Here is a 55,806-nt window from a genome sequence, read left to right on the forward strand (position 1 = left end):
CCATAGAGACGTCATGAGCCTCCTCGATTTCCTTCCAGGTGCATGTTCCTTCTTCCAGCATACGTAGTGCACTCAGTTTTTGTTCAATCGAATGCCGACTTCTCGCCATAAAAAAACACTCCCCAATTGATAAACAGATTTGTTATTTCATCTGTCTACCTATTGGGGAGCATATCATTGTCCAGACGGGTCGTTGTCGTATTTAAGGGATCAATTTGATCACTCGGGCTGGATTGCCGCCGACGACGGCACGGGCCGGCACATCTTTCGTCACAACCGCACCTGAGGCGATGACCGCATCGTCCCCGATTGTCACGCCTGGATTAATAATCGCCCCGCCACCGATCCAGACGCGATGTCCGACCGTGACCGGTTTGCCATACTCGAGGCCTGAGATCCGTTCCGTCGGGTCGAGCGGATGGGTTGCTGTATAGATATGGACACCTGGAGCAAGCATACAATCATCTCCGAACCGGATCGGACAGATGTCTAAAAACACGCAGTCAAAGTTCGCAAAAAAACGGTCCCCGAGATGAATGTTGTATCCGTAGTCACACTTGAACGTCGGTTCGAGGTAGAACGATGCCCCGGTCGAACCGAACAGTTCGCCGAGTACTTGCTTGCGGACGTCGAGCTCATCGATCCCAGACTGATTGAACCGCTCCGTCAGACGTCGCGCCTGCCGCCGGTCAGCGACGAGTTCTGCATCACCGGCCAGATAAAGTTCACCTTGAATCATCTTTTCTTTTTCGGTCATGTTTTTGCCTCCATTCTATTTTATTATAGAGGAATATTGGCGAGAATAGGGAATAGGAAAATGGACGAATCAGAGGAGGTAATTGACTATGAAACGCATTCTTGATTGCAAAGCGAGTGATTTCTTGACGTTCAACCGTAACGATTTGATTGAGTCGATCCGAAAAGCCGAAGGCCGGACCGTGCTCGCCGAAGTCATTCCGACCGTGCAGCCGCTCTATCCTGAAGTGACGAACGCCGAGCTCGCCCGGGCTTTCGGTGCCGACATGATCTTGCTCAACATGCTTGACGTGTTCCATCCGTACATAAAGGGGCTTGAAAGCCACGCACTATTCGGCGACATCCCGGGTGAGACGATGTCCGACAATCCGATCACGGAATTAAAACGGCTGATCGGACTGCCGGTCGGTGTCAATCTCGAGCCTGTCGACTTCAGCGAGAAGTCCTCGGACATGTTCGACGTGAAACAAGGCCGACTGGCGACGCAGGAAGCGTTCGCCCGCGCTTCCGAACTTGGGATCGACTTCGTCTGTTTGACGGGTAATCCGAACACCGGTGTCACGAATGAGGCCATCGAAAAGGCGATCATCACAGCCCGATCTGAATTTGCCGGCGTCATCATTGCCGGGAAGATGCATCAAGCGGGTGTCGGTAACGTGATCGACCGTGATGCGTACGTCCGCTTTGCTGAAGCTGGTGCCGACATCATCTTGATTCCCGCGCCAGGAACCGTCCCAGGTGTCCGTGAAGACGAGTTCTATCACGTGACGCAAGAAATCCAAGCACTGAACAAGCTCGTCTTGGCCGCCATCGGAACGTCACAAGAAGGCGCCGACGAAGGGACGATCCGCGACATCGCCTTATCATCAAAACGCGGCGGTACCGACATCTTCCATATCGGCGACGCCGGTCTGTCCGGAATCGCCACACCTGAGAATATTCAGGCGTTGTCGATCGCCATCCGTGGACGCCGTCATACGTACATTCGTATGGCCGCTTCCGTCAATCGTTAACCAGAAAGGGAAGGAAGCCGCGGCTTCCTTCCCTTTGTCTGTCACCATTCCGTGACGTCGCGGCGCGGTTTCGCCGGTGTCGTCGTCCCATGCCGTTCGGCGAGCAACGTCTCGACGTCATGTAAGGAGACGCCTTTGGCTGCGAGCAAAACGAGCAAGTGGTACAACAAATCAGCCGTCTCTTCGACCAAGTCTTCATCGTTCAATGCCGCAATGACGACCTCGAACGACTCTTCCCCAAACTTTTTCGCGATTTTGTCTAACCCTTCATCAAACAAGTACGACGTATAAGAACCTTCTTTCGGCTCTGTCTTTCGTTCTTGAATCAGTTTTTCGAGTTCGTGGATCATGTGTTCACCTCCGTAAAAAAGCAACTGCGATTTCCGGTATGACACGTCGGTCCGTTCGCATGGACGCGGACTAACAGCGCGTCTTGATCGCAATCGACATGGATGCTCTCAAGGTCGAGCGTGTTGCCGCTCGATTCACCTTTCATCCAAAGCCGCCCTTTCGAACGTGACCAGAACGTGACGATATTCGTCTCAAGCGTCTTCTGAATCGCCTCATCGTTCATATAACCTAGCATGAGCACGGCGTTATCTTCCGTCGAAACGATAATCGCCGGGATTAGTCCGTTTGCGTCGTAACGAACCGCATCGGCAAGTTGTTCGCGCTGCATACGTGCTTCACCTCTTCTACTGTCGTTTTTCGGTCGTGCAAGATTGAAGCGAGTAAGGCGGCGTCGACTGTTTCAAGTGCCTCGACGACGTGTTCAGCGTTCCCGGCCCCGCCTGAGGCGATGATCGGGATATCGACCGCTGCCCGTAGCAATTCGAGAATTTTTAAATCATAGCCACTCTGTTTCCCGTCTTGGTTCATCGACGTGACGAGCAACTCCCCGGCCCCGAGTTCAGCGACGCGCTTGGCCCATTCGACTGCCGTCAGCTCGGTCCGGTGTTTCCCGCCGTATGTGTATACGTAGTAGTCACCTTCTTCGAAACGGACGTCGATGGCGACGACGATACACTGGGAACCGAAACGTTCGGCTGCCCGCTTGATCAAGTCAGGTGACTCGACGGCGAGCGTGTTGAGCGACACTTTGTCGGCTCCTGCTTTGAGCAGGGACGAGATGTCTTCAAGTGAACGGATGCCGCCCCCGACCGTGAGCGGGATGAACACTTTTCGGGCGACAGCACTGACGACGTCAAGCATCGTCTGTCTTCGTTCCGTGCTTGCCGTAATGTCTAGAAAGACAAGTTCATCCGCACCTGAGGCGTCATAGTACTTGGCAATCTCGACAGGGTCACCGATGTCACGCAGTTCGACAAACTCGATGCCTTTGACGACACGTCCGTCTTTCACGTCTAAACATGGGATGATTCTACGCTTTAGCATGTCGCGCCTCCCATTCGATCAAGTCGTCAAGACTGACTTTGCCAGACAAGAGCGCTTTCCCGACGACCGCCTCATCAATTCCGGCCTCACTCAGTGCCTTGACGTCGGCTTCGGTCGTGACACCGCCCGAGGCGATGAGCGTGACCGAGACAGCTTCCCGGAGCGCCTTCATGCGCTCTAAGTTCGGTCCGTTCAGTTTCCCGTCCGAACCGATGTCCGTGTAAAGAATCGTCTCGACCCCACGGCTGGCGAGATCGATGGCCACATCGATGTCTTTTAGTTCGGTCGCGTCTTGCCAGCCGTTGATGGCGACGATGCCGTCATAGGCGTCAAGGGCGACGGCGACACGACTCCCGTACTTGGCGAGTGCCCGGTCCAGGAAATCAGGATCGGTGAACGCCTTCGTACCGAGCAGGACACGGTCCACACCAGTAGCCATGACAGCATCAAGCGCTGCTTCGGAGCGAATCCCTCCGCCCGTTTGGACGAAAAAGCCGCACGATTTGGCGAAACGGACGACATCGAGATGTTTCGGCTCACCAGCTTTCGCTCCTTCTAAATCGATCAAGTGGAGCATCGGGACGCGCCCGGTCCATTCTTTTAACTTCTCATACGGGTCGCCGTATTGCTCTTCCGTGTTGAAATCTCCTTCAGTCAGGCGGACAATCTTGCCGCCGATTAAGTCAATTGCCGGTAGCAGTTTCACGTTCGACCGCCTCCTTCCATTCTTTTAATAAGCTGAGTCCGAACGCGCCGCTCTTCTCCGGGTGAAATTGCATCCCGGTCACGAGACCTGAGCGGACGATGGCCGGTACGCGCTCTCCCATATAGTCAGCTGAGGCAACGATATTGTCGTCAGCGGTCACGACGTGATACGAGTGGACGAAATAGACGTCCTCGTCGCGTAAAATCGAGTTCCAACCGACGTGAGGCAACCGTTTGGCCCGCATCCGTTCGACCCGTCCTTCAATCAAACCGAGTCCTAGCGTCGGCATGCCTTCCGTGCTCGACTCGAATAACAGTTGCATCCCGAGACAAATCCCAAGCAACGGCTTCTCGGTCGCCACTCGCTTGAGCAACGGAATGAGTCCCGTGTCCTCAAGCGACTGCATCGCTTGCGGGAACGCACCGACGCCAGGCAAGAGGATGGCGTCGGCCGCTTCGATTTCAGCCGGATCGTTCGTGATCGTGACGTAACAACCGATCGCTTGTAGCGCCCGTTCGACGTTGAAGACGTTTCCCATGCCGTAGTCAATCACCGCGACGTTCATCCTTCGATCCGTCCTTTCGTCGAAGGGAGGCGGTCGAGCCCGTCTTTCCCGATCGCTTCTGCGAGGGCGCGGCCGAACGCTTTGAACAGCCCTTCAATCATATGGTGCGAGTTCGAGCCGTATAACACGTCAAGATGGAGCGTCAACCGCGCGTTCATCGCGACGGCGCGGAAGAACTCTTCCGCGAGTTCCGTGTCGAAGTCACCGAGCTTCGGATTGTTGATTTCAGCTCGGTAGACGAGGAACGGGCGTCCCGAGACGTCGATGACGGCCCGGGCGAGTGTCTCGTCCATCGGCAAGTAGCTCGTCCCGTAGCGACGGATCCCGACTTTGTCCCCGAGCGCTTCTAAGATCATCTGCCCGAGGGCGATGCCGACGTCTTCGACCGTGTGGTGCGCATCGACCCACGTGTCCCCTTCGACTTGCACCGTTAAGTCGATGCGGCTATGGAAGGCGAACAGTGTCAACATATGGTCGAAAAAGCCGACGCCTGTTTTAATGTCACTTTGACCTGTACCGTCTAAATCGAGACGAAGCTCGATGTTCGTTTCTTTCGTCTCACGTTTAATTTCAGCTGTTCTCAAAAGAAGTCACCTCTTCTAACATTTGTTTGATGAATCGATACGCCTCGTCCGTCCCCGCACTGACGCGCAGTCCGGTCGGAAACGCACGGACGTGGACACCGTAAGCGAGGAATCGCTCGGCCCATAGCTCACTATTGGGCGTCTCGACGTATAGGAAGTTGGCCCGGCTCGGCAAGACGTTGCCGATTGGCGCGAGCAGTCGTTCTAGCTTTTGACGTTGCCCGTTATGGAACGCGACGGACTGGGCGATATAATCCGGGTCGTCAAGGACGACGGTCGCAACAGCCGCGCTCAATCCGCTGACGTTGAACGGCGAGCGGAACCGGTCGATCTTCTCGATCAAATCGGGATGGGCGATCATGAAGCCGATTCGTAAGTTCGCGAGTCCGAACGCTTTCGATAACGTCCGTAAAATGATGACGTTCGGGTAATCCGCGAGTCGCGACTTGAAGGAATCACTCATCGTGAAGTCGATATACGCCTCGTCGACGACGAGGTACGGGACTTGTTTCGCGATCATTTCTAATTGGTCGAACGTCCACATCTTCCCGGTCGGATTGTTCGGGTTCGACACGAGCACGAGTTTCGGTTCGTTCGCTTCAATCAATCGAAGCAATGAATCGATCGTGAGGCCGTCTGCCTCAGGTTGGAAGAACTGGCCTCGGGCGATGTGCGCGTAAATGCCGTACATCGAAAAGTCGGGTGCCGGTGCCAAGACGACGTCTTCTGTGTCGAGAATGGCTTGACAAAGTATGGCGAGCAGCTCATCGCTGCCGCTCCCGACCATCAATTGGTCAGGTTGTACACTCGCATAAGTCGCATAGCTAGTTTTAAGGGCCGTCAGCTCATCGACCGGATAACGGCTGAGTGAGCGGAGCGTCACGAGCTGAATCGCTCGTTGCAGGCGCTCCGGCAGCTCGAATTGACTCTCGTTTTGATTAAGCGCGTATCCGCTCACCGCATGTGGGACATAGCGAGGGATCGCTGTATAGTTACGTCTCATACGTCCTCCAATCGGACCGCCATCGCTCGGGCGTGTCCTTCAAGCTGTTCTTGTCTCGCGATTCGGATCGCGGCGCGTGTGACCGCTTCGTCGATCGCTGTCATCTCGAGAAACGTCTGTCTGCGGTAAAAATCATCGACCGACAGTCCGCTCGAGAAGCGGGCCGTCCCGCTCGTCGGCAAGACGTGGTTCGGTCCGGCAATATAGTCACCGAACGCCTCGGCCGCCTCATGCCCGAGGAAGAACGAGCCCCCGTGGCGAATCTGTGCCATATAATCGGCTGGATCTGTCACCGCAAGTTGCACGTGTTCGGCCGCCATATCGTTCGCGTAGCGAATTGCTGCTGCTTTCGTTTTGACGAGGACGCCTCCGCGCTTGAGCGCTTCGACCGCGATGTCACGGCGTGGCAGATCGAGCAGTTGCTTGTCCAGCTCAGACCGAATCGCTTCGGCCTGTTCACTTGTCGTCACGAGGGCGAGTGCTGTCGCTTCGACGTCATGCTCGGCTTGCGCGAGCAGGTCGGCCGCGACCCATCTAGGATTGGCCGTTTCGTCGGCGATGATCAACACCTCGGACGGACCGGCGACGGAATCGATCCCGACGAAATGCGAGACGAGTGACTTCGCGGTCGCCACATAAGCGTTGCCCGGCCCGACGATCTTATCGACGGCCGAAATCGTCTCGGTGCCGAACGCGAGTGCGGCGACGGCTTGGGCGCCACCGACGAGATAACATTCGTCGGCACCAGCAATCTTCGCTGCGATCAACAGCGATAAGTCGATCCCGCCTTGTTTCGGTGGCGTCACCATGACGACCCGCTTCACTCCGGCCACTTTCGCTGGGATGATGTTCATCAACACACTCGACGGGTAGACCGCCGTCCCGCCAGGCACGTAGACACCGACCGAATCGAGCGGCATGAACCGACGACCGAGCCGGAACATCTCATCTTCGAAGACGTCGTCTTGACGCTGTTGCCGCGCATGAAACGTACGGATCCGTTCGGCCGCGAGCGTTAGCGCCTCGGTCAATTCACGATACGCGTCCGGCGGTTCAAACGTCTCAAGGTCGACCGTTTCAATCACATCGACCCCGTCAAATTGCGTCGTCCATTCGAGGAGCGCCGCGTCACCTCTCGCCTCAACCGATTCTAAAATCGGTTTGACGGCTTCTGCCCACTGTTCTCGGCGCGTGCGATTCGTTTGTCCGTTCATCTGTCTTCCTCCTTGCTCAACCGACGAATCCACGCTTTCAATTCGTCCGGGTCGTTCGCGAGCGCTGTCTCGCTCGTGATGAATTTCGCGTTAACCGTGAAAATCGTCTCATATTCTTCTAAATCGTTCGCGCGAAGCGTCGCCCCCGTCTCGACGATATCGACGATGCAGTCGGCGAGACCGGTCAACGGTGCGAGTTCGACCGAACCGTTCAAAGCGATCACTTCGACGTTTTGACGTTTCGAGGCAAAGTGCGAGATGGCGATATTCGGATACTTGCTGGCAACTTTCAGCTTCTTCGTACCGTTTCTCCGTTCTCTCGGACCACATACCGCCATGCGGCAACGGCCGAATGGCAAATCGACGACTTCGAGGACGCCTGGTGTCTTCTCGCGTAAAATGTCGCCGCCGACAACTCCGACGTCCGCTGCGCCATGCATGACGTATTTATAGACGTCATCGCCTTTGACGAAGATGAATTCATGACCGTCTACTTCGACGGTCAACTCACGGCCCCGCTTTTCCGGCCAAACGGTGAGACCGACTTGTTCAAAATACTCACGGGCCGCTGTTTCGATGCGCCCTTTCGCGATTGCGACTTTCATTTGATCACCTCACCTAACTGTTCTAAGTCGAGCGATAGTCCGAAGGCACGTCGCGACTGTCCGAAATGCCCGTATAACGAGTCGTAACGGCCACCTGAGAGGACGCGTCTGCCGTCGATACTGCCGGTCACGGTCAAACCTGAATAATAATCAAAGTCGCCGGTCTGTCCGAAGTCGTACGAGACGTTCAATCCGATCGCACGTAGATGTTCGACCGCATGCTCCACTTCGTCGATCGCCGGTTTTAAGCCCGGTTCCGCGAGGTCGCGTAACTCTGCTAACGCCGAGTCACCGATCAAGAACGGCAGCTTGGCGATCAACGGGTATTGATACGATTCCGCGAGGTCGCGAAGTGACTCCAAATTACGGAGTGCTAAGTATTGACGCAACGTCCGTTCCGGGATACCGGCCTCGTTCGCCACTAACGCGATCAATGCAGCAGATCCGACTTGGATGCGTAAGCTTCCTTTCGGCAGGACCCGTTCCGTCATACTAAGGAACGATTCGATCAACTCCATATCTTTTGAATCCCCATCGATCCATTCAAGACCGAGTTGCTGACGTTCATGCGGTTGTCCCGAATGCTTCGGCGTGCGTCGATAGACGGCACCGGCATAAGCGACGCGCATCGGTTCATGTCCGTCGGCGAGCTTCCTTGCGATCTGGAGCGTGTAGTCCGGTCTCATGACGAGCAACTCCCCATCGTTGCCGAACAAGCGGTAATACGCCGACTCATCGAAGAGTGCGAGATCTTGATAATGGGAATAGTATTCAACGAGCGGCGGCTCGATCACACTATAGCCGTCCCCCTCGGCCCGCTCTAAAAATGATTTTATCCATTGCTTCGGACGCAGCACGTCCTCACCTTGCAACTCGTGCCATCCTTCCGGGATGGATCCTTTTTTATTGAACCAAATCATCAGTATCACCCTTTACCTTATTATCACTTTACCAAACTAAAGTAGTGTGTTAAATTTATCAAATCAAGCCAATGCTGTCAACCGGCGAACTCGAAAGGAACGATGTTTGATGATTGATTATACCCATGATGGCCACGTCCATACCCCATTTTGTCCGCACGGATCGACCGATTCACTCAACGCGTACGTCGAACAAGCATTTGCTCAAGGAGTTCGGACGCTGACGTTCACCGAGCACGCCCCGCTGCCGGAACGTTTCATTGATCCGACACCAGACCAAGACTCGGCGATGGCGCTCGACTTATTGCCCCGTTATATAGAAGAGATCGGACAGTTGAAACGAGATTACGCCGAAAGACTCGAGATTCGGGTCGGTCTCGAGATCGACTATTTGCCGGGATATGTCGACGAGACGCTCGCCTTGCTCGAGCCCTATCGCTCATACCTCGACGAGACGATCTTGTCTCAACACTTTCTACAAGTCGAAGGCGAGCTCCTGCCCGTCGACTTCTCACCGGAGACGTTTGATACGCTTGTCAGCCGGATCGGGTCGTTCGAAGAAGTGCTACGCCGGTATTACGAAGCGCTCGAGACCGGGTTAGAGTTCCCATGGGAGCGACTGAACGTCACGCGCATCGGGCATATCGATTTACCGATTAAATATCAGACGAACTACTCATGGGACCGTGCGAACGTCAAAGACGCCGAGTCGCGACTGTTGCGTACAATCGCCTCACGCGGGTTCGGACTAGATTTCAACACCGCCGGGCTCCGTAAAGCCGCCTGCGGACAGCCATACGCCATGGCCGTCGCCGCTGAAGCGACCCGGCTCGGCATCCCACTCGTGCTCGGTTCGGACGCCCATATCGCGGCAGATGTCGGTGCCGACTTTAAAAATATGCAAAAAAAAGCCACGTTCCTATGAACGTGGCTCCTTAACAGCGATCTAGCTATCTAGATCCCCATGTTTGGTTTGTCGACAACGATATGGCGTTCCATTTCTTCATCTACTATCTATATTACCACACTCGTCACGAGTTACAAGACAAAAGTGAACTACTCACCACTTATTTGCTTCGCAACTTGAAGTGGGAGCTTCTTGGGAAGACCGTGCTTTGACCAGCCACGGTTGTGGACCAAGCTCGTCGGGCAGTCCCTGCCCTGGAGTGTTTCAGTCGGCGAGACCCAACAGGTTGAGGCTCGCGTTGACGTCGCGGTCATGGTGCGTGCCGCATGCGGCGCATGTCCACTCGCGGACGTGCAGGTCCTTCTTGCCGCCGTTCCCGCCACAGGCCGAACAGACCTGGGTCGAGGCGAACCACGGGGCGGCCTGGATCAGTGTGCGGCCGTGGAACCTGCATTTGTAGGCGAGCTGGCGGACGAACTCGCCCCATCCGGCGTCCCCGATCGACTTTGCCAGGCGGCGGTCCTGCATCATCTCCCTCGGTTTCAGCGTCTCGACGACGACGACTTGGTTCTCGTCGACGATGCGTCGTGACAGCTTGTGGAGGAAGTCATGTCGGCGGTTCCGTACCTTTTCATGCTTTTTGGCCAACAGGAGCCGCGCCTTCTCGCGGTTCCGGCTGCCGGGCTTCTTGCGGGAGAGCGAGCGCTGCGCCCGTCTCAGCCGTTCCTCGGCCTCGCGCAGGTTGCGCGGGTTCGGGATCTTCTCCGTCACCATCGCGTCGTTCGTCATGACGGCGAAGTGCCCGAGGCCGAGGTCGATCCCGATCTTGTGCTCGGCCGGGACCCACGGCTCGTCGGGCTGCTCGACGAGGAGCGACACGAAGAACTTGCCCGTCTTCGTCATCGACACGGTCGCCGACCGGATCTCGCCGTCGAAGATTCGGTGCTGTGTGAAGCGGATGAACCCGACCTTCGGGAGCCGGACCCGGCCCCCTTCGATGCGGATCGTGCCGTGCTGGTTGTTCGTCGTGTAGGAGGCGCGCGCTTTCCGTCTCGACTTGAACACCGGGAAGCCGGCCGCCCCGGCGAAGAACTTCGCGAACGCAGTGTCGAGGTGCAGCTTTGCGTTGGCGAGCGCGAGGCTGTCCGCCTCGGCGAGGAACGGGAACAGGGGCTTGTACGAGGCCGGTGTCGGCAGTTTTCGCTTCGGCCCGCCGCTCGCCTTCGCCTCCTCGTGGATGGCGATGCGGTCCTCGAGCAGCTTGTTGTAGACGAACCGGGCGCAGCCGATCGTCCTGACCAGGAAATCGGCCTGTTCCGCCGTCGGGTGGAGCCTGTATTTGTAGCCCTTCAGCATGTCTCCGCCTCCTCCCGGCCGATGATCGTGATGAACGCCTTCCTCATCCGATACCCGCGGCGGGGGCGGAGAAATCTGACGAAATCACGAACTTCTGTTCGTCATATCTGTCACAGGGGTGGTCAAGAGGTTTATGTATGGGCGATTCATCTCCCACCTACGCTGGTCCATGCCCAGAGACGCTTAGAGGTGGGAGAATTCTCGCCTAAATCAGTTAAAAAGGATGACCCGAAAGTCATCCTAACTTTTAAACTGCCATTTCGGCATACATGTCTTTTAACTGTTTCGTCGCGGCTTCATCCATCTGAAGGGCGACGAGCTCGACGAAGCGAAGGGCTGGATCGGTATCACCTGACAAGGCGACGATTTCAGCAGCCGCGCCGTCAAGAGCGAGTAGAATTCCTGAAACACCTAGCGTCGGGTAGTAACGGAGCAACGCCCGGACATGCTTCATCTCGGAGACGTCATTTCCATTAATTTTGAGTGATTTAACGGCAAGCTCTTTGTGCGTGCCAATTGCAAATTTATCTTCCCATACCTCTTCAAGTGTGATCAACGCTTCCACATCATAGGCACCATCTGTGAAACGAACTAGTTTTTCCATGTGACATATCCCCTCTCGTTTATCTACTCTTATTATAAAAAAGATTCAGCGGAATAGTTTGTGAAATATTGAACATTATGTGTAAACTTTGTCTCACCTGATGATTAGACATAAAAAAAGGCCCCTCCGAGGAGGGGCAAGTAATGGAAGAGTAAAACACCATTGGCAGTACATTAATAATATAACATCGAATGTAAACGTTTACAATGTGTTTTTGAAACTTTTTTCAAGCGGCATATGTAAGACGTCAATCCCGCTTTCTCGCATCAAATCAAGGCCATCCCCGTGCTCATAGCCGACAGCGTACACGACTCGGGCCACCCGTGCCGCGATGAGCGCGAGCGAGCAAGAATGGCATGGTGAATGGGTCACATAGGCTGTAGCACCGAACGCGTTCGTCGAATCGGCGGCTAATTTCCCGATTGCATTGATCTCGGCATGGATCTCGTGTTGTTTTGACCAATTGTGATGTTCGAACGGGTCGCTACATTTAACAAATGTCACACCTTGCTCGATGATGCGCACAGAGGGCTCGGTCAAGTCGATCGTATCATCCGTCACGTATTCGGCTCGTTGGTAAAATCCGTCTTCACGTTTTAGAAAGATTTCATTACAGTTCGTATGTCCCGGCGGTGTCCCGTTCAATCCGATCGAGATCGGTTTCTCATCTTTGACGATGACACAGGCGACACTTTTCGAGGCACATTTCGAGTGCCGCTCCGCCATCATATCGGCGAACTGCAACCACGTCTCGTCCCACAATCGTTGTTTCTCCATCCTGATCCTCCTCATGGAAAAAGAAAGTCTGAATGCTCAGACTTTCTTTTTAGTATCCAGTCTCTTTTGGCAACTCTTTATTCTTTGAGGCAATTTCGATGACTTTTTCTTTCAGTTCGTGCTCCATCCGATCGAGCTCACGTTCGGCCTCACGACGCTTCTGCTTGCCTTCCTGTTGGATACGCAGCGTTTCGTCGAGCGTTGACAATAGATTCTCGTGCGCGACTTTGAGCGATTCGACCGAAACGATCCCTTTTTCGTTCTCGGTTGCGATCTCGATCGACGAGTCTTTCAACATTTTCGAGTTTTGTTCGAGCAGTTGGTTCGTCGTCTTCGTGACGTCTTGCTGCATCCGGAGTGCCGTTTTCTGGCGCGTCAAGCTGAGAGCGAGGACGACTTGGTTTTTCCAAAGAGGAATCGTATTGACGACAGCCGACTCGATTTTCTCCGCTAAGATTTGGTTATTTTGTTGGATGACACGGATTTGTGGTGCCATCTGCAGACTGATCGTCCGACTCAACTTCAAATCATGCAACTTCTTCTCGAACCGGTCTGTCAGTTGGATCATATCGTTTAGCTGTTGCAACTTCACTTGATCTCTCGTCGTTTCGACTTCTTGACGGAGCGGCGCGATCTCGTGATCGCGAACGTGGTCGAGCTTCGTCTCACCGGCTGCGATATAGACGTTCAATTCTTCGAAGTAGCGCTTGTTCTTGTCATACATTTGATCGAGCATCGTAATGTCCTTCATCAGACCGAACTTGGCTCGGTCGAGATTGTGAATGACTTCTTCCAAATAGACGTTCATTTTTTCAAATTGAAGCTTATAATTTTCAGCTTTCTTTTTCGCTCGTCCGATGAGCGGCAAGTTGTCCATAAAACTCTTCTTCTCCGGTTGAAGCATATCCGGATCCATCTTCCGAACGTTTTGCATCAAATCGGACAGTAACTTACCTGCGTCTCCGCCGTCTTTCATGCGGACCTCGGTCAAGATCTGATCAGAGAATTGAGATAGTTCACGTTGGACGTTCGATCCGAATAACATGACGGAGTCTGTTTTTTTAATATCGATCGACTCGGCGATCCGGGTGATTCGTTCCCGGTGTTGTTGCGGAACGTCGGCTTTCGGTTGGATGGCCGGCACCTCATGTTTTTCTGTCACCGAGGACCAATCCACAGACGGGTCAGAGATTTCCTCTGTCCCGGTCTTTGTTCTTGTCTGTGAAGTGAGGTCTTCTTCTGGCCATGACTGCCAGTTCGTTTCATTCGATGAAGTCATGTTTTTTTCTCCCTTCCGGTTGATCTGCCAATACCCGTTCCATCATAATCAATTCGCGTTCAAAGTCGACAGCGTCGTCTTCGAGCAGACGGCTCCGTTGTTCTTTGAACTTATCGACGATGAGCCGCATATTGGTGATCAGTTGCTCTCGTGTCTCTTCTTGAATGACGACACGTTTTCCTTCTAGTTCTTTAAATTTCAAGACGACGGACACGAGCGAGTCTAAATAAAACGTGAACAGATCTCTTACGTGCTTCGCGTCTTGGGGGTTCTCGAACAATTCGGCAAACAGTTCGTGTGCCTCTCTCGAGACCGCCTTCATTTCACGACGAACCTCGACATCTTTTATTTCAGGCAGGATACGATCGATCTGCTGGAGTTTCTCGTACCCTTGCTCGATCGTCCGTTGTAAAAATTGCAGTTCCAAGTCGTCTGTCGCTTCGAACTGACGGACCGGTGCCACATCTTCCATCGGTTTAAGGATGCGGGAACCGACGAACGGTTCTTCTTCATCGAGCAGCAGTTTTTTCTTCGCCCGTTTCGCTACCGGTGCGGGTGCCCGCTTACGCCGTTTGTTACTCGACCACACCTCGTTCAATACGAGCGCCCCGACGATGATAAACAGCCAGGAGAAATCAAACACACTTATGGCAAAATACAGGATCGCCCCGGTCAGGGCCCATTTCATCCATGTCTTCATCCTTGTCACCTCGTCTCATGATACTTCTATTGTACCTTACGTGAACCGTCAACAAAAGTTTCGTCATCTTTATAAGCTTAGCATAATGACGCCGTCCCCTCTCTCGGTCGCAAGTACGAAAAAAAGCAAGGGAAAGTTCCCCTTGCTTAGCTATTCAACCATGTCGAGACCATAACGATTGCGACCGTCACCGGGATGATATAACGAATGAGGAAACGCCATACCGGATACAGTTTAGCGCCCGTCCCGGACGTTTGAATCTCGTCTTGCAAAATGCGCTCATCGACGACATATCCGACAAAGATCGACGTGAGTAAAGCCCCAGTCGGCATGAGAATGTAACTGACGACATAGTCCATCGAGTCGAAGAACGTACGGCCGTTCAAAAATTGCAACTCACTCATCACCCCGAACGATAGGGCCGAGGGGATCCCGACGGCGAACACGATCGCGGATGACAAGAGCGTCACGTTCCGTTTGGAGAGCGTCTGTTTCTTTTCGTTCAATTTATCGGTCACACCTGCGACGACGACTTCGAGCATCGCGATCGAAGACGTGATCGAGGCGAACGTGAACAATAAGAAGAACAGTACCATGAAGAAGCCGCCGAGTGGGACTTGGTTAAATACGGCCGGCAACACGACGAACAGGAGCGCCGGACCTTCTGCCGGATCGAGCCCCGAGGCGAAGACGGCCGGGAAGATGGCGAGCCCCGCCAAAATTGAAACGGTGACGTTCAACAAGACGATCATGTTTGCTGAACGGTTGAGCGTCCCTTTCGTTTGAATGTACGAGGCGTATGTGAGCATCGCCGCCACCCCGAGCGACAGCGAGAAGAACGCTTGCCCGAGCGCGAACAAGACCGACTCGCCGGTCAGTGCCGAGAAGTCAGGCTGCAAGAAGAAGCGGACCCCTTCCATGGCACCGTCAAGTGTCAACGAGCGGATGACGAGCACGATGAAACTGACGAACAGGAGTGGCATTAAAATCTTGCTCATCCGCTCGATTCCGCCTTCTACCCCTTTCAAGACGATGAGTAGCGTGATCAATAAGAACAAAAATTGTCCGAAGACGGCAATCCCAGGAGATGCGACGACGTCCGCGAACACGGTCCCGAACTCGTCAGGTGACCGGCCGCTGAGCGTCCCGCTCAAGCCGAGCCCGACGTAGATCAACACCCATCCACCGATGACACTGTAGAATGATAGCAGTAAGAAGCAAGCGATTACGCCGAGGTAACCGACCAATGTCCAACGGCGATGACCGAGTTTTTTAAAGGCAAGGAGCGCCGTCTTTTGCGTCGAACGCCCGACGATGAACTCTCCGATGAGAAGCGGCAGACCGAGTAAGAATGTGAATGCTAAAAACATGAGTAAAAAGGCGCCGCCCCCACTTGTTCCCGTGACATATGGAAATTTCCAGATGGCACCGAGACCGATTGCGGACCCTGCGGCCGCTAAAATGAATCCAATTTTTGAGGCGAACGAATTTTGCGCCATTACTATCCCTACTTCCTAATTTCATTTCATTTTCATAATAATAGTGAAATACTAACACGGTTCAGAAACGAGAACAACAAAAAACAGAGAAAAGTCTGAATTCTTTCCTCTGCCTTCGTAAACGATTAGGGGACGAGAAATGTTAGCTCATTCGGCAACACTTCAATCTGTAAATGATCCGTCTCAAAGTGTTCACCGTCCACATCGATGACTTGTGGCTCACGCAAAAACACATCAAGTTGCTCCATTTGGAGATGGACCCATTCTGGCGAAGACTGTTCGAGTCCGAGCTGTTGCGTCAATAGCTGACGAATCATCGGGAAGCCGATGGCCGAGCTATGGACGACTTCGACGAGACCGTCCGTGAACGATTGCGTCGCGAGCTTCGTCGGGACCGTGCCGAGATAGGCACCGTTGCCGACGTATAGAAAACTGACGGCCCCATCGTGGATGACCTCGCCCGCCCGCTCGATACGGACCTTGAACGGATCGAGTTCGCGGAACTGACGGATCGTCGCTAAAAAGTATCCGATCGAGCCGAGCGTTTCTTTTTGGAGCGGATCGATCTGTCGGGAAGCGTCCGCGATCAATCCGACCCCGACAAAGTTGAGACCGAACCGGTCGTTGACACGCATCACATCGACCGATTGCTGCTCGCTCATTTTAAACAGGCGAGCCGCCTCAATCGGTTCGACAGGCAGATCAATCGCCCTCGCGAAGTCGTTGCACGTCCCCGCCGGTACGAGACCGACGCTCGGACGTTCGTCACGAGGCAACGCCATCAATCCGTTGACGACTTCATGAAGCGTCCCATCCCCACCGATGACGATCAAATGATCGAACCCACTACTCGTTCGAGCAAGGTGCGCTGCATCCCCTTCAGCTAGCGTCTTTCGGATGAGAATCTCTTGATACATCGACTCGATTGTCCCGACCACTTCACCAAGCATCGTCTCGCTCGCACCCGACTTCGGGTTCGAAATGATCATCGCCTTCATAGTAGACCCGCTTGTTCCAAGAAGTCTTGGGCCACGTCGTAGGCCCGTTCTTTCCCGTAAGCGACCCGACGGTTCAATTCAGACATCTCTTCGTCAGTGATGAGTCCGCCCAACTGGTTGAGCGCGTCCTCGATTTCCGGATGTTCTTCAAGCGTTTCTGCTTTCAAGAGTGGAGCACCTTGATAAGGCGGGAAGAACTGTTGATCGTCTTCTAACACGAGCAGGTCGTTTTCGGCGATATCCGGGTCGGTCGCATACGCATCAACAAGATTGACGTCGCCCCGTGCGATGGCGCGGTAACGAAGTTTCTGCTCCATCGAAACGACAGAAGGGAAATCAAGTCCGTACGCTTGCTGAAGTCCCGGATATCCATCTTCACGGTCCGTGAACTCGAGCGTGAACCCGGCCTGGATGTCATTTTGCACGCTGCGTAAATCAGAAATCGTCGTGACGCCTTCAGTTTCCGCATAGGCACGTGGGATCGCGATGGCATACGTGTTATTGAACTGCATCGGTTCCAGTAAAGCGAAGCCGTCGTCTGCTAGCGCATCCCGTGCTTGTTCGTACACTTCACGGGCATCGTTTGAATTCGGTGTTTCTTTCACTAAACTCGCGAGTACCGTCCCCGTGAATTCAGGATAAATATCGACATCCCCCGATTGCAACGCTCCCCAGACGAACGTCGTCTCTCCGAAGTTCGGACGGACCGATACGGTCAGATCCGTCTCTTCTTCGATCAACAGTTTGTACATGTTCATCAAGATCTCCGGCTCGGGACCGAGCTTCCCGGCGACGACGAGGTCGGTCTGTTGGGTGCGGCCCAACGCGAGCGGTGCTACGATAATTAACGCCAAGACGGTCGATACGGCGATCAGCTTCGTCTTGTTACGGGTGGCTGTCGCGCCTTCCATTTGACGGAGCAAGAAGTCGAACAATAATGCGAGAATGGCTGCTGGAATCGCTCCGAGCAAAATCAAATAGTTGTCGTTTCGGTTAATTCCAAGCAGGATCAGCGTCCCAAGTCCGCCTGCTCCGACGAGTGCCGCCAGCGTGGCTGTACCGACAATTAACACCATCGCTGTTCGAATCCCGGCCATGATGACCGGTAGTGCGAGCGGTAGTTCGACTCTCATCAAACTTTGGTTCGGTTTCATGCCGCAACCTTGTGCGGCTTCGATCAGCGACTTATCGACTTCGTTCAACCCTGTGAACGTATTGCGAAGAATTGGCAACAACGCGTACAGAACGAGCGCAATCGTGGCAGGAAGTGCACCGATCCCAACGAGCGGAATCATAAGACCGAGCAGAGCCAAAGAAGGAATCGTTTGGATGATGGCGGTGAAGCCGATTGCCGTTTCAGCCACTTTTTTACGCCGCGTCAGCCAGATGCCTAGCGGGACCGCAATCAACACCGCAATCAAAAGGGAGACGACAGAAAGTTGTAAATGCTCGATTAGCGCTTCGACCAATTCCCCGCGTCGGTTTTGGAACGTTTCAAGCATCTACCTCACCTCTTCCGTGTTGTGTAAAGTCGAGCACGAACGGATCATCACTCGCTCGAATCTCGTCAGGCGTGCCGACGATGACCAGTTTTCCGTCACGCATGAGAGCGATCCGGTCCCCGAGTTTCATCGCCTCCTCAATGTCATGAGTGACGAACAGAATCGTCTTCCCTAACTCATCGTTCAACCGTTTGATGTCATCTTGGAGCTGGGCCCGACTGATCGGATCGAGCGCCGAGAACGGTTCATCCATTAAAATGACTTCCGGGTCGGCCGCGAGCGCTCGCAGGACGCCGACTCGTTGTTGTTGACCACCCGACAGTTCAGGCGGTTTTTTAGATCGGAGGACAGGGTCGAGACCGGCGATTTTCATCAGTTCGGTCACACGGTCTTTCGTCTTCGTCTTTGGCCATTTCAATAGGTCCGGAACGACACTGATGTTCTCTTCGACCGTCAAATGCGGGAACAATGCGATTTGTTGGAGCACATAGCCGATGTTGCGTCGCAGTTCATAAATATCGAACTGATAGATTTCGCGCTCATCAATCAGGATTTTCCCGTCAGTGTGGTCAATCAGACGATTCACCATCTTCATTGTCGTCGTCTTGCCACAACCTGATGGCCCAATCAATACGAAAATCTCTCCTTTTCGTACCGTCAAACTCAAGTTTTCGACGGCCAATGTCCCATCATCATAACGCTTGGAAACATTTTGAAATTCAATCAACACAATCCCTCCTCGGCTTTTCACGTTATATGAAAGTCAAATATTAGTTTGCCCGTTTCCAACGATTGTTAAACAACAAAAGGTTCTCCCGCGGGAGAACCTTTTCGTTATGGAAGTGTGATGGTAACGTGGCGACGACCCCAATTGATCGCCTCGCTCTTCGTGTCGACGAGTAGATCGACGATGTTGCCTTTAATGCGTCCCCCTGTATCGAGAGCAATCGCTTGACCGATCCCTTCGATCTGTACGACCGTACCGAGCGGGATGATGGCCGGATCGACGGCGATGATGCGCATGCCGTTATAAAAAATCGAATCCGTCACGTCGTGTCCCGTCGCCGTCAACACCCGGCCCCCGTATGAGCCGTTGTCTGCCGCATCATTCGTGTAAGCTGTCGACTCGGCTTGAATGACGCGCCCGCTGTTTGTCGAGACAGGTGTCGCCACAGCGTTTGTCGTGGCTTGCTCTGCTTTCGCTTGCTCTGCTTTCGCCTCTTCTGCAAGCCGCGCTTCCTCAGCCGCGATTCGCTTGGCTTCCGCCAACCGTTTCGCTTCCCGCTCTGCCTGCTGCTTGGCTTGTTCTTCTGCCACTCGTTTCTCTTCGGCGAGTCGCTTCTCTTCAGCGATTTGCTTCTCGCGATCAATTTTTTGTTGGCGTTCAAGCTCGATCGCAATCCGTTCCAATTCAAGCGGGTTTTGTACAATTTTCTGTTCTGTTCCGATTCCAATTTGAGCGGCGTCGGCAGTCGTAGCAATTACGAACGTACCGGCGACGACAAACAGAAGCGTCATCATATATTTTAAGAATGTCATTGAAATTAGGTCAGCCCTTTCTCGTCCTTTAACGAACAGGAGTAAATTTACCATGCCGCCTCGAACCCGAGAAGTGGTTTTGACGAAGTGAAATATTGCTGACATATGGACGAACGTTTAGTTACAGATTGTAACAATTGCCGAAAACGTTGCTATACAAGCGACCTAACAAAAAAATTACAGATCGGTTACAAACGTTCTCGTAACAAATCTGTAATCTGTTTGTCATTCTGTTTCAGCTTCGATTGGACGTAAATCATGGGCCCGGACCATCCCCCAAGGCGCCACATCGACTTCAACTTCGAACGTTTTCGCACCTTCGATCACAGCTTTCTCGTCCTCGGCGACACGGTATGAACTCATGTCGGTGATGAAGACTTGGCGATCGTAATATTCAGCCCTCGTCCCACCAAAGAACGGTCGGGAGCTGACCCGGTCGATTGTGGCAAAACCAGCGTCATCCGTTTTGAATGAGACGTAGACCGTCCCGGAATCGACATCTTGTCGCCCTTGCAACGAATCGAACTCGAGATAGACGTAATCCCCAAAAAATGGGTCATACGGCTCGTACGACGTCGCTTTGAACGTATACGACTGGCCGAACCAAGACACCGCATAAACGAGCAAGATAAAACCGATGGCAATCAATACTTGTACGATCGGTACAAGCCAAGGAGTGATTCGTTTCATGTCCGAGCATCCCCTCTCGTACGGCTACGCCACCACAACGCTAGCGACAACGCGAATACGATCAACGCCCCGATCAAGAAGAAGAGCGAGATGTCGAGCCGGTCCCAAACATAAATGAAATAAATCGTCATTTGGACAAGTAAGAAATAGATGAACGCCAAAACGATCGGTTTGCGCTCATGGTCTTGCATGATCAAGTAAGCGAGCGCCACCACTTCAAGCAAGATCGCGAGTAAGATACCTGAATCTTCGAATAGTGAGAACGGGATGACCGCGAGTAGGCTCACCCAGAGCAAATCGGGGCGACGATGTATCAAGTACACAGCCACGAGGACGACGGAAAGCAGCGTGGCCTCGATGATGGACGGCTGACGTTGAGATAACCAGCCCTCGGTCGCATTGACCAAGTAACCGATTGACAAGATGGCAGCGACGAACAAGTAGAGATACTGCCACTGAGCCCGCTCCCGGTAGACGAGGAACAGGATATGCAGTGCTGCGAGTGCCCAAAGCGGCCAAAACCGTCCCTCGTAATCGATATACTGACCGATCGTGAGCAACAGTCCGTAAAAGCTGAACCAGGCGAAAATCCGGTCGAGCTCGTTATCACCGTAATGGAACCAAACCCACGTCACGAGCAGGCCGAACAGGATGAGTGTGATCCCGATTCCTTGAAAACTGTTCGTGACCGCTAAAAAAGCGGCTAACGCTGCGATGAACGTGAAGATCGGGTGCTTATAGATCAGTTTGTGCAGGACGGCGACAGCAAAGAATAGCCAGAACAGAAGCGGTAGTTGCGAGGAAAGATTATACGTTGTGAAGATGACAATCATCGTGGCGACGAAGAAAACGACGCCGAGGACGCGGAACAACGTCACATACCGAGGGGCTTTCACTTGAAGCCGCTCCGCTGCTACGTACATCCCGAGCATGAAGACAAGGAAAATAGATACTTTGACGAGGTCTGGGATTGCTTGCCAGTTGGCGGCGACAAAACTGAATAGACTAAGGGCGAGCAGAATTGATCCGATAATGACAAGAATTGGCGGTTTGTGCTCACGTTTGTCACTAACCGCCAATTTCTTATGTTCAAAATCAATCAACCGTTGACCGGTCGCTTCATCTAGCAAACCCGCCTCTTTCCATTCACGAACTTTTTTGTCAATGGACACCTGAATCATCCCTTTCGGTTAAAAGGTCAGCTGGCGCGTTCGATCAATTCCAATTCTTTTTTCAACAAAACTTGTTTCTCAAACTCGAGACCGAGTTGCTGATATTCCTCCATGATGGAAACGTCCCCGATGACCGTATTCGTTAATACGGCAGTCACTTCTGCGACCCATCCTTCACGAGTTGACTTAACGATATCACCCACAGCGAATTCTAAAGACACACCCATTCACTTCCAATCTTAAATTTGTTTTTATCATTATAACTAAATTATATAGGTTTGAATACGTTTTCTTTTGTACATTTGATGAATTGTGACAAAATTTTTCCAGTCAATCCCCAAATAATGTAGTCTTCATGTTCGTAAAAAGGTTCTCTCATTTTAATTACCCGTTTTTCATACGCTTTAGCGTTCGCCATTCGTTCAAACGGAATATTTTGATCCGGATTCATCGTCCATTCCATCTCACCGTGAAACGGATCAATTAACAATAACGTTTCGACGGGAACGGTGAACAAATGATCGACTTCAGCCGTTTGACGTACGTCCGGAACTGTCGGAATCATCCCGACGAACGGATAGATGAGTTGACGGTGCGGCGTGGCGAGCGGCTGTAAGCGACCAATGACCTCGATCGTCTCGAGCGGTACCTCGAGTTCTTCACTCGTCTCTCGGACTGCGGCCTCGACAGGTGTCTCCCCTCGCTCGAGTCGACCTCCCGGGAATGAGATCTCTCCAGGTTGGCGCCGCATCGTATGGGCCCGGACTTCAAAGACGACGTGCCAGACGTCATCAATTCGCGTCAACGGAATCAAGACGGCGGCGGTCTGTTCATAATTCTCTTCCATCGAGAAACTTTCTCGTAATTTTGCTTCAGTAACCCATGATTGTTTCATGATTTTCAACCTCGCTCTCTCTGTTTTACAGTTCCACCATCGTCTCCTCGTTTAAACGTGGCAAATGTCGGAAATATCATTATTAATGATAGGAGATGGTAGAATTGGTTCAACAAGTTGATATATTGATCGTCGGGGCGGGGCCGACAGGACTCACACTCGCTTTGACATTAGCCAGATATGGAATCTCTTTTGAAATCATCGATCGAAAAACGACGCCTTCGAACAACTCACGGGCCATCGGGATTCAGCCGCGAACGATCGAAGTGTTTTCACGCCTTGATGTCGCCAAAGAAGTACTCAGTCGCGCCAGAACAATCGAAAAAGGAAACTTATACTTTTCTGGGCAGTGGACGGCCAAACTCGAGTTCTCACGTCTCGTCACGCCTTACCCGTTCGTCACGCTATTACGACAAAACGAGACTGAGGCCATCTTAGAACAGGCGTTGAACGACCACGGGCACTACGTCAAGCGCGGCGAGGCACTCGTTTCGTTAACCCACTATCCGACACGTGTGCTCGCCCATCTCGAATCCGACTCGAACCGTACGATCGAAGCCAAGTATGTCGTTGCGGCCGATGGCGCCAATAGTTCGATTCGCCGTATGCTCGCGCTCCCATTCGGCGGGAAGTCGTTCAAAGAGTCTTGGGTGTTGGCCGATATGAAGGCGAAATGGAACATCTCCCGTGAAGAAGTACACATCTTTTTCTCGGACCGTGGCGTGTTAGAAGTATTCCCGCTGACGGATGACACGATCCGGATTACCGGTAATCTCGCGAGCGACGAATCATTCAGCGAGGCCAAATTGCACGAATTGGTCGAACAACGGAGCCACATGCCGGTAGAGATCGACGAGGTCGAATGGTTCTCACTGTTTAGGGTGCACAATCGCATGGTCGACTCGTTCATCCATAACCGTGTCATCTTAATGGGCGACGCGGCGCATATCAATTCGCCCGTCGGCGGCCAAGGGATGAATACGGGCATCGCCGACTCGTTCAACCTCGGCTGGAAGCTTTGGCTTCATCTGAAAGCAGGGGCGCCGTTCAGTGTCGTCGACACGTACCGGGACGAGCGTGAACACGTCGCCAGAAACGTCTTGCAGACGACGAACGTCGCGACCGAAGTGCTCCAAACGACGCTCCCGATCTTATTGCCGTTTCAAGCAGTCGGAGCGGACGTGTTCACCCGCGTCAATTTGATTAATGAAAAGATCACCGAACGAATCGCTCAGCTTCACTTGTCTTACCCTGGGCACTCACGTGTACCGTTCATCCGGGTCGCCGAAGGAAAAATCTTTCCCGAGATCGAGATGATCCGATCCGATGATGGCCTTCGTCAAAAGATCTCAGAAGTCGCCGATGGCCGCTTTCAAGTACTTGTCCTCGATGACGGCACACGTGACCCAAGTGAGTTATATGAATACTTGAACGCTCATCAATCATTCTTCCAAATCATCACATTGTCTAAAACAAGCCGTCCTTTCTTTGACCAAGGCAACGAACTTGCGAAATCCTTGTTCATGCGCCGGGGTGTCCTCGTTATTCGACCGGACGGATACTTGCTGCATAAACAGCGTCATATGCGACCTGAACCGCTACGTGACAAACTGTCGGTCTGGTTACCGTCTTAAGTCAAAAGCTCCACTCGTGAGAGTGGAGCTTTTGTCAGGATGGTGCATTGTAATAAAGTGTCCCCGGTTTCGAGAGGGTCAAGTCATAAAACGCCTCGAACGCTTCCACGTCCTCTAATTTCCGAAAATCGACTTTGTCCGTCTGTTCGTTCGGAATCGCGACGATGATGCCATCGACCGTCGATTTGATCATGCCCGTCTGTCCGTTATGGATTCGAATATAGAGCACGTGTTCACTTTGCAGTAATTTTACGGCTTCACGCCGTGATTGTATCGTCGTTTTCACAGTCATCCCTCTCTTCTTTTCGAGTATACGGTCCGCCGCTGTTGCTTTCAACCGTTCCCCCCTTTAAAATTGTGTAAAGAAGGGGTTGAATGTGTTGGAAACTATATTGATTATCGCGCTTGGCGCGCTGTTCGTCATCCTCGTGACAATCCGGACGATTCGTAACTTACAATGGGTCCGCTTTGGTGAGGCGTTCGGGAAACAAGGTGAGGAGTTACTCGAAGATTATACCTATTTGACGGAAAAAGGCGTCACTTGCCGAATCGAACAAGGCTTGCCGACCGGACGCTTGTTTAAACCGCTCGCCAAAAATCTGGATGACCGGGTTGCCTTGTTCGTGCACCGAAATGATGAAAAAAAAGCAAAAGAGCTACTAAAGTAAAAAAGGTGCCGCGGCACCTTTTTTACTTATGTAACTGGCGCTCTGAACAATAATAAGCGATTTGTTTGATTGTCGCCTCGGATAGGAGCTCGAGTTTCGTCTTGGCGATGACTTTGTCAATTGCTTCGAACGAGTCTTCACAGTTCGCTTTAACACGTTCGACTTTAAGACGTGACGCTTCTGGAAAAATTAAAAATGACGTGACCGGTACGGCCTTGCCGCATTCTTTTTTTAATAGGCTCCGAACTTGTTTCGTCATCTGCTCGAGCCCTTCGACTGGATGCGGATAGATGTTTTTCCACCCGAGTGAGGTTTCTAACCGACACTCTCGGTTCGTCACATGGACGGCCGTCGTCGTCCGATTGATTTGGACTAAAAAGACGCCTTTCGGTCCGACGAGCACGTAGTCGAGCACATTGTCACCGATTTCGACCCGTTCAATCATCATCCAATCGAAGCGACACGTGTGCCGAATGATTTCTACAATCTCATCCGTATACGATTTCGGCGGCAAGATGACCTCTTCTTTCGTTCGGAACAATCCTTTCGTCTGTCGTTTCACCGGCTCTTTCTTGACGGCCGTCAACACTTGTAACATCTATTCCACCTCCTCTCGTTATTCGCTAGGTCCGACTTGTTTTCCGAAGACGGCCTTTTCTAAGTTTGAAATCCGACGCAACATATCGTAGTTCGAGGCGACAGGTTGGGCCGGTTTCACCGGCTCGGTCGGTTCGCTTGAACCACGGCGCAACGATTCGTTCTCTTGTCGCAAACGTTCAATCTCTTTCGCCATCTTCTCATAGTCCCGGATGACGACGTCTAAAAATTGGTCGACTTCTTCTTGCGAGTAGCCGCGGAGGGCCGTCTTGAATTCTTGTTTATAGATTGCTTCGGCTGTTAATTCGGTTTGCATAGTCTTCACTCCCACTGTTGTTCCCACTGTTTTTCTTCCTCGATCACACGCAAGTCGTCTTGTGTGATCATGAATAGTTCCATCTGGTGTTTTCGTTTAGCCCCTTCAACGAGGAAACGGGGGCTTCCTCCCGTCTCTTCGTCATACAACGTAATTAATCCTGCTGCCTTGTCTAAAAAGAACGCCGTTTTTGCGCGCAACTGACTCGGGTCTTCATAAGGACGTTGCGTGAGCGGTTCAAAAAAATCGGCTTCGAGCCGCAACCGGCTGAACAACTCTTGTTCATACGGCTTATACCGTTCTTCCATCTCTAAAAATGGCGGAAACACCGCGATTTTAATCGGATGTGTTTCTCTTAACTCTAACAATACTTGTCCTGCCCACAATTCACAACCGTTCGTTCCACTGAAGATGAACCATTCGGCCCCGAGTTCGATTGCTTCTGTGATCTTTCGGCGGTACGCTTCTTGGATGATCTCGATGCCGGGATGGTCGGCTTTAAAGATCCCAAGCTCATGGGGCCGATACCCGGTAATCGCAACAACTTTCATAACCTCTTCCTTTCTAACCGAGCTAGACGATGGTTGAGCGCGTGTTGCTGTTTTTGGACGGTCTGTTTCAAGACCGTCTTTTGCTGTTCCACGATCGCAATCGCCTGCTCGGTATATCGAATGGCTGACACGATATCTTTTTGCTGATGTTCTGCATACTTGGCTAGCTCGATCAACGCCTCGGTCGTTCCGACTTCTTTGAAAAGAGGAAGCGCTTCGACGATGCGGCCGGTCCGCTTTAACAGCAGCGCTTGACGCAGTTTCGCTCGTTTTGTCGGTTGCTCGATCCGTTCATACTGTTTGAGTGCCTCGTCCGTACTCCCTAGATCGTTCAACCAATGGGCCCGCTCTTCTCCAAATGTCGGCTCGTCTGCTTCGACGAGGTGACAGAGCCGCTTATAAAGCGACACGAGGCTCAAGCAATCGGCGTGATGGTGCTCGATGACCGGTTGTAAAATATCAGGGTCCCGCTCTTTGACGTATTGAAAGTAATGCATCGGGGCGAGAAAACCTGGCAGATCGTCCGTTCGGGCATGTCCAAAATGGGCCTCGACCGCTTTTAGCGAGACCGACTCGAGTGTCGGCTTCAACAGACGCCTTGACGCATGCAACAGATCGACATGACCGACGGCGGGCAACGCCTTCACTTTCGTCCGGACGAACGTATGACGCGTCTTGATTTGCGGCCAATCGAACGATTTTCCATTGTACGTCACGAACCGGACCTCGTCGCCGATGTCATTGAGAAAGTGATAGTAGAACGCCGTCTCAAACGCCGGGTGCGGCAATACGTACTGAATCATCTCGAGATGGTCTGGCTTGAAGCGGGCGAACCCGATCAAAAAGATGGACGTCCCGGCACCACGGAGCCCGGTCGTCTCCGTATCCATGAACAACACTTGGTCATACGGCACGTCGACCGTGAAGAACGGATGGTCTGCCGTTCCGAGGGCACGTTTCGCCGCGTCGAACGTAAAGTCGTGATACGTCGCGTCAAGCGGATAAATCTCTTTCAAGCGCACGCACCACTCGCTTTCAAACGTCAGGATCTCGCCACCTCGTGCGATCCACTTGGCCTGCTCCGCGTCATCTGGTGTGACCGTCGCTTGTTTCGGTTCATTTGTTTTGATGAGTCGTGATAGCTTCGCTTTCATATCGTTCCTTTCAATGCGGTCAACTGATTGACAACTTGGTCTTTAAAGTCACCGTAGCCGATCATCCCGACGCAACGTGGGCATCCGCTCACACACGGACAATCCTCGACCGTGCGGATTGCTGCGTCTAAAATTTCAGCTGCGTCTCGGAAGAGCGCTTCGCTCAAGCCGATACCGCCCGGATAGCGGTCGTACAAATAGACGGTCGGTTTATTCGTATGGGTCGCTTTCATTTGAATCGTCGTGAACAAGTCGAGCGTGTCGCACATCAAGTAGAGCGGGGCGAGCCGGCGCAACAAGTCGCTGACGGCTTCGAGCTGATCTTCCATATCGGCTTCCGAGTAAGCGAACCGGTCATCGAGCGTGAACCACGTCGACGTCGTATGCAGCTCCCGTTCCGGCAAGTGGATCGGGCCAGATCCGATATTCTCGTGCGTCCCGAACTTGATTTTCTTGAACAACGTCGCCATCGCGATGACCGACACTTCACCGAACGTCTTGGCTCCGCTCGTCTTGTTTTCTTCTAGCACTTTTAACTCCACGGCCAAGTTCGCATCTGTGTAGTAATCGACATCAACGCGCCGCACATACGCTTTCTTCTCTTCAAAATCGAGTTTCTCGACTTGATATTGCTCGGCCCCATGCAAATAGATCGCCTCGTCGTGAAGCAGCGTCATCGCACTGAACGTGTCCATCTCGCCTATGACTTGATGTTTCGCCGTCTGGTCGACGATGACGACGTTCTCTTGATCGCTCGTCCGCAGCGAGATGTCGTGGGCCGGGAAGGCGTCCGTCATCCAATAGTATTTATTGGCACGCTCATGCAAGATTTGCGCGTCCGTCAAGAAATCAAGGATGTCCTCGGTCTCGACCGTACCGAAGCGCTCCCCTTTTTGGAACGGGAGCTCGAAGGCGGCGCACTTCATATGATCGACTAAAATGATCAAGTTGTTCGGGTCAAGACGGGCCGCCTCAGGCGAACGCTCTAAAATCAGGTCTGGTTGCTCGACGACGAGTTGGTCTAGTGATGACGACGAGGCGACGAAGATGACGAGTGATTCCGACTGGCGACGGCCGGCTCTTCCTGCTTGCTGCCAGAGCGAGGCGACGGTGCCGGGATATCCGTTCAATACGCACGCCTCGAGTTGACCGATGTCAACACCAAGTTCGAGCGCGTTCGTCGAAACGACGGCTTTGATTTCACCGTTCCGGAGCCTGCGTTCAATCTCACGCCGTTCTGACGGAAGATAACCGCCCCGATAACCGACGATCGACTTCGGTCCGAGTTCACGTCTCGTCAATTCTTGCAAATACGTCAATAGCACCTCGACCCGGACCCGTGACCGAGCGAAGACGATCGTTTGAATATCGGCCTCGACAAGCTTTGAGGCGATCCGCTTCGTTTCGAGCGTGGCGCTCCGACGAATCCCGAGCGCTTCATTGACGACCGGAGGGTTATAGAAAATGAGGTGTTTTCTCCCTTGCGGAGCTCCATTATTGTTGACGAGCGTCACTTCTTCCTCGGTCAACAGTTCGGCCAGTTCGACCGGGTTCGCGATCGTCGCGGACGTCATGATCCATTTCGGATAACTTCCATAGTAGGCACAGATTCGTTTGAGCCGCCGAAAGACGTTGGCGACATGGCTCCCGAATACGCCGCGATACGTATGCAGTTCATCGACAACGATATATTCGAGGTTTTCGAACAACCGGATCCATTTCGTGTGATGCGGCAAAATCCCTGAGTGAAGCATATCCGGGTTCGTGATGACGATGTTGCCGGCGTCCCGCACTTTCGTCCGCGCTGCCGGCGACGTGTCCCCATCATACGTGAAGCATCGGAGGTCGCCTTCGAGCGCCTCGACCATCTCCATCAAATCGCTGTTCTGGTCTTGCGCGAGCGCTTTCGTCGGATACAGATAGAGGGCTCGTGCCGTCGGTTTCTCAATCATTCTAGACAGCACGGGCAAGTTATAGCAGAGCGTTTTACCAGAAGCTGTCGGCGTCACGATGACAGTCGAGTTCCCACGTGACGTCTGTTCGACCGCTTCGGCCTGATGCGTGTACAATTGCTCGATGCCGCGACTGTTTAACACCCGGACAAGATCGTCTGGGACGCTCGACGGGATCGCCGCGTATCTTGCAGGTTGTGCCTCGACCGTATGCCAGTGTGTGACATTGGCGGAAAAACTCGGGTCGGTCTTTAATGTCTTAATCATCTCTTCGACGGAACGTTTTTTCCGCATAGTGCTCACCAACTTATTTCATGATTTTGAAGGTGCAAGTCGCTCCACGATCGTCTTCACTTGACTGATTCGTTCGTCACGCAAGAGACGATGAACCGCAGGCAAGTGTAGCACCTCCATCGCTTTGAACGCCTCGGCGACATGCTCATTTTCTTCTTCAAGCCGCTCCATCGCATCATTGTATAACAGGTGCGTCGAACGGCCGAACAAGACGATGGTATGTAACTTCGTGCATTTCGAATGGACTGCTTGCAAATGTTTCGTGTAACGTTGCACCGCTTTATGATAATCCTCGTGCGTCGTCAGCGCTTGGCGCTTGCCGCGAAGAAGTTCTGGATAAAAAGATTCATCGCCGAGAAACATCGTCTCGACGCCGATCCGTTTCAAATAAGGATGGCCGATCGCCTCTGCCACGGCCGAATCATCGATCAATCGTCCGAACGGGATCGATTCTTCTAACAGAATGCGTCCCATCTTCAATCCATTGACGCCGTGAAGGGGTAGGCCAAGATCATCGTCTTGCAGTCGATCGATTACAAACAACACTTTCATCTTTCGCTTAAGAGAGAGTTGAACCATATGTCACCATCCTATTCGCTTTCTTTTCATTATAACAAACCACACAGAAAAACAGGGCGTTGATGTCGCCCTGTTTAAAGTAAGTCAATTCATTCGCGATTGTCATTTTCACGGTCTTGGTTTGATTCAGACGTGTCTGAGTTGGACTGTGATTCGAGCTCGGTCGAAGATTCTTCTTCAGCCGGAGGCGTCTCTTCTGTCGCCGGCTCTTCTGTCGTCTCTCCTTCACCGCCTTCATTGTTCCCATTTCCATTTTCGTTGTTACCATTACCGTTATTGTTGTCAGTCTCATTCGGTGGCGTTTCTTCAGCCGGCTCTTCTTCCGGCGGCGCTTCCTCGGTTGGTGGTTCTTCTGTTACCGGTTCTTCTTCAGCCGGTTCCTGACTGCGTTCGACCGTGTATTGCGTTTGGGCCGGACTCGACTGTTGCTCCCCTACGAGCTGGTTCGAAGCAGTCGCGACGATCGTGAACGTCGTCGTCCCGTTCTGGAGGCCCGAAATAGGAATGCTCGTGTCTTCCGTCGTTCCGACGACACGTTCGCTGCCGTCCGGACGTTTCTCCGTCACGGTGAACGAGAGACCTTGATAGCCGTCCGCTTCGACTGCTTCTCGATTATATGACCACGTCAACGTCCCGCTGTCAGCCGGAATATCGTAATTGATTGACGCGCCGGTCGGTGCCGGAAGATTTTTAGGTTCTAAGTCTTTTGGCTTCGTCCCTTTGACGTACAGTTCGTTACCGAGCGACAAGACAGAATCCGGTTGCTGGAAGCGGTCTGGGCTTCCCGTCGCATTCGTCACTTCTTGCATCATATACTCGAAGTAGTACTGAGCGTGGTCCTCAGCAAGCGCATTATCGCCAGCCCCACTTGCTTTTCCGGTCCAGACAGAAATCGAGTAGTCGGTCGTATAACCCGTGAACCACTTGTCGTTCTCATTACCTTTATCATCGTTCGTCGTCCCGGTCTTACCGGCGACGTCCCACGGGAACGCACCTGGCTTGTAAGTCCCGTTCGAACCACTGACGACGTCACGAAGCATGTCGGTCAACATATACGCCGTATAGTCTTCCATCGCTTGCTTCGCTTTAATAGGTGAGTTGATCGTCGATCCGTCGTTGAACTCAATCTTTTGAATTAAGTGCGGCTTCGTGTACATCCCGTTCGCACCAAGCGTCGCATAGGCGGCCGCCATTTGCGTCGTGCTCGCTTCTGCTACACCGAGACTGTTCGCGGGCACCATCTCGTCACCCGCACGCGCCGGCTCGATGCCGACGTTCTCGACGAACGATTCGATCGCCTCTGGACCGAACTCGTCCTGTACTTCATAGAAAGCGCGGACGGCTGGCGTGTTGCCGGAAATCGTCAAATAGTAACGCATCGTGTTGGCGCCGCGATAGTCTCTGTAATAGTTCTCTGGATTGAATTCGCCTTCATCAAACGGCGCATCCATCAAGATCTTCCCGGTCGACCATTGCGCGTTCTCAATCCCTGGACCGTAATCGAAGAACGGCTTCGCCGTCGAACCGATTTGGCGTTTCTCGCGCGAGTAGTCGCGGTAGTTCTTGTCGCCTTGTTCCGCCTGTTGGCTGTCGATGACGGCGATGATCTCACCCGTCTTCGTGTTCAACACGGTCGCTCCCATGCGGAGATCTTTCGGGAACTCACCGTTTGGAATGTTCACGTTATCTGTCTTAATATCTTTATTGAATTTCGCATGGAGCTCTTTATTGATTGACGTATATACTTTCAAACCTGTCCCGTAAATATCAGACTGCTCTAAGCCGTAGTCTTCTTCGAGTTCGGCTTGGACACGGGCGTAGATCGAACGGGTGTAAGACTCTTCTTCTGTCTGCGCACCCGGCGAGATGACGTCGGCAATCTCGACGTCGAGCGCCTCGTTATACTGTTGTTCTGTGATATGACCGTCCCGCTTCATTGCCGACAGCACTTGTTCTTGACGGTAACGCGTGAGTTCTTGGTCGCCAGCGATCGGATCATAAGCGCTCGGTCGTTGCGGGAGTCCCGCTAAGATAGCCGCTTCTTGATAGTTCACTTCTGACACCGGCTTATTGAAGTACGTCTTCGAGGCCGCTTGCACACCCCACGCCCCTGAACCATAGTAGTTCTTGTTCAAGTACATCTCGAGAATCTGTTCTTTCGTGTACTCGCGCTCGAGTTTCACGGCGAGCCACTGCTCTTGTAATTTACGTTTTAATTTCTTGTCGGTCGACAAGAACGACTGTTTGACGAGCTGTTGCGTGATTGTAGAACCACCTTCAGACCCGAAACCGTCGGTCACGTTCGCGAGCACGGCACCGCCGATGCGGCGCAAGTCGATCCCGTTATGCTCATAGAAGCGACGGTCCTCGATCGAGATGACCGCTTGCTGCATCACTTCTGAAATATCATCGATTGACACGTACTCACGGATCTGACCGCTTTCTTCAAGCGGTTCACCTTCAGCCGACAGTAGCTGAATCGGATACGTATCGACTAATTTCTCCTCATCGAGCGGCGGTGCGGTCGCAATCGCGTAGGCTGTATAAGCTCCTCCGACGACCACTCCGACGATCAACAACAATCCTATAATAAGTAGGATGCGTCTCCACATCGGTTTCTTTGTTTGTTGTTTTGGTTTTTTCGTTTGTTGCTTTGGCTTTTTCGTCGTATCTTGTCGACGCGCCATCCGACTTCGTTCCATTCACACTTCACTCCTTCTATTCAATCGAGCCACGCTTCAATCGCCGTCAAATAATCGATGGCTGGAAGGGCTCGTGTTGGAACTTCGATTGCCTCTTGTTCAATGTATGCGAGTGGGATCGACTTTCGTCCCGTCTCCCGCTGTTCCCACCAGTGTAATAATTGCTCCGTTGATAACACATATTGCGTATTATAGCGGCTAAACCGGATGATGACAAAACAAATCCCTCCGTGGCGCTCACACTCGCGCATGTGATTGATTTGATGGTCATGAAAGTTTCCGAGCGGGAACGACGTTTTATTGTTCGTCTCTTTCGCTTCAAAATCAATGTATTTCCCGCGATAGACCCCGTTGTAGTCGGTCGTCGAAGCTTGCTTAAAATACGCCTCGGTCACTTTGGCCGCGCTCCGTTTCGGGTAATCGACTTTGACAATTTGGAGCGGGGTCGGTTTTTTATGGATGACCGCTTTTCCATGGAGTCGATAAAACTCGTTCGTATCGTTCAGAAGCGTCTCTAAATTCATGCCTCGATTCGCATACGTTGGCGGACTGGACTTTGCCGGCATCTCGGCCGCTCTCGGTTTCTTCCCGTTTGGATAATGAAACAATGTCGTCACCCCTAATTACTAGTTTAACAGGTTGATCCACTCGTTCCTTCCGTCTGAAGTCTGATTGTCGAGTTATGTCGCTCGACTCCTCCGTGGATTTTCCGCAATCCATATCGTACCAAACTCCCGTATGTTAAACTAGTGTGTAGTGCATTGTGTATTCAAATTGACACGACCTTGTTACGATGTCACTGAATACTTTTCTACAATAAGTCCTCTACTTATTAACCGAAATGTGAACAGGCTAAACGCTGATTGACGAGACTTTAAAAAAGTAAGCGATCGAGAGCGTTTCGCGAGGACTGGAAATAAACTAGGCGGCTTGGAATCCACATCCCTAAGCCCTGTTGGAGGAGTAAGATGGAGACACAAAAGAAGTATGTCATGTTCGTCGATGAGACAGGTACACCAAAAGGCAACACCCAGTTCAACTTGACCGGGGTATTGATGGAATACAAGTATGCGATTGACGCCGATGAGGCCGGAATGCCGTGCGAATTGAAGCGACGCTTACAAGCGTTCAAACGAGATGTCTTCAAAACGGAAAATATCCCACTGCATTTAAAAGAAATTTTAAAGGCCGAGCATCCATATGGAAAAGACGATGGGATCACAATCGATATGCTCCGTGATTTTTGGAACAAACTCCCAGACTTCTTGCGCGATATCAATTGCACGATCGTCAGTGTCGAGGTCGATAAACAGAAGCTTCACGATTTCTACTCGACACCGAAAGACCCTTATGTCGTCGCTTTCGCCCATTTGATGAAATCGTTTTATGCATTTTTGGAAGAGACGGAAGCTGTCAGCGCCCGTGTCGTCCTCGAGTCGCGCGACGATTATCAGAACCTGCTCATTCAAAAAGCATTTTTCGATATCTTCAATTCCGGGACGGTCCATCTCGACGTCGAGAAGAGCCGACAAAAAATCAAAGGGTTCATCTTCTCAGAGAAACAAAGCACGATCTATCAATCTGGTCTTGAAATCGCTGACCTCGTCTGCCTGCCGCTCTCGCGCGTGCGCCGCGGCGTGATCGAAGTGAAACCACGGTTCGTCCATTATGGGGATGAAAACCGAATCTTCAAAGCCATCAAGGACAAGATTTACATTCGTAAAGACAGTCCAGACCAAGATTTCCGCAACTGGGGCTTCAAAAAAGTCCCGATCACGAAAAAACGTCGCGAATGGAGCGACCATCCCTGGAACCATTAAAAATCGCCTCGTAGACGTCTACGAGGCGATTTTTTTATGAATTCGTCGCTTGTTGCGACTTCATTCGCTTCTTGCCTTCGCGGCACATATGCAAGAGCGGACACGTCTCGCAGCCGGGCCGTTGTGCCTTGCAGTGATACCGTCCGAAAAAGATGAACTGGTGGTGGAGCTGCGACCATTCTTCACGGGGAAACTTCTTCATGAGCGTGTCTTCGACTTGACGGACGTTGTCTTTCCAACGGCAGATGCCGAGCCGTTTGGACACACGCTCGACGTGGGTATCGACCGCGAATGCCGGTTCATGAAAGGCGACCGACAACACGACGTTCGCCGTCTTGCGCCCGACTCCAGGCAGCGCCTCGAGTGATTCCCGGTCGTCCGGGACGATCCCTCCGTGCAGATCAAGAATTCGCATCGACAGCGCTTTGACGTTTTTGGCCTTGTTTCGAAACAGACCGATTCGTTTAATGAGCGACTCGATTTCCGCTACGTCAGCCGCAGCCATCGCCTCGACCGTCGGGAACGCCTCGAACAGTCCAGGCGTCACTTGGTTGACGAGCGCGTCCGTCGCCTGCGCGGACAGCGCCACGGCGACGACGAGTTCGAACGGGTTGCGGTGGGTCAGCTCACAATGGGCGTCCGGGAACATTTGCCGCATCGTCTCCGAGATTTCGTTCAATTGAGCTCTCGTCAACATCACTTTTTCCTCCGTTGATACTCGACCAAGTCTTCAAGTGACTCGACTTTATGGTCTTGCCAGACGCTCAAGATTTTATCCATGTACTTGAAGTTGCGGACGTTACGCAGTTTCGCCTCGCGGAGCGCGGCCAAGATGAGTTCTTCACTGAAACCGTCTTCGGTCAACCAGCCGACGATTTGCTCGATCTCAAAGGGCGTGATCGTCCCAAACTCCCGCTCGAACGTATGGATGAGGTTCTCGTTTAGCGACTGCGTATTTTTTTCAGGGGCGCCGTCTTCTTCGAGTGCTTGGAAAAGAGGGAGCAGACTGTAACGCTCCACTTCCGCCGACGCATCGATGGCGACGAGCTCTTTTTGCAGCAGCCCGAGCAGAACAGAGCGTGCCTCGCTCTCGGGAACGTTCATCCGGTCGCCGAGCTCGCTCGGAAGCGGCATCTCGATGCCTTCTCCCGTCAACTCCAACAAGTGGACGACGAGACAAAACTCGACCGGGTTGAGATTGAGACGACGTGCATCGGTGAACAGCTTCCTCGGAACGACGACCGGACTTTGTTCAAACAGCTTGATCAGATTATGTGCATCCATGTCGCACATCCTTTCTAGACAAATCAATCGGGGAAGACAATTAGTCATCCCCGATTGGCGATTATGGGTGAATTCGGTTCAATAGACGTGGGAACGGAATCGCTTCACGGATGTGTTCGATTCCGCTGATCCAAGCGACGGTCCGCTCAAGACCGAGCCCGAAGCCCGAGTGTGGGACCGAGCCGTACTTACGCAACTCAAGATACCAGTCATACGCATCGGTCTCATCAAGTCCTTCTTTGACGATCTCTTCTTTCAAACGGTCGTAGTCGTCTTCACGCTGCGAACCGCCGATGATCTCGCCATAACCTTCAGGTGCGATCAAATCGGCACAAAGGACGAGTTCAGGGTTCTCTGGGTCGACTTTCATGTAGAACGGCTTGATTTCTTTCGGCCAATGGGTGATGAACACCGGCAAATCATGCGCGTTGGCGATCGCCGTCTCGTGCGGCGCCCCGAAGTCATCCCCGTACTCGATGTCATCGAAGCCTTCTTCTTTCAAGAACTTGATCGCGTCCGTATAACGAATACGTGGGAACGGCGCTTGAACTTTTTCAAGTTTCTCCAAGTCGCGACCGAGCAACTCAAGCTCGTTCCGGCAATGGTCAAGCGCTGACTTCGCGATGTACGATACGTAACGCTCTTGCAGATCAAGACTCATATCATGGTCGAAGAATGCCATCTCCGGCTCGATCATCCAAAACTCGATCAAGTGGCGACGTGTCTTCGATTTTTCAGCGCGGAACGTCGGACCGAACGAGAACACTTTTCCGAGCGCCATCGCTGCGGCTTCCATATATAACTGACCTGTTTGCGACAAGTAGGCCGGCTGACCGAAGTAGTCCGTCTCGAACAACTCCGTCGTCCCTTCCGGTGCGCTCGACGTGATGATCGGCGGATCGATCTTGACGAATCCTTCTTGGTTATAGAACTCGTATGTGGCCCGGATCAATTCGTTCCGGACTTTCATGATCGCGTGCTGGCGACGCGACCGGAGCCAAAGGTGACGGTTGTCCATCAAGAACTCCGTCCCGTGTTCTTTCGGTGTGATCGGATAGTCGATCGATTCCGAGATGACTTCCATCGCTGTCACTTCAAGTTCGAAGCCGAGCGGCGTCCGGCCGCCGTCCGATTTGACGTTACCCGTCACCCAGACTGACGTCTCTTGCGTCACGCCTTTTGCGAGGGCGAACAGTTCTTCCGCAACTTCTGCTTTGACGACGACGGCTTGGGCGAACCCGCTCCCGTCCCGGAGTTGAAGGAAGGCGATTTTACCACTCGAACGTTTGTTGGCGATCCAGGCACCGACCCGGACCGATTGTCCTTCATAATCTTTAAATTGGCTAATTGAAATAGTTGTCATGTTCATATCCATCCTTTCGCTTATCGAGCGCTACTCTTGATAAAGTTTTCCACTCGATCGAGCGCTTCTAGTACTCGCTTCAATTCTGTTGCATAAGACAAGCGGACGTAATCATCCTGCCCAAAGCCCGATCCCGGCACGAGCGCGACGAATGCTTCACCGAGCACTGCTTCGCACCATGCGTCGACCGAGTCGTAGCCGCTCATCGATGCGGCTTGTTTGGCGTTGGCGTATAAGTAGAATGCCCCTTGCGGTTTTAGGCACGTGATGCCTGGTATGTTGATCAATCGCTCATAGACGATCTCGAGGCGCTCTTCAAATGAGACCCGCATCATCTCGACGTCATCTTGCGAGCCGTTGTACGCCTCGACGGCCGCCGCTTGGGCGATTGACGTCGGATTCGACGTCGAGTGCGATGCGAGGTTCGTCATCGCTTCGATAATCGTCTTGTCTCCGATCGCGTACCCGATGCGCCACCCGGTCATCGCATGTGACTTCGAGACCCCGTTGATGATGATCGTCCGCTCACGCATGTCAGGAAGCGTGGCGATCGAGACGAACTCGCTATCGCCATAGACGAGCTTCTCATAGATCTCGTCACTGACGACGAGCAGGTCGTGCCGTTTGACGACCTCGGCGAGCGCGACCAATTCTGACTCCGTATAGATCATACCGGTCGGGTTGGACGGGCTGTTCAAGATGACCGCTTTCGTCCGGTCTGTGATGGCGGCTTCAAGTGACTCTGGAGTCAGTTTGAACGTCGTCGCCTCTGTCGTCTCCACATAGACCGGGACACCGTCGGCAAGTTTCACTTGTTCCGGATAACTCACCCAATACGGGACCGGGATGATGACTTCATCACCTTCGTCGAGAATCGCTTGGAACAAGGCGTATAACGCATGTTTCGCCCCTGAGGCGACCATGACCTCGTTACGCTCGAACGTGAGGTCGCTGTCGCGTTTCGTCTTCTCGATGATGGCATCTTTTAAAGCGACCGTTCCGCCTGAAGGCGTATACTTCGTATCGCCGTCACGTGCAGCCTTGCATGCGGCCTCAATAATTCGTTCAGGCGTATTGAAGTCCGGCTCACCGGCCCCGAGCCCGATGACGTCTTGTCCCGAGGCTTTCAGCGCTTTTGCTTTCGCCGTGATCGCGAGCGTCGTTGAAGGTGTTAACTGTTTTACACGTCTTGCCAATAGATGTTCCATCGATATCCTCCTCTAATCTCGTTCAGTTCGAATCCGCCAGTTGGACCCGTCTTATAAAGTCTCCGGTTTGAAGCGTGTAATAGGAATACGTATACGTTGCCCCTGATTTCGTCACGACTTCGATGAGTGCACGCTCATCGAACCCGTACTTACAACTGACGAGCGTACCACCGGTCTCCTCGAGCGAATCGGCACAGACTTGATCTAAGTCGACAGACGCGATCTCACGTGTCTCGATTGGTTGCTTGCTGTCGACCGGCACGAACAGGACACGGTCCGTCTCCTCGAAGACGACGTACGGTTCCGTCCCGTTAAAGAGCTCAGCCCGTTCGATCTGGACTGTCGGCTGTTCGGCCTCAAGACGATCGCGCGCTTCCGCGATCATGTTTTGTTTTGTCCGTTCCGTATGACCGACCGTGAACCAATAAATCCCACTAAACACGATGACGACACCGATGAGTGCCGTCATAAGAGCAATCACTACTTTTGTCTTCCGCGTCATTCTGTCCGATAGATGGTGAACACCATCTCTTCTTTCTTCGGATCATTCACTTTTTTCTCTAGTGCAAGACCGAACATCAAATCTTGACTCTTCAGTGTACGATTCAATAGGTCGACGATTTTGTACACGTCTGCCGTCGGCTCGATCCGAACGGTCGCGAGCGTCTCAATATTCGAATTCATGTTTACTCCTCCTTCAAAACACTATACCCATCATTATAAAGCGATAATTTCACGCTGCCTAGCGTTATCTCTGATTTCCTAGAGTCGTCTCTTCTTTCTCATCTAAAAACAGTTCGAGCTCGGCCAGTGACGTCTCAAGCGATCCTTCGATCCGGTCGACGGCCGGGAGACTATTGAGAAACTGTTTCCCGTAACGCGTCGTCTCGACGCGGCGGTCGAAGACGAAGATGGCGCCGTAATCCTCTTTCGAGCGAATGAGGCGACCGACGCCTTGTTTAAAGCGGATGACCGCTTGCGGAAGTGACAGTTCGAAAAACGACGACTTCCCGGTCGCTTCAATTTTTTCAGACCGCGCCTGAATGACTGGTTGGTCGGGCGGGGCGAACGGGAGACGCACGATGACGAGGCAGGTGAGCGCTTCTCCCGGGATATCGACCCCTTCCCAAAAGCTGGCCGTCCCGAACAAAATCGACTGATCGATTCGTTTGAACTGCTTCGTCAAACGGCTGCGCGAGCCGCCGCTGACGCCTTGGGCAAGCAACGTATACGCGTCGTCTAGCTGATGTCTCACCGCCTCGTGCGTCAAACGTAACAGTTCGTTCGACGTGAACAAGACGAGCATGCGTCCTTTCGTCACGTTAGCAATCCGGGCAATCGAAGCGGCGATTTGATCGACGAAATGCGGTAACGGCACTTCGTTGATCAACGGGATGTCTGACGGGACGAACAATTTCGCCTGTTTCTTGAAGTCAAACGGCGAAGCGAGGACGACCCGTCTCACATCCTGACCGTCGAGACCGAGCCTGCGCTCGATAAAACCGAAGCGACCGGACACGGTCATCGTCGCCGACGTCAAAATCGTCGGCCGTTTCGCAAACAAGCGCTCATGGAGCAACGGTCCGATTTCGACCGGTTGCGTATAGACCGAGGTCAATTTGCGGTTGGCCAAATTCAACTCGACCCAACTGACAGCGTCGTCGTCGCGGGTGAGCATCGTTTCATACAGCACGCTCTCAATCTCCCGCACGTCCCCGATGAACGCCTTCAAGTCACCGATCACGGCGCGTTGCTTGAACGTCATATGCTCTTTATGCTCATCGAGAAGACGAAGCATCTGCCGGAGCGACATCCGAAGCGTCCGTAAACGGTTCTCAAGCCGCTTCGCCACTTCACGGATCGGTCGGAACACGTCACCTTCCCGTTCGAAGCGAACGGTTTGCCGTTGATCTTTTTTCTTGCCGAGCGACTGGAGTGCCGTCAACAGGTCGTCTAGTTCGACATCGACTTGGGCTAACGCCTGGTCGGTCTCTTTACTGAACGCTTCCGTCTCTTCGGACACGGACGTCAAGTCGGCAAGTTGCAGCAGCCGGGAGTGGAACTTCCCGTCGGCCCCGTAGCCGAACCATTTGAATAAGCGATCGAACTGGATCGCGTCGAACGTGACACCGAAATGATGTGAGGCGACCTCTTCGACTTGATGCGCCTCGTCCAAGATGAGCGGCGTGTCGGTCGGAAGAATCCCGGCCTGATGCTGCAAATCCGAGAAGAGCAACGCGTGATTCGTGACGATGATGTCCGCCTCTTTCGAACGCAGGACGGCCCGCGTGAAGAAGTCACGGCTATACCAAGGATCGAAGCGGCCGAAATCCGTTGCCGCGTCGGCTTGAATGAGCCGTTTGAACGAAGCCGGTCCTTGTGTCGCCGCTCCAGGGAGTGACAACTCTTCCAAGTCCCCTGTCTCCGTCTCGGTCAACCAGACGAGCACCATCGCCTTACACATCGCCGAGAGCATCCCGTCATTCGTCTCCTCGAGCACCATCTCAAACTTCCGAAGATCGATATAGTTGCGTCTTCCTTTCAAAAGCGTGAACTCGATTTCCGGGAAGATGGCTTTTAAGATCGGCAAGTCCCGGTTGAGCAGCTGTTCTTGTAATTGGATCGTATGCGTGCTGACGACGACCGGGCGTTTCGTCTCAAGGGCGTGATGCGCGCTTGGGATCAAGTAGGCTAACGTCTTGCCTGTGCCGGTCCCGGCCTCGATGAGAAGCGTCGCCTCATCGTCGAGCGCTTTATAGACGTGCCGCATCATCTCGAATTGACTTTGTCTCGGTTCGAATTGGTCGAACAGTGACGGAAGCGTCTCTTCGATCGTCCGATGAAGGAACGGTTCGAACGGTTCGCGCTCGACCGCCGGCTCAAACGAATCAGTCAGGCGACGGAGTGCGATTTTCCGGTGGATATCGTACGTCGTCTCGTCATCTGGACGAATACCGATCTCGACGATGAGATCATCGAGCAATGGCTCGATGTTGCTCGTCCACGACTCGGACAGACGGCGCAACTGTTTTAGCGTCACGACCGGTAGCGTCCGCAGACGATTGAGTTGTTGAATAAACAACTCCGCGGTCGCCTCGGCGTCGCTGAGGGCGCGGTGCGCGTCCGTGTGCACCAAGTCGAACGTGTCGGCGAGTGACTCGAGCGCGTGGCTTTCAAGTGTCGGATACAAGATGCGCGCGAGTTCGACCGTATCGATGGCCCGCCCTTGGAAAGGTAAATATCCTGCCAGTTCTAAACTCTCATTTAAAAAATTCAAATCAAACGAAACGTTGTGGGCAACGAACACTCGCCCATCTAACATCTTCCAAATATCAGGGATGACGTCTTCAAACGCCGGAGCGGACGCCACATCCTGATCTGTTATCGTCGTCAACTGCGTGATAAAAGGAGGGATTGGACGACTCGGTCGAATCAACGTACTGTAGCGCTCAATCACTTCACTACCTTGTACGACCACCGCCGCGAATTCAATCAGTTCATCGCCGGATTTGACGGAATGACCGGTCGTCTCTAAATCCACTATCACATAAGTGTCCATAACATCCATCCCATCTTCGGCACGCTCGTGCTTTCTGTCTCTTTCTGTCTGTCTCATCTTACCATAGAACGATGCACGAAAAAACGGGGTTGCCTCTAAGGGCATCCCCGCTCTGTTCATAGAATCGTATGTGCGATTTCTTCATACAATAGTTGATCGACTTCGTTGCGATCGTTCAACACCGCAACTTTCGGACGATGCGATTTCGCCTCTTCAGCCGTCATCTGACCGTAGGCCATGATGATGACGACATCGCCGACTTGGAAATGGCGGGCCGCTGCTCCGTTTAAGCAGATGACGCCTGAACCGCGCTCACCCTTGATGACGTATGTCTCAATGCGGGCGCCGTTATGGTTGTTCGTGATGTGGACGTGCTCATTTTCCATAATCCCGACCGCGTCCATCAAATCTTCATCGATCGTAATCGAGCCGACGTAGTGTAAGTTCGCCTCGGTCACGGTCGCCTTGTGTAGCTTGGCGTGCATAAATGTTCGAATCATTTGATTCACCCTCTCTTCCAAATCATATTATCAATCAAGCGGGCGCGTTCAAACTGCACCGCCACTGCAATCAACAGTTCTGTCGACGAGTCTGTCACTTTCGAAAGCGTCGGATAGTCGACCAGTTCGACATAGTCGATCGTACTGTTCGGGATGGCCGACAGCCGTTCGACGAGTCGTTCTTGTACCGACGTGATCGCGTCCCCTTCAGTCAACGCGTCACGCGCCTCGATGAGTGCTCGATTGATGTCGCTCGCGTCAATCCGTTCCGTTTCAGACAAGTAGACGTTACGCGACGACTTGGCGAGTCCCGAGTCCTCACGAATGATCGGACAGCGGATAATCTCGACCGGCACGAAATAGTCCCGGACGTATCCTTCGATCAGTGCGACTTGTTGGGCGTCCTTCAAGCCGAAGTAAGCACGCGTCGGCCGCACCAAGTTGAACAGTTTTGAGACGACCGTCAACACACCGTCAAAATGACCGGGCCGGCTGGCGCCGCATAGGACGTCGGCTCCGGTACGCACCGTCACGCGCGCCATATCGAGCGGATACATCGTCGCGGTATCTGGATAAAATAGTACGTCTACCCCCGCTTCTCGCGCCAACTGTTCGTCCCGTTCAAAATCTCTCGGATAACGATCGAGGTCTTCATTCGGCCCAAATTGGGTCGGATTGACGAAGATGCTCATGACGACGCGATCATTCTCGCGTTTGGCCGCCTCGACGAGACTCAAGTGTCCTTCATGCAGGTAACCCATCGTCGGCACAAAGCCGACGGTCAACCCGTCGGACAGAGTTTCACGTAACGACATCGGATCGGTGACGATCCTCATGCTTTGCCACCGTACAACGTGTCGAGCAGCGTCTCATCCATCGTGAACGTGTGGCGCTCGAGCGGGAACGAGCCGTCTTTCGTCGCTTGGACGTAAGAGCCGATCGCACTCGTCGCGACCGCGTTCACATCGGCGTACGCCTCGACAAATTTCGGGAGACGGTCGACGCCATACTTCAAGACGTCGTGATAGACGAGCACTTGGCCGTCGACGTCGGCACCGGCACCGATCCCGATGACCGGGATCTGAAGCGCTTCGGCGATTTTTTTAGCGAGTTGATGCGGGACACACTCGAGGACGAGCATTTTCGCCCCGACCCGTTCGGCCTCGAGGCTGTCGTTGATCAATTGCTCGGCATCTTCAAGCGACTTCCCTTGGACTTTATAGCCTTCGAGCACACCGACCGATTGTGGCGTGAGTCCGAGATGGGCGACACACGGCATGCCGACTTTCGTCAACCGTTCGATCGTCTCGAGCACTTCGCCTGCCCCTTCAAGTTTGATGGCGTCGGCGTGTCCGTCTTGGAACAATGTCGCCGCCGCTTGAAGCGTTCGGTCGAAATCACCGTGATACGTCGCGAACGGCATATCGACGACGACGAACGTGTCCTTCGCCCCGCGGCGCACCGCTTTGGCATGGTGGACCATATCATGAATCGTCACCGGGATCGTCGAGTCGTAACCGAGCACGACCATTCCTAGTGAGTCTCCGACGAGAATGATGTCCACTCCCGCCGCTTCGGCCAATTTCGCCGACGGATAATCGTAAGCGGTCAACATGACCAACTTCTCTTCTTGCTTCATCTTTTTCAATAATGAAGTCATCGTATGCATATGCTCTCCTCCTAAATGTGGAGACAGGAAAGGAAAAACGCCTTCTTACACGATTGGCAAGAAGGCGCACGAAAACGAACTCAAGGTTGAGTGTCCTTCTGTCCCTGTCAAAATGATCAAGGCAGACAATTAACTAAAACGACGGTCTGCAATTCCGGTACACTTCTTGCGATAGCGTCCGACACGTTCATTATAGACCACGAATACGTTTCCATCAATCATTCCAGACTGCGATTTCAGCAGAATAGATGGCTTCGATGGCACCATGACGCTCGAGCAGGAGCGCCCCCTGTTCTGAGATGCCGCGCATGATACCGCGTTTAGACTCCCCCGAGGCGGTCAACGTCACTTCTTCATTCAAATAAGCGGCGTGCTCTAGCCAGTTGTCGCGGACGGGGCCGAACCCGGATTCGAGCAACGCGTCATATTCGGTCTCGAGCTCGGCCAATAGATCGGCGAGCACTTCACTGCGTCGTAATGCGACGCCCGTCTCCAATTTGATCGACGTCGCCCGGTGAACCAAGTCAGTCGGGATCGACTCCGTATTGACGTTCAATCCGAAGCCGAGGATGACGGCTTGGATGCGGTCGCCTTCAGTTTGCATCTCGGTCAAAATCCCGCCGATCTTCTTCCCGTTCACGAGCAGGTCGTTCGGCCATTTGATAAATGCCGGGACGCCTTGTTGCCTTAGCGACCGGGCGAAAGCGCTCGCCGCCATGAGCGTCAGCTTCGACGCTTCCCGAATCGGCAGCGCCGGACGAAGGATGATACTAGCCGCGATATTGACGTGGCTCGGGTTGTGCCAACTGCGCCCAAGTTGGCCGCGCCCTGCCGTCTGTTCTTCGCTGATGACGAGCGTCCCTTCAAGCGCCCCTTTTTGGGCAAATTCGTGGGCGATGCGCTGCGTCGTGTCGACTTGGTCGTAGGCGTAGACGTGTTGCCCGAACCGGCCGTGCCGGAAAGAGACGAACGCCGGTTCATCGAGCCGGTCCGTCCGTCCGAACAGTTGATACCCTTTACGCGGGATCGTTTCGATGTCGTAACCGTCTTGTTTTAACGTCTCGATGTGTTTCCAAATGGCGGTACGTGAAATATTTAATTGGCGGGCCAATTCCTGCCCGCTCCACACCGCCCCGTCTTGGAGCAAGTTTAAGACCTTTCCTCTCGTTGAAGCCACATGACCGCCTCCTCTCGTAACGTTTGTTCCTCGTTAGCTAACTCGCCGAGGACGACGCGCCGTTCGAGGTCGGCGAGCAAGTGCTTGATCCGTGCGCCGCTCGCCCCTACCTGTAGCGCATCGCGACCGTCGAACCGGAGCTCCCGCCGTGACTGGATCGGGAGCACACGTTTTAAGGCGTCGGACGATTCCGTGCTCCCGGTCATCCGCAAATACGTCTCGAGCGTCGCTTGATCCGTCTCATATACGGTGAGCGTATCGAGCCCGGAGTCGAACAGGTTGGCCAATACGCCCGCTTCCCGCTTCAAGGCGTTCGAACGCTTCCATGGCGAGAGCCAACGGATGTCTCCGGCGTGATAGACGAATAGCGCCCAGCCTCCGACCGCGTTGATCGGTGCCCGTCTGTCGGCGACGACACGATGGACGAGCTGTTTGGACACGTCAGGTAAGTACTGATGGATGCCGAGCTCGACAAGGTCGGTCAGCGCCCGGCGGTAAGCAGGTCCCGTCATCAACTTCTCGAACTCGATGGCGATGCGTTCCATCGCGATGTCTTGCAATTTGTGGCCGAGCGTCCGCGCCGCGTTCCGCACATCATCAGCGAGCGTGAAGTCGAGCTGGGACATGAACCGAAACGCACGCATGATCCGGAGCGCGTCTTCGTTGAAGCGTTCATACGGGCTCCCGACGGTACGGATGATCCGCGCCTCGAGGTCAAGCCGGCCGCCGAACAAGTCGACGACGTTGCCGTCATGGAACGCCATCGCGTTCATCGTGAAGTCGCGGCGCAACATGTCCTCTTCGAGCGTGACGCCGAGCGAGACGTGGTCGGGGCGTCGCGAGTCCGAATACGTCCCTTCCGAACGGAACGTCGTCACCTCGAACGGATGATGATCGAGGATGACCGTGACCGTCCCGTGATCGATTCCGGTCGGGACCGATTTCGGGAACAATTTCATGACGTCTTCCGGGAACAACGACGTCGCGATATCGATGTCGTCGGGAAGCGTGCCGCGCACGTAGTCACGAACGGCACCGCCGACGATGTACGCCTCGCCCCCGTGGTCGTTGATTTTTTTTATGATTTGTTTCGCATACTCCCATTCTGTCATCGGCGCACCACCTGTTCGTATAGTCGTTCATATTGCGTGACGATGTCTTTAGACCCGAACTGTCTCGCTTTCACGAGACCGCCGGCACGCAGTTTCGCATGGAGCGCATCGTCGAGCAAGATTGCTTCGAGCGCGGTCGTGGCCGCTGTGACGTCGCCGCGCGCGACGACAAAACCGTCCACTCCGTCCGTGATCACTTCCGGCAAGCCCCCGGCATCGCTGACGACCGATGGGACGCCTGTCGCTAACGCCTCGAGAGCGACGAGACCGAACGCCTCTTTGTCCGACAACAGAAGATGGACGTCGCTGATCGACAACAACGCCGCGACTTGCTCTTGTTTCCCGGCGAAGATGACACTGTCTTCGAGCGCCATCTCGCTCACAAGTCGACGCATCGCCCCCATGAGCGGTCCGTCACCGACGAGGAGCAACTTCTTGCCCGGGACGTTCATCCGCTGGAACGCCTCGAGCACGAGGTCGATCCGCTTCACTTGTCGGAAGTTCGAGATATGGATGACGACGCGGTCGGCTACTGACAAGCCGTAACGTTCACGGAGCGACGGCTCGGCTTGCGGCTGATAAACCGATTCGTCGATAAAGTTATGGATGACATCGATCTCAAGGCCTGCATCGATGCGCTCAAGCGTCTCGCGCTTCAAACTGTCGGACACGGCCGTGATCGCGTCCGACTGGCGTAAACCGTACAGGATCGCCGGTTTCAACTCTTCATCTTCCCCGAGCACCGTAATATCGGTGCCGTGGAGCGTCGAGACGATCGGCGTCTTGCTCTCGGCCATCTCGCGTCCGAGCGCGGCACAAACCGCATGGGGCACCGCATAGTGCGCGTGGATGACGTCGAGGCCGAACGCACGGATGACGCTCGCGATCTTCGAGGCGAGCGTGATATCGTACGGCGGATAGCGGAACACCGAGTACTGGTTGATCTCGACTTGGTGGAACGTGATGTTCGGATGATACGCATTCAACCGGAACGGGATGCTCGACGTGATGAAATGGACGTCGTGCCCCCGGTCGGCGAGTTTCATCCCGAGCTCGGTCGCGAGGATGCCTGAACCCCCGACCGACGGATAACAGAGGACTCCGATACGTAGCTTCATGCGAGCTCACCCGCCCGCGTGACGACGTATGGTTTGACGGTCATGAGCCCTTCGGCGTAGTCCGTGCCGATCAAGCTACCGAAGTGACGGTCGCGCGCGACGACGCGGTCGACGTACGCATCGGTCAATGGTGTGTCGACGCCGTCAACAGGTGTGAACTGACTTGCGTATGACGTCAACGCGTCCACTTTTTTATCGAGCGTCGCCGTGATGTCGATGCAGACGTCCGGTCGCACGTGGGCGTTGATCATGTATTGATAGACGCTGTCCGGACGGTAAGCCGGGACGTCAGACATATATTTGCGAATCCCGGCGTTGAACAGCGCCTCTTCGACGAGACGGGCGCACGCCCCGTGGTCGGGATGGCGGTCGACGCCGTACGGATAGAGCAGATGCGTCGGTCGTTCGGTCCGGATCAAGCGGACGAGCGTTTCAATTTGGTCGGCTGTCCCGAGCAGGCCACGGTCAGGGAAACCGAGATTGATGCGACGGACGCCAAGAATTCTATCGGCTGTCGCCGCTTCCTGTGCCCGCGTGACGACATCGCCGTTCGACGACAGTTCGGCCCGCGTCAAATCGACGTACAGGACGGGGATGTGATCACCCGTCCACTGGGCCGTCATGCCGGCGATGCCGATTTCGATATCGTCCGGATGGGCCCCGATTGCTACTATTTTCATAAAAAATCACCTCTTCTGTGAAAAGTATATCGGACTCACTGGCGAATGTCATATGTTCAGGGTAGGCAATCCACAGGTTTTTCGAGTACGCTTATGGATGGGAGGTGAACCACATGACGGTACAATTACCGATTCGGTTTCGCAATATATTCTTTATTCTCATCGGTTCATTCATTTTTGCGTTCGGCGTGTTTCATTTTAACGTCCAAAACAACTTGGCCGAAGGCGGTTTCACCGGGATCACGTTGATTCTGCGCGGCTTGTTCGGTTGGTCGCCATCGATCACGAACTTGGCGCTCAATCTGCCGCTCTTCTTCGTCAGCTACAAGCTGCTCGGGCGGACGACGTTCATCTATACGCTCGTCGGGACGTTCAGCTTTTCGCTCTGGTATGGGCTGATCGCCAAGTACTCGAACCTCGTCATCGATTTGACCGATGACATGGTGCTCGCGAGTTTATTCGCAGGTCTGTTCATCGGCGTCGGTCTCGGCATCATTTTCAACAACGGCGGGACGACCGGGGGCATCGATATTATCGCTCGCCTCGTCCAACGTTACGTCGGTTGGTCGATCGGCAAGACGTTCCTCGTGTTCGACTTTTTCGTCATCGTCCTCAGTTTGACGTATCTCGACATCCGCGAGGCGATGTATACGCTCCTTGCCGTTTATATCGGCGCCCGCGTCATCGATTCGATGCAGGAAGGCACATATGCCGGTAAGGCCGCGATGATCATCAGCGACCACCGGACCGCCATCGCCGACGGCATCCACGCGACGATGAACCGCGGGACGACCCGTCTGCTCGCGAAAGGCGGCTATTCGAATAAAGAGCTCGAAGTGATTTACGTCGTCGTCGGACGCAACGAGGTCAACCGCCTCAAGACGATCGTCAAACAGATCGACCCGCACGCTTTCGTCACGTTCCATCACGTATACGAAGTCGGCGGCGAAGGGTTCACGTTCGACGAGAATCGAGTTCCTTTGAAATAAATCACACCAAATTGGGCTTTACTGAACGAAAATGAAGACTATATTATCTCTTACGAGTCTAAGAAAAACTCAGATAAGAAAGTATTAACCTCAGTTGTTCCACGCGACTTCAATGGACAATTTTAGTTTTCGAAGACATGTTAAACTCACCACGACTTGAAATAAGATTGAGTCATCACCTAATAGATTGATAAGAAAGAGGCCACCTAGAGCGACTTGTTTGCTCCAGGTGGCCTCTTCTCATTGGAAAAAAACCGGCTCGTTCTGTCTCCACTTCGTTTTATCATCGTTCGATCCGTTTGACTTCAAAGTAAAGGGCACCGCCCGGCGAATCGATACTAGCCGTCTCCCCGACTCGTTTTCCGATCAAGCCGCTTCCGAGCGGGGACGAGACCGAGATCGTCCCGTTCGCCAAATCAGCCTCGAGCTCACCGACGATCCGATACGTCTCGTCCTCACCGTCCGGCAGTTCCCGGATCCATACCTCCACTCCGAAACCGACGCGATCCGTTGGCATTTCCTCCTCGATCATCGCGTCGGCAAGCACGCGCTCGAGTTCAACAATTTTCGCCTCGATGCGCTCCTGTTCCCGGATCGCCTCAAAGTACGTCACGTCTTCTCTAAAGTCACAAAATTTGCGCGCCGTCTTCACTCGTTCGAGCGCCTCGCTCCGACCGCTTCCGCGGAGCGACTCGAGCTGTTCGATGAGACGGAGACGGCCTGACTTCGTCAACTGTGGTTTTGCCATACAATTACCCTCCTCATACAAAAAAATCCCGTCAGTCGACGGGATCGATTCTATTCATCGCGTGGCATAAAGACGATCAGTGCGAGACGGATCAGTTCGGCAACCGCGACAAGTGTCGCTGCGACATAAGTCCAAGCAGCTGCGTTCAACACTTTACGGGCACCTGACTCTTCCGTCGCGGTCACGATCCCGTGGCTCGTCAGTTCGGCCATGGCGCGTTTCGAGGCGTCAAATTCGACCGGGAGCGTGACGAGTTGGAACAAGACCGCCCCGAGCATCATGACGACACCGAGCTGGGCGAGTCCCATCGCGCCTAAGAGGAAACCTCCTATGAGCAACGGGAACGACAAGTTTGACGTGATGTTCACGACCGGCACGAGCCGATGGCGGACACGCATCATCTTATAGTCCGTCGCGTCTTGGACGACGTGACCGATCTCATGGGCCGCAATCGCTGCCGACGAGATCGTTGATCCTTGATACACTTCGCGCGACAAGCGGACGACTTTATGCGTCGGGTCGTAATGGTCACTCATCAAACCGTCGACCATCTCGATGCGGACATCGTGCACACCGTTTTGTTTCATGATGAAGTCAGCGACTTGAGCGCCGGTGACACCGCTTTGAAGTGGTTGTTGTAAAAACTTTTTGTACGTACTTTTCACTCGCATCTGGGCCCATAACGGGATGAGCATGATCAGCGCGAGATAGAAAATATAGCCACCTAATGACATTTTCTATATCACCTCTGCGTATATTTGATATCTCGATTTTACATTCTTATGAACTTATTATCAAGCGAAGCGCGCAGGATGAGTCGGTATCCCACAAAAAAACATATTCCCGTCAACCAGAATGACCCGTAGCCGATCCACATGATATGCTCGGCGAGCGACGGATAACGCGGCCATTGTCCGAGCACGTAGTCGACGACGTCGTTATGGATGACCCAGATGAGCGTCAAGACGAACGATGACACAGTCCAACGCATGAACGGGGCGTATAGAAACGCCTGGACCGCCATCGCACCGTGAGACAGCATGAGCATGACGGCCATGAGCACGATGAACGTATCCGCGTCGTCTCCTAGCTTCATGAGGAACAAAACGTTCATGACGACGGCCCAGACCCCGTACTTGATGAGTGTGATGAAGGCGAGCGTCTCGATGAGCGGTGAGCTTTTTTTGAGCAGCCACAGCGCCAGCACGATTGTGAAAAATAGTGACGCTGTCGGGCTGTCCGGTACGAACGGCCAATAGATGAGCGGCGTGTCCCGTAGCTGCGGTTCATACCAGACGTATCCGTAAATCGTGCCGAGCAGATTGACGATGAAGAGGAATGTTAAAACGGCTTTATGTTTTAGAAAGGGAAGCAACAGCGTATAGTTCATGAAATCATTCCGTCCTTTTTTCTTTATTGTAGCTTGTGTGACCGATAAGTAAAAGAGTGTAGCCCATAAAGGACTACACTCGATTGCTTACTGGTTATTTTCGCCGCCTTCACCGTATGACGCGATGAATTCAGACATGGCTTGGAGGTCTTCATCCGAGCCGTCCCACTGACCGGCCGGCATCGTACCGACACCGTTGACCGCGATCTCCGCGATCTCTTCAGCCGTGTAGGCCGTTCCGATCAGTCCGGGAGCTGCCGCCCCGCCCTCGAGGTTTTGACCGTGGCAGTTCACACAAGATTGGGCTGCATAAATCTCATAGCCAGGTGCGGCTGTGTCGATTTCAGGTCCTTCGCCTGGAACTTCAAGAATCCCTTGCTCATGAACTTGATCCCAATGCGTCGTTTGAACAGATTCCCACGTCAAGTACATGATCGAGAGAATCCCGAGCAGCATGAAACTGATCGCGACCGGTCGTTTGGCCGGACGACGTTCAAGCCCTTGGTCAAGCCACGGTGCGATTAAGAGAGCCGTGAACGCGACTCCAGGCAAGATGACCGTTCCAAGAAGAATCCAATCTCCCGCCGCGAATTGGTACTTGAGCAATTGATACAAGAACAAGAAATACCAGTCCGGTAACGGAATGTATGACGTGTTCGTTGGATCGGCAATATTTTGGAGCGGTGCTGCCTCGACGATCGTCAAGGCGATGAATCCGATCAAGAAGACCGAACCGACCATCCACTCTTTAAGCAAGAAGTTCGGCCAGAACGCTTCAGTGCGTCCTGGATATTCAGAATAGTCTTTAGCAATATTTTGTTTCCGATTCCCGATTCCTACTCGAGAGTCGGTTACAAATTTCATCCCTTTACCGCGATGCATATCGTTTCTCCTCCTTTTTGTCTTCGAATCGGCTTATAGCGGTCCAGAAATTCCTTGTTTACGAATCATCAGGAAGTGGGCTCCGAGGAGTCCGAACAAGGCCGCCGGTAAGAAGAAGACGTGAATGGCGAAGAAGTTCGTGAGCGTCCGTGCCCCGACGATCTCACCACCGGCGAGAAGGGTCTTGGCGATTCCACCAATGACAGGAACACTTTCGGCAATTTGAAGCGTAACTTTCGTTGCGAACAACGCTTTCATATCCCAAGGCAACAAGTAACCTGTAAGACCGAGCGCCAAGACGACGAAGAACAAGAGGACTCCGACGACCCAGTTGAGTTCGCGTGGTTTCTTATAAGATCCGGTGAAGAACACGCGGAGCGTGTGTAAGAACAACATGACGATCGCGACCGACGCGCCCCAATGGTGCATCCCACGAACGATTTGTCCGTGTGCGATTTCGTTCTGTAAGTAATACACCGATGCGTGGGCATTGATGATATCTGGAACGTAGTACATCGTCAAGAACATCCCTGACAGAATTTGAATCACGACCGTGAAAAATGTCAGACCGCCGAAGCAATAAACAAATGCTGAAAAGTGATGGGCAGGGTTGACGTGTTCCGGTACTTCATGGTCAGCGATGTCGCGCCATAACGGCGTGATGTCGACGCGTTCATCGACCCAATCATAAATTTTTTGTAACATCGACTATTTCCCCCTCTCACAACTGTGCGACTGGACTGCCCAAGTATAGGAAGCCGTCTTTTTCTTCTTTTTCATAGCGTGCCAGCGGTGATGTCGGAGGTGTACCCGGAATGTTCGTTCCGTCTTTTTCGTAACGTCCGAAGTGACACGGACAGAAAAATTCTGACGGTCTTGTCGGATCTCCACCATAAGCTACTTGACAGCCAAGATGCGTACAGATTGGAGAGAGTGCAACTACTTCACCGTTCTCGTCTTTGAACACCCATGCTGAAAGTGTTTCTTCAAATTCATACCAAGCGTCTTGCGTTTGTTTTTTAAAGTCGACACGTTGCGGCTCAGTCGTGATGTCGTCAAGACTCATGACCTTCACTTTGTCGCCCGCATCCGATTTTTTCAAGACCGGATCGATCGCAAAGTTGACCATCGGACTGATCAATGTTGCCGCCATAAAGCCACCTACACCAGTTAACGTATACGTTAAGAACTGACGGCGTGTGACTTTTGACCCATTTTGAGCCATTTGGTTCCCCCCTCATTCGTGTGCATAACCCCATAATTCTTTATGCATTCTTCACAAAAATTTCTCACTCACCAAAATAGTATATCAATAAAACCTCTACGTCAACCGCTTCATGTCGCCATCCAACGGCCCGAAAGCTCTGTAATGACTTGTGTCGCAAAATTTTGGACCATCGTGTGCGACTGCTCCCCCGACATGCCTTTCAAGGCAAGCGGCGGAACGAATATGATCGGTAACTCAAACGCTTTGAAGCGAACGTCTGAAGAGATGAACAACACGTGGGCAAACCCGGCCGTCGTTGCTTTTGCCATGACTGCGCATGCAAGTTCGTACCCGGCCTCGACATCGAGATAGCTAAGCGTCGGATTCAGCATCGTCCGCCCAGACAGCTGTCGTTCGGTTTCAAGCGCCACCGCTTGGACGACCTCGTAGCTTTCGGCTTTACGCACCATCTCCTCATCAAACGCCAGTTCGACGAGTGGGACGATGAGCGTATCGACGTATTGGCGTTCGGTCAGCGATTTCAACGCATCCATGCCATCGAACCTCATCTTCCTCCTCCTCTCTTTAGAAGACATACATCATCATGTCCATTGTAGCGTACCTACATTCGCTTCCTATCGAAAGTTATGAACGAAGTGTGAAATTATTGTGTATTCCTACGTCATTAATATACCAAAAAACAAGCGCTTTCCATAACGGAAGCGCTTGTTTTTTCTAAAATAATTTCGATGCTCTCACTTGATGAAGTTTGCTCGTCAAATTACGAAACAGCTTCTCGTCCCGGCGATCAAGCGCCTCGTCGATCTCGACGAGCAGACGCTCTTCCTCGAACTGGGCGACCGATGCTCGAATGACCGTCTGGGCCGAGCTCGTCACTTCGTCTTTAATCTCGGCGACGGGCTCAAACGGATTGAGCTCGACGATGTCGATCCAACTCTCATCAATCATCATCCCTTGAAAGTTTAGTTCGACATAAATCGTCCCGTCGTGGAGCCGAATGTCATGGTACGCCTTTTCCGGATTGACCGTGATGAGGTCACCTCGTCGGTAACGGAACGGTTCCCCTTCGAAGCCGTACGCCGTCATGACGAGGCTGCGCGGTGAAACCGAGGCGTTCGTCACGAAATGAACGTTCCCAAGTTTTTCAGGATGTCTAAGCCAATAATCAATGATCCATTTGGCCTCTCGCTTACGAAGCGTATGATGAGCGAGGAATCGCTTTAAAAAAATCTTTTTCCGCTCGACCATATGACCCCATCTCCTTTATATTGATTAATCGCGATCCGTCAACAAGTCGATCCGCTCTTCGAGAATTTGGCGGTCGATCATATCCACGGTGAGCGCAAGCGTTTGCTCGAGCACACGTTGCGCCTTGTCACGCTGTCCTTCTTCTATCAATAGTGTAGCCCATTCAGTCGAAAATGACACGTCCTCTTTATAAACTTGTTCGATCGAGGTGTATAGATCGACGGCCTGCTCATAGTCCTCGAGTTCATAGGCGGCTTTCGCCTTGTACCACGTCATGAGCGTCGACGTCGAGTGCTCCTCGAGCGCATCGATCGTCTCGAGTACGGCTTCCATGTCTCCCGCTTCGAACAAGATTGACAACAGCAGTTCGGTCGCTTGAAGCGATTCCGGATTCAAGGCGAGCGCTTCGCGGAGCTCATTGACCGCTTCGTCTGTGCGGCCTTGCTTCAAGAACAGCTTCGCTTTGACGGTGCGCAGCTCATCGTTATAGTCGTCACGGTCGATCCCTTGATCGATCACTTCAAGCGCTTCATCGATGCGACCGAGTTCCTCGAGCGCTTCCGTATACGGCAAATAAAGCGATGTGAAGTCAGGGTCCATCAAGCGGAGCTCTTCAAACTGTTTGATGGCGACCTCATCACGTCCGATGCGGTGGGCCGTCATCGCATGTCCGAACACGGTGTTCAGATTGCGGTTCTCTGTCTT

At 53.1% G+C, this 55,806-nt stretch carries 62 protein-coding genes and 1 pseudogene (1 of these 63 only partly in view); 6 read left to right on the plus strand and 57 right to left on the minus strand.

Annotated elements, in window-relative coordinates:
• Positions 1–202: 202 nt before the first annotated feature.
• Entirely contained in the window at positions 203–757 is a 555-nt protein-coding gene (locus EVJ24_RS05250) for a maltose acetyltransferase domain-containing protein (RefSeq protein WP_071397370.1), read from the minus strand.
• Between the two features lie 88 nt (positions 758–845).
• Here EVJ24_RS05250 and EVJ24_RS05255 point away from each other — a divergent pair, with 88 nt between their 5' ends.
• A complete protein-coding gene (locus EVJ24_RS05255; RefSeq protein WP_070327381.1) occupies positions 846–1,769 on the plus strand; it encodes a DUF7916 family protein in 924 nt (307 codons plus the stop codon).
• 41 nt (positions 1,770–1,810) lie between these two features.
• Here the strand turns inward: EVJ24_RS05255 and hisE are convergent, their stop codons facing one another.
• From hisE to EVJ24_RS05305, 10 genes are read right to left on the minus strand one after another with little or no spacing between them, the layout of a single operon-like run.
• A complete protein-coding gene (hisE, locus tag EVJ24_RS05260) occupies positions 1,811–2,119 on the minus strand; it encodes a phosphoribosyl-ATP diphosphatase (RefSeq protein WP_070327382.1) in 309 nt (102 codons plus the stop codon).
• The gene (gene hisI / locus EVJ24_RS05265) at positions 2,116–2,448 is read right to left on the minus strand and encodes a phosphoribosyl-AMP cyclohydrolase (protein ID WP_035386293.1); all 333 of its coding nucleotides are present in this window, start codon (positions 2,446–2,448) and stop codon (positions 2,116–2,118) included. Before hisI ends, hisE begins: the two co-directional genes overlap by 4 nt.
• Complete coding sequence (hisF, locus tag EVJ24_RS05270; RefSeq protein ID WP_131440120.1) at positions 2,397–3,164, minus strand: imidazole glycerol phosphate synthase subunit HisF; 768 nt, start codon at positions 3,162–3,164, stop codon at positions 2,397–2,399. Before hisF ends, hisI begins: the two co-directional genes overlap by 52 nt.
• Positions 3,151–3,870 (minus strand): 1-(5-phosphoribosyl)-5-[(5-phosphoribosylamino)methylideneamino]imidazole-4-carboxamide isomerase, encoded by a 720-nt coding sequence (locus EVJ24_RS05275; RefSeq protein WP_071397366.1) that lies wholly within the window; start codon positions 3,868–3,870, stop codon positions 3,151–3,153. The genes hisF and EVJ24_RS05275 overlap by 14 nt, the downstream gene beginning before the upstream one ends.
• Entirely contained in the window at positions 3,848–4,435 is a 588-nt protein-coding gene (gene hisH / locus EVJ24_RS05280; protein ID WP_131440122.1) for an imidazole glycerol phosphate synthase subunit HisH, read from the minus strand. The genes EVJ24_RS05275 and hisH overlap by 23 nt, the downstream gene beginning before the upstream one ends.
• A complete protein-coding gene (hisB, locus tag EVJ24_RS05285) occupies positions 4,432–5,019 on the minus strand; it encodes an imidazoleglycerol-phosphate dehydratase HisB (protein ID WP_070327386.1) in 588 nt (195 codons plus the stop codon). The genes hisH and hisB overlap by 4 nt, the downstream gene beginning before the upstream one ends.
• On the minus strand, positions 5,006–6,022 hold the full coding sequence (locus EVJ24_RS05290; protein ID WP_131440124.1) for a pyridoxal phosphate-dependent aminotransferase: 1,017 nt from the start codon (positions 6,020–6,022) through the stop codon (positions 5,006–5,008). Before EVJ24_RS05290 ends, hisB begins: the two co-directional genes overlap by 14 nt.
• Positions 6,019–7,236 carry a histidinol dehydrogenase gene (gene hisD, locus EVJ24_RS05295; protein ID WP_131440126.1) on the minus strand — a complete coding sequence of 406 codons (1,218 nt, stop codon included), beginning with the start codon at positions 7,234–7,236 and terminating at the stop codon, positions 6,019–6,021. The genes EVJ24_RS05290 and hisD overlap by 4 nt, the downstream gene beginning before the upstream one ends.
• The gene (gene hisG, locus EVJ24_RS05300) at positions 7,233–7,841 is read right to left on the minus strand and encodes an ATP phosphoribosyltransferase (RefSeq protein ID WP_131440128.1); all 609 of its coding nucleotides are present in this window, start codon (positions 7,839–7,841) and stop codon (positions 7,233–7,235) included. Before hisG ends, hisD begins: the two co-directional genes overlap by 4 nt.
• Positions 7,838–8,761: an ATP phosphoribosyltransferase regulatory subunit gene (locus EVJ24_RS05305; RefSeq protein ID WP_070327390.1), complete on the minus strand. Its 924-nt coding sequence runs from the start codon at positions 8,759–8,761 to the stop codon at positions 7,838–7,840. The genes hisG and EVJ24_RS05305 overlap by 4 nt, the downstream gene beginning before the upstream one ends.
• A 109-nt stretch (positions 8,762–8,870) precedes the next feature.
• Between EVJ24_RS05305 and hisJ the strand changes: the two genes are divergently transcribed.
• A complete protein-coding gene (hisJ, locus tag EVJ24_RS05310) occupies positions 8,871–9,686 on the plus strand; it encodes a histidinol-phosphatase HisJ (protein WP_131440131.1) in 816 nt (271 codons plus the stop codon).
• A 246-nt stretch (positions 9,687–9,932) separates the two neighbouring features.
• On the opposite strand, the gene EVJ24_RS05315 is transcribed toward hisJ, so the two are convergent.
• From EVJ24_RS05315 to EVJ24_RS05380, 14 genes and pseudogenes are all read right to left on the minus strand, one after another.
• Entirely contained in the window at positions 9,933–11,024 is a 1,092-nt protein-coding gene (locus tag EVJ24_RS05315; protein WP_131440133.1) for an RNA-guided endonuclease TnpB family protein, read from the minus strand.
• Between the two features lie 247 nt (positions 11,025–11,271).
• Entirely contained in the window at positions 11,272–11,628 is a 357-nt protein-coding gene (locus tag EVJ24_RS05320; protein ID WP_016509485.1) for a hypothetical protein, read from the minus strand.
• Positions 11,629–11,829: 201 nt separating this feature from the next.
• Complete coding sequence (locus tag EVJ24_RS05325; RefSeq protein ID WP_071397360.1) at positions 11,830–12,405, minus strand: deoxycytidylate deaminase; 576 nt, start codon at positions 12,403–12,405, stop codon at positions 11,830–11,832.
• A 49-nt stretch (positions 12,406–12,454) separates the two neighbouring features.
• Positions 12,455–13,684 carry a toxic anion resistance protein gene (locus tag EVJ24_RS05330; RefSeq protein WP_071397359.1) on the minus strand — a complete coding sequence of 410 codons (1,230 nt, stop codon included), beginning with the start codon at positions 13,682–13,684 and terminating at the stop codon, positions 12,455–12,457.
• Complete coding sequence (locus EVJ24_RS05335; protein ID WP_016509957.1) at positions 13,668–14,384, minus strand: 5-bromo-4-chloroindolyl phosphate hydrolysis family protein; 717 nt, start codon at positions 14,382–14,384, stop codon at positions 13,668–13,670. Before EVJ24_RS05335 ends, EVJ24_RS05330 begins: the two co-directional genes overlap by 17 nt.
• Before the next feature lie 146 nt (positions 14,385–14,530).
• Positions 14,531–15,883 (minus strand): sodium-dependent transporter, encoded by a 1,353-nt coding sequence (locus EVJ24_RS05340; protein WP_131440135.1) that lies wholly within the window; start codon positions 15,881–15,883, stop codon positions 14,531–14,533.
• A gap of 125 nt (positions 15,884–16,008) precedes the next feature.
• Entirely contained in the window at positions 16,009–16,881 is an 873-nt protein-coding gene (locus EVJ24_RS05345; protein WP_131440138.1) for a diacylglycerol/lipid kinase family protein, read from the minus strand.
• Positions 16,878–18,383 (minus strand): ABC transporter permease/substrate-binding protein, encoded by a 1,506-nt coding sequence (locus tag EVJ24_RS05350; protein WP_131440140.1) that lies wholly within the window; start codon positions 18,381–18,383, stop codon positions 16,878–16,880. Before EVJ24_RS05350 ends, EVJ24_RS05345 begins: the two co-directional genes overlap by 4 nt.
• A gap of 58 nt (positions 18,384–18,441) precedes the next feature.
• Positions 18,442–19,110 (minus strand): annotated as a pseudogene (locus EVJ24_RS05355) (ABC transporter ATP-binding protein); the annotation flags it as partial.
• Between the two features lie 107 nt (positions 19,111–19,217).
• The gene (locus EVJ24_RS05360; RefSeq protein WP_131440143.1) at positions 19,218–19,922 is read right to left on the minus strand and encodes a 3D domain-containing protein; all 705 of its coding nucleotides are present in this window, start codon (positions 19,920–19,922) and stop codon (positions 19,218–19,220) included.
• Between the two features lie 225 nt (positions 19,923–20,147).
• On the minus strand, positions 20,148–20,612 hold the full coding sequence (locus tag EVJ24_RS05365) for a GDYXXLXY domain-containing protein (protein ID WP_016509950.1): 465 nt from the start codon (positions 20,610–20,612) through the stop codon (positions 20,148–20,150).
• Complete coding sequence (locus tag EVJ24_RS05370) at positions 20,609–21,793, minus strand: DUF2157 domain-containing protein (RefSeq protein ID WP_131440145.1); 1,185 nt, start codon at positions 21,791–21,793, stop codon at positions 20,609–20,611. Before EVJ24_RS05370 ends, EVJ24_RS05365 begins: the two co-directional genes overlap by 4 nt.
• A 17-nt stretch (positions 21,794–21,810) precedes the next feature.
• On the minus strand, positions 21,811–21,987 hold the full coding sequence (locus tag EVJ24_RS05375; protein WP_016509936.1) for a DUF2187 family protein: 177 nt from the start codon (positions 21,985–21,987) through the stop codon (positions 21,811–21,813).
• A 65-nt stretch (positions 21,988–22,052) separates the two neighbouring features.
• Entirely contained in the window at positions 22,053–22,679 is a 627-nt protein-coding gene (locus EVJ24_RS05380) for an NUDIX hydrolase (RefSeq protein WP_131440147.1), read from the minus strand.
• A 95-nt stretch (positions 22,680–22,774) separates the two neighbouring features.
• On the opposite strand from EVJ24_RS05380, the gene EVJ24_RS05385 reads away from it, so the two are divergent.
• Entirely contained in the window at positions 22,775–24,313 is a 1,539-nt protein-coding gene (locus EVJ24_RS05385) for an FAD-dependent monooxygenase (RefSeq protein ID WP_131440149.1), read from the plus strand.
• 34 nt (positions 24,314–24,347) lie between these two features.
• Here the strand turns inward: EVJ24_RS05385 and EVJ24_RS05390 are convergent, their stop codons facing one another.
• Positions 24,348–24,599 carry a hypothetical protein gene (locus EVJ24_RS05390; protein WP_236633386.1) on the minus strand — a complete coding sequence of 84 codons (252 nt, stop codon included), beginning with the start codon at positions 24,597–24,599 and terminating at the stop codon, positions 24,348–24,350.
• A gap of 106 nt (positions 24,600–24,705) precedes the next feature.
• Between EVJ24_RS05390 and EVJ24_RS05395 the strand changes: the two genes are divergently transcribed.
• The gene (locus EVJ24_RS05395; protein WP_070327939.1) at positions 24,706–24,981 is read left to right on the plus strand and encodes a hypothetical protein; all 276 of its coding nucleotides are present in this window, start codon (positions 24,706–24,708) and stop codon (positions 24,979–24,981) included.
• Positions 24,982–25,003: 22 nt separating this feature from the next.
• Here EVJ24_RS05395 and EVJ24_RS05400 read toward each other — a convergent pair whose 3' ends face one another.
• The 8 genes from EVJ24_RS05400 to recU form a co-directional block, all read right to left on the minus strand.
• Positions 25,004–25,579, minus strand: coding sequence for a nuclease-related domain-containing protein (locus EVJ24_RS05400; RefSeq protein ID WP_070327404.1), 576 nt, complete (start codon positions 25,577–25,579; stop codon positions 25,004–25,006).
• An 18-nt stretch (positions 25,580–25,597) separates the two neighbouring features.
• Complete coding sequence (gene gpsB, locus EVJ24_RS05405) at positions 25,598–25,894, minus strand: cell division regulator GpsB (protein ID WP_051121542.1); 297 nt, start codon at positions 25,892–25,894, stop codon at positions 25,598–25,600.
• Positions 25,895–25,899: 5 nt separating this feature from the next.
• Entirely contained in the window at positions 25,900–26,445 is a 546-nt protein-coding gene (locus EVJ24_RS05410; protein ID WP_131440151.1) for an SLOG family protein, read from the minus strand.
• Positions 26,442–27,599, minus strand: coding sequence for a ribonuclease H-like domain-containing protein (locus EVJ24_RS05415; protein ID WP_131440153.1), 1,158 nt, complete (start codon positions 27,597–27,599; stop codon positions 26,442–26,444). The genes EVJ24_RS05410 and EVJ24_RS05415 overlap by 4 nt, the downstream gene beginning before the upstream one ends.
• Positions 27,596–29,845, minus strand: a complete 2,250-nt coding sequence (locus EVJ24_RS05420) for a DEAD/DEAH box helicase (protein ID WP_070327406.1) — start codon at positions 29,843–29,845, stop codon at positions 27,596–27,598. Before EVJ24_RS05420 ends, EVJ24_RS05415 begins: the two co-directional genes overlap by 4 nt.
• Before the next feature lie 18 nt (positions 29,846–29,863).
• Positions 29,864–30,424 (minus strand): hypothetical protein, encoded by a 561-nt coding sequence (locus tag EVJ24_RS05425; RefSeq protein WP_233589592.1) that lies wholly within the window; start codon positions 30,422–30,424, stop codon positions 29,864–29,866.
• A gap of 89 nt (positions 30,425–30,513) precedes the next feature.
• Positions 30,514–33,126 carry a transglycosylase domain-containing protein gene (locus EVJ24_RS05430; RefSeq protein WP_131440155.1) on the minus strand — a complete coding sequence of 871 codons (2,613 nt, stop codon included), beginning with the start codon at positions 33,124–33,126 and terminating at the stop codon, positions 30,514–30,516.
• 20 nt (positions 33,127–33,146) lie between these two features.
• Positions 33,147–33,743 (minus strand): Holliday junction resolvase RecU, encoded by a 597-nt coding sequence (recU, locus tag EVJ24_RS05435; protein ID WP_083273961.1) that lies wholly within the window; start codon positions 33,741–33,743, stop codon positions 33,147–33,149.
• Between the two features lie 351 nt (positions 33,744–34,094).
• Here recU and EVJ24_RS05440 point away from each other — a divergent pair, with 351 nt between their 5' ends.
• Complete coding sequence (locus EVJ24_RS05440) at positions 34,095–34,946, plus strand: DUF3800 domain-containing protein (protein WP_083273962.1); 852 nt, start codon at positions 34,095–34,097, stop codon at positions 34,944–34,946.
• 34 nt (positions 34,947–34,980) lie between these two features.
• Here EVJ24_RS05440 and nth read toward each other — a convergent pair whose 3' ends face one another.
• The 14 genes from nth to bshB1 all read right to left on the minus strand — a co-directional run bounded on the left by nth (position 34,981) and on the right by bshB1 (position 48,616).
• A complete protein-coding gene (nth, locus tag EVJ24_RS05445) occupies positions 34,981–35,643 on the minus strand; it encodes an endonuclease III (RefSeq protein ID WP_071399673.1) in 663 nt (220 codons plus the stop codon).
• Positions 35,643–36,230 carry a DnaD domain-containing protein gene (locus tag EVJ24_RS05450; protein ID WP_070327409.1) on the minus strand — a complete coding sequence of 196 codons (588 nt, stop codon included), beginning with the start codon at positions 36,228–36,230 and terminating at the stop codon, positions 35,643–35,645. Before EVJ24_RS05450 ends, nth begins: the two co-directional genes overlap by 1 nt.
• A gap of 61 nt (positions 36,231–36,291) precedes the next feature.
• Positions 36,292–37,593 (minus strand): asparagine--tRNA ligase, encoded by a 1,302-nt coding sequence (gene asnS, locus EVJ24_RS05455; protein WP_070327410.1) that lies wholly within the window; start codon positions 37,591–37,593, stop codon positions 36,292–36,294.
• 20 nt (positions 37,594–37,613) lie between these two features.
• Positions 37,614–38,801, minus strand: a complete 1,188-nt coding sequence (locus EVJ24_RS05460; RefSeq protein WP_131440157.1) for a pyridoxal phosphate-dependent aminotransferase — start codon at positions 38,799–38,801, stop codon at positions 37,614–37,616.
• 22 nt (positions 38,802–38,823) lie between these two features.
• Positions 38,824–39,303 (minus strand): hypothetical protein, encoded by a 480-nt coding sequence (locus EVJ24_RS05465; RefSeq protein WP_131440158.1) that lies wholly within the window; start codon positions 39,301–39,303, stop codon positions 38,824–38,826.
• Positions 39,300–39,485, minus strand: coding sequence for a YpmA family protein (locus EVJ24_RS05470; protein WP_016509977.1), 186 nt, complete (start codon positions 39,483–39,485; stop codon positions 39,300–39,302). Before EVJ24_RS05470 ends, EVJ24_RS05465 begins: the two co-directional genes overlap by 4 nt.
• A gap of 64 nt (positions 39,486–39,549) precedes the next feature.
• Positions 39,550–42,360, minus strand: a complete 2,811-nt coding sequence (gene dinG, locus EVJ24_RS05475) for an ATP-dependent DNA helicase DinG (RefSeq protein WP_131440160.1) — start codon at positions 42,358–42,360, stop codon at positions 39,550–39,552.
• 116 nt (positions 42,361–42,476) lie between these two features.
• A complete protein-coding gene (panD, locus tag EVJ24_RS05480; RefSeq protein WP_131440162.1) occupies positions 42,477–42,860 on the minus strand; it encodes an aspartate 1-decarboxylase in 384 nt (127 codons plus the stop codon).
• A 5-nt stretch (positions 42,861–42,865) separates the two neighbouring features.
• Positions 42,866–43,696 carry a pantoate--beta-alanine ligase gene (gene panC, locus EVJ24_RS05485; RefSeq protein ID WP_131440164.1) on the minus strand — a complete coding sequence of 277 codons (831 nt, stop codon included), beginning with the start codon at positions 43,694–43,696 and terminating at the stop codon, positions 42,866–42,868.
• The gene (gene panB / locus EVJ24_RS05490; RefSeq protein WP_131440166.1) at positions 43,693–44,529 is read right to left on the minus strand and encodes a 3-methyl-2-oxobutanoate hydroxymethyltransferase; all 837 of its coding nucleotides are present in this window, start codon (positions 44,527–44,529) and stop codon (positions 43,693–43,695) included. Before panB ends, panC begins: the two co-directional genes overlap by 4 nt.
• Positions 44,530–44,743: 214 nt before the next feature.
• Positions 44,744–45,706, minus strand: coding sequence for a biotin--[acetyl-CoA-carboxylase] ligase (locus EVJ24_RS05495; RefSeq protein WP_131440168.1), 963 nt, complete (start codon positions 45,704–45,706; stop codon positions 44,744–44,746).
• The gene (locus EVJ24_RS05500; protein ID WP_131440170.1) at positions 45,679–46,818 is read right to left on the minus strand and encodes a CCA tRNA nucleotidyltransferase; all 1,140 of its coding nucleotides are present in this window, start codon (positions 46,816–46,818) and stop codon (positions 45,679–45,681) included. Before EVJ24_RS05500 ends, EVJ24_RS05495 begins: the two co-directional genes overlap by 28 nt.
• Complete coding sequence (bshA, locus tag EVJ24_RS05505) at positions 46,815–47,936, minus strand: N-acetyl-alpha-D-glucosaminyl L-malate synthase BshA (RefSeq protein ID WP_131440172.1); 1,122 nt, start codon at positions 47,934–47,936, stop codon at positions 46,815–46,817. The genes EVJ24_RS05500 and bshA overlap by 4 nt, the downstream gene beginning before the upstream one ends.
• Positions 47,933–48,616, minus strand: a complete 684-nt coding sequence (bshB1, locus tag EVJ24_RS05510) for a bacillithiol biosynthesis deacetylase BshB1 (RefSeq protein WP_131440174.1) — start codon at positions 48,614–48,616, stop codon at positions 47,933–47,935. Before bshB1 ends, bshA begins: the two co-directional genes overlap by 4 nt.
• A 113-nt stretch (positions 48,617–48,729) precedes the next feature.
• Between bshB1 and EVJ24_RS05515 the strand changes: the two genes are divergently transcribed.
• Positions 48,730–49,605 (plus strand): YitT family protein, encoded by an 876-nt coding sequence (locus EVJ24_RS05515; protein WP_016509982.1) that lies wholly within the window; start codon positions 48,730–48,732, stop codon positions 49,603–49,605.
• 283 nt (positions 49,606–49,888) lie between these two features.
• Here EVJ24_RS05515 and EVJ24_RS05520 read toward each other — a convergent pair whose 3' ends face one another.
• The 9 genes from EVJ24_RS05520 to EVJ24_RS05560 all read right to left on the minus strand — a co-directional run.
• Positions 49,889–50,353 (minus strand): GreA/GreB family elongation factor, encoded by a 465-nt coding sequence (locus EVJ24_RS05520; RefSeq protein WP_131440176.1) that lies wholly within the window; start codon positions 50,351–50,353, stop codon positions 49,889–49,891.
• Between the two features lie 50 nt (positions 50,354–50,403).
• Positions 50,404–51,087, minus strand: a complete 684-nt coding sequence (locus tag EVJ24_RS05525) for a zinc metallopeptidase (protein WP_070327422.1) — start codon at positions 51,085–51,087, stop codon at positions 50,404–50,406.
• Positions 51,088–51,125: 38 nt separating this feature from the next.
• Complete coding sequence (locus EVJ24_RS05530; protein ID WP_131440178.1) at positions 51,126–51,743, minus strand: DUF1405 domain-containing protein; 618 nt, start codon at positions 51,741–51,743, stop codon at positions 51,126–51,128.
• Between the two features lie 87 nt (positions 51,744–51,830).
• Entirely contained in the window at positions 51,831–52,625 is a 795-nt protein-coding gene (locus EVJ24_RS05535) for a menaquinol-cytochrome c reductase cytochrome b/c subunit (protein ID WP_131440180.1), read from the minus strand.
• Between the two features lie 33 nt (positions 52,626–52,658).
• Positions 52,659–53,330, minus strand: a complete 672-nt coding sequence (gene qcrB / locus EVJ24_RS05540) for a menaquinol-cytochrome c reductase cytochrome b subunit (protein ID WP_016509980.1) — start codon at positions 53,328–53,330, stop codon at positions 52,659–52,661.
• Between the two features lie 16 nt (positions 53,331–53,346).
• The gene (locus EVJ24_RS05545) at positions 53,347–53,850 is read right to left on the minus strand and encodes a QcrA and Rieske domain-containing protein (protein ID WP_131440182.1); all 504 of its coding nucleotides are present in this window, start codon (positions 53,848–53,850) and stop codon (positions 53,347–53,349) included.
• 110 nt (positions 53,851–53,960) lie between these two features.
• A complete protein-coding gene (locus EVJ24_RS05550) occupies positions 53,961–54,401 on the minus strand; it encodes a DUF2487 family protein (protein WP_071399659.1) in 441 nt (146 codons plus the stop codon).
• 166 nt (positions 54,402–54,567) lie between these two features.
• On the minus strand, positions 54,568–55,101 hold the full coding sequence (locus EVJ24_RS05555; protein ID WP_131440184.1) for a ReoY family proteolytic degradation factor: 534 nt from the start codon (positions 55,099–55,101) through the stop codon (positions 54,568–54,570).
• Positions 55,102–55,125: 24 nt separating this feature from the next.
• A protein-coding gene (locus EVJ24_RS05560) for a tetratricopeptide repeat protein (protein ID WP_131440186.1) crosses the window boundary here: on the minus strand, positions 55,126–55,806 show its 3' portion. 591 nt of this gene lie beyond the right edge of the window; only the last 681 of its 1,272 coding nucleotides appear in the window; its start codon lies off the right edge, out of view; the stop codon is at positions 55,126–55,128.

This window comes from Exiguobacterium sp. SH1S21, from assembly GCF_004337175.1.
In the GTDB taxonomy this organism is placed as follows: Bacteria; Bacillota; Bacilli; order Exiguobacteriales; family Exiguobacteriaceae; genus Exiguobacterium; species Exiguobacterium aurantiacum_A.

Excerpts from the sequence above, each read along its gene's own strand:
- EVJ24_RS05250 (WP_071397370.1), bottom strand. The coding sequence starts at position 757 with ATGACCGAAAAAGAAAAGATGATTCAAGGTGAACTTTATCTGGCCGGT.
- EVJ24_RS05255 (WP_070327381.1), top strand. The coding sequence starts at position 846 with ATGAAACGCATTCTTGATTGCAAAGCGAGTGATTTCTTGACGTTCAAC.
- hisE (WP_070327382.1), bottom strand. The coding sequence starts at position 2,119 with ATGATCCACGAACTCGAAAAACTGATTCAAGAACGAAAGACAGAGCCG.
- hisI (WP_035386293.1), bottom strand. The coding sequence starts at position 2,448 with ATGCAGCGCGAACAACTTGCCGATGCGGTTCGTTACGACGCAAACGGA.
- hisF (WP_131440120.1), bottom strand. The coding sequence starts at position 3,164 with ATGCTAAAGCGTAGAATCATCCCATGTTTAGACGTGAAAGACGGACGT.
- hisH (WP_131440122.1), bottom strand. The coding sequence starts at position 4,435 with ATGAACGTCGCGGTGATTGACTACGGCATGGGAAACGTCTTCAACGTC.
- EVJ24_RS05290 (WP_131440124.1), bottom strand. The coding sequence starts at position 6,022 with ATGAGACGTAACTATACAGCGATCCCTCGCTATGTCCCACATGCGGTG.
- hisD (WP_131440126.1), bottom strand. The coding sequence starts at position 7,236 with ATGAACGGACAAACGAATCGCACGCGCCGAGAACAGTGGGCAGAAGCC.
- hisG (WP_131440128.1), bottom strand. The coding sequence starts at position 7,841 with ATGAAAGTCGCAATCGCGAAAGGGCGCATCGAAACAGCGGCCCGTGAG.
- EVJ24_RS05305 (WP_070327390.1), bottom strand. The coding sequence starts at position 8,761 with ATGATTTGGTTCAATAAAAAAGGATCCATCCCGGAAGGATGGCACGAG.
- hisJ (WP_131440131.1), top strand. The coding sequence starts at position 8,871 with ATGATTGATTATACCCATGATGGCCACGTCCATACCCCATTTTGTCCG.
- EVJ24_RS05315 (WP_131440133.1), bottom strand. The coding sequence starts at position 11,024 with ATGCTGAAGGGCTACAAATACAGGCTCCACCCGACGGCGGAACAGGCC.
- EVJ24_RS05320 (WP_016509485.1), bottom strand. The coding sequence starts at position 11,628 with ATGGAAAAACTAGTTCGTTTCACAGATGGTGCCTATGATGTGGAAGCG.
- EVJ24_RS05325 (WP_071397360.1), bottom strand. The coding sequence starts at position 12,405 with ATGGAGAAACAACGATTGTGGGACGAGACGTGGTTGCAGTTCGCCGAT.
- EVJ24_RS05330 (WP_071397359.1), bottom strand. The coding sequence starts at position 13,684 with ATGACTTCATCGAATGAAACGAACTGGCAGTCATGGCCAGAAGAAGAC.
- EVJ24_RS05335 (WP_016509957.1), bottom strand. The coding sequence starts at position 14,384 with ATGAAGACATGGATGAAATGGGCCCTGACCGGGGCGATCCTGTATTTT.
- EVJ24_RS05340 (WP_131440135.1), bottom strand. The coding sequence starts at position 15,883 with ATGGCGCAAAATTCGTTCGCCTCAAAAATTGGATTCATTTTAGCGGCC.
- EVJ24_RS05345 (WP_131440138.1), bottom strand. The coding sequence starts at position 16,881 with ATGAAGGCGATGATCATTTCGAACCCGAAGTCGGGTGCGAGCGAGACG.
- EVJ24_RS05350 (WP_131440140.1), bottom strand. The coding sequence starts at position 18,383 with ATGCTTGAAACGTTCCAAAACCGACGCGGGGAATTGGTCGAAGCGCTA.
- EVJ24_RS05360 (WP_131440143.1), bottom strand. The coding sequence starts at position 19,922 with ATGACATTCTTAAAATATATGATGACGCTTCTGTTTGTCGTCGCCGGT.
- EVJ24_RS05365 (WP_016509950.1), bottom strand. The coding sequence starts at position 20,612 with ATGAAACGAATCACTCCTTGGCTTGTACCGATCGTACAAGTATTGATT.
- EVJ24_RS05370 (WP_131440145.1), bottom strand. The coding sequence starts at position 21,793 with ATGATTCAGGTGTCCATTGACAAAAAAGTTCGTGAATGGAAAGAGGCG.
- EVJ24_RS05380 (WP_131440147.1), bottom strand. The coding sequence starts at position 22,679 with ATGAAACAATCATGGGTTACTGAAGCAAAATTACGAGAAAGTTTCTCG.
- EVJ24_RS05385 (WP_131440149.1), top strand. The coding sequence starts at position 22,775 with ATGGTAGAATTGGTTCAACAAGTTGATATATTGATCGTCGGGGCGGGG.
- EVJ24_RS05400 (WP_070327404.1), bottom strand. The coding sequence starts at position 25,579 with ATGTTACAAGTGTTGACGGCCGTCAAGAAAGAGCCGGTGAAACGACAG.
- gpsB (WP_051121542.1), bottom strand. The coding sequence starts at position 25,894 with ATGCAAACCGAATTAACAGCCGAAGCAATCTATAAACAAGAATTCAAG.
- EVJ24_RS05410 (WP_131440151.1), bottom strand. The coding sequence starts at position 26,445 with ATGAAAGTTGTTGCGATTACCGGGTATCGGCCCCATGAGCTTGGGATC.
- EVJ24_RS05415 (WP_131440153.1), bottom strand. The coding sequence starts at position 27,599 with ATGAAAGCGAAGCTATCACGACTCATCAAAACAAATGAACCGAAACAA.
- EVJ24_RS05420 (WP_070327406.1), bottom strand. The coding sequence starts at position 29,845 with ATGCGGAAAAAACGTTCCGTCGAAGAGATGATTAAGACATTAAAGACC.
- EVJ24_RS05425 (WP_233589592.1), bottom strand. The coding sequence starts at position 30,424 with ATGGTTCAACTCTCTCTTAAGCGAAAGATGAAAGTGTTGTTTGTAATC.
- EVJ24_RS05430 (WP_131440155.1), bottom strand. The coding sequence starts at position 33,126 with ATGGAACGAAGTCGGATGGCGCGTCGACAAGATACGACGAAAAAGCCA.
- EVJ24_RS05440 (WP_083273962.1), top strand. The coding sequence starts at position 34,095 with ATGGAGACACAAAAGAAGTATGTCATGTTCGTCGATGAGACAGGTACA.
- nth (WP_071399673.1), bottom strand. The coding sequence starts at position 35,643 with ATGTTGACGAGAGCTCAATTGAACGAAATCTCGGAGACGATGCGGCAA.
- EVJ24_RS05450 (WP_070327409.1), bottom strand. The coding sequence starts at position 36,230 with ATGGATGCACATAATCTGATCAAGCTGTTTGAACAAAGTCCGGTCGTC.
- asnS (WP_070327410.1), bottom strand. The coding sequence starts at position 37,593 with ATGACAACTATTTCAATTAGCCAATTTAAAGATTATGAAGGACAATCG.
- EVJ24_RS05460 (WP_131440157.1), bottom strand. The coding sequence starts at position 38,801 with ATGGAACATCTATTGGCAAGACGTGTAAAACAGTTAACACCTTCAACG.
- EVJ24_RS05465 (WP_131440158.1), bottom strand. The coding sequence starts at position 39,303 with ATGACGCGGAAGACAAAAGTAGTGATTGCTCTTATGACGGCACTCATC.
- EVJ24_RS05470 (WP_016509977.1), bottom strand. The coding sequence starts at position 39,485 with ATGAATTCGAATATTGAGACGCTCGCGACCGTTCGGATCGAGCCGACG.
- dinG (WP_131440160.1), bottom strand. The coding sequence starts at position 42,360 with ATGGACACTTATGTGATAGTGGATTTAGAGACGACCGGTCATTCCGTC.
- panD (WP_131440162.1), bottom strand. The coding sequence starts at position 42,860 with ATGATTCGAACATTTATGCACGCCAAGCTACACAAGGCGACCGTGACC.
- panC (WP_131440164.1), bottom strand. The coding sequence starts at position 43,696 with ATGAGGATCGTCACCGATCCGATGTCGTTACGTGAAACTCTGTCCGAC.
- panB (WP_131440166.1), bottom strand. The coding sequence starts at position 44,529 with ATGCATACGATGACTTCATTATTGAAAAAGATGAAGCAAGAAGAGAAG.
- EVJ24_RS05500 (WP_131440170.1), bottom strand. The coding sequence starts at position 46,818 with ATGACAGAATGGGAGTATGCGAAACAAATCATAAAAAAAATCAACGAC.
- bshA (WP_131440172.1), bottom strand. The coding sequence starts at position 47,936 with ATGAAGCTACGTATCGGAGTCCTCTGTTATCCGTCGGTCGGGGGTTCA.
- bshB1 (WP_131440174.1), bottom strand. The coding sequence starts at position 48,616 with ATGAAAATAGTAGCAATCGGGGCCCATCCGGACGATATCGAAATCGGC.
- EVJ24_RS05515 (WP_016509982.1), top strand. The coding sequence starts at position 48,730 with ATGACGGTACAATTACCGATTCGGTTTCGCAATATATTCTTTATTCTC.
- EVJ24_RS05520 (WP_131440176.1), bottom strand. The coding sequence starts at position 50,353 with ATGGCAAAACCACAGTTGACGAAGTCAGGCCGTCTCCGTCTCATCGAA.
- EVJ24_RS05525 (WP_070327422.1), bottom strand. The coding sequence starts at position 51,087 with ATGTCATTAGGTGGCTATATTTTCTATCTCGCGCTGATCATGCTCATC.
- EVJ24_RS05530 (WP_131440178.1), bottom strand. The coding sequence starts at position 51,743 with ATGAACTATACGCTGTTGCTTCCCTTTCTAAAACATAAAGCCGTTTTA.
- EVJ24_RS05535 (WP_131440180.1), bottom strand. The coding sequence starts at position 52,625 with ATGCATCGCGGTAAAGGGATGAAATTTGTAACCGACTCTCGAGTAGGA.
- qcrB (WP_016509980.1), bottom strand. The coding sequence starts at position 53,330 with ATGTTACAAAAAATTTATGATTGGGTCGATGAACGCGTCGACATCACG.
- EVJ24_RS05545 (WP_131440182.1), bottom strand. The coding sequence starts at position 53,850 with ATGGCTCAAAATGGGTCAAAAGTCACACGCCGTCAGTTCTTAACGTAT.
- EVJ24_RS05550 (WP_071399659.1), bottom strand. The coding sequence starts at position 54,401 with ATGAGGTTCGATGGCATGGATGCGTTGAAATCGCTGACCGAACGCCAA.
- EVJ24_RS05555 (WP_131440184.1), bottom strand. The coding sequence starts at position 55,101 with ATGGTCGAGCGGAAAAAGATTTTTTTAAAGCGATTCCTCGCTCATCAT.